The sequence below is a fragment of the Dactylosporangium sp. NPDC049140 genome, from assembly GCF_040648435.1.
The window spans coordinates 1-56,619 of record NZ_JBEZDS010000034.1 but is presented as its reverse complement, the minus strand read 5'-3'; the positions used below and the strand labels follow the sequence as shown (position 1 = coordinate 56,619).

Genomic DNA, 56,619 nt, shown 5'->3' with positions numbered 1-56,619 from the left:
ACCAGCGGCTGCGCCAGGAGGAGCCCGACCCGATCAGCCGGCTGGACCTCGACGACTACGGCCGCACCACCGAGTCGGGCGAGTTCTTCGACTCCGGCGAGGTCGGCGACCGCCGCGCCGGCCGGCTCGTCGCGCCCGACGAGGGCCTGGGTGAGGACGAGGAGAAGGACGAGGTCGGCTCGGACGTGGGCATCGACGGCGGCGCGGCCTCGGCCGAGGAGGCCGCCATGCACATCGTGGACGACCGCGACCTGTGACGGCGCGCGGCGGCGGCCTGGTAAGCCAGTGCCGCCGCCGCGACCAGCGCGGTCCACAGCACGTAGCGGCCGGTCAGGGCGAGCAGCCCGACGACCGAGACCAGCGCGACGGCGGCCGTGCGCCGCGCGGCCGACCCGCGCGGGAGCAGCTTCACGGCGGCGGCCGTGCCCAGCAGGTACACCACGACGAACGATCCCGTCGTGAGCAGCATGAGGGGCCGGGCGCCGACCCCGGTCGCGGCGGCCACCGCGAGCGTCACGGCGGCGAGGGCGGCGACCACGGCGAGGCTGCGGCGGGGCACCTGACCGGCGTCGGCGCCGCGGGCGAACCAGGCCGGCAGCGCCCCGTCGCGGCCGAGCGCGGCCCCGAGGCGCGCGGCGCCGGCGAAGTACGCGTTCATCGCCCCCGCGGTCAGCAGCAGCGCGACGACGGCGGTCAGCGCCCGCGCGCCGTGACCGAAGCCGAGCGCGAGCAGATCGCCCAGCGGGGCCTCCGACGGCTCCGGCAGCACCAGCTGGCTGGTGGCGGCGACCGCGAGGTACAACAGGCCGACGACGGCGACCGCGATCCAGGTGGCGCGGGGCACGTCGCGGCGCGGGTTGCGGTAGTCGGCGGCCAGCGAGGTCAGCGCCTCCCAGCCGGCGAAGCCCCAGACGAGCACCGCGATCGCCGGCCCGACCGCGGACCAGCCGTGCGGGGCGAACGGCCGCAGGTTGGCCAGGTCCGCGTGCGGCAGCGCGGTGACGATCGCGGCCAGCAGCAGCGCCACCAGCGCCGCGGCCAGGCCGAGCTGGACCCGCCCGCTCGTCCGCACACCCCCGAGGTTCGTCGCGGTCACCAGCGCCACCAGGGCGGCGGCGGTGAGCAGCGTCGTGCGGGCGCCGCCGCCGAGCACGGCGGTGACGTAGGCCCCGCCGAACGTGGCCGCGGGCAGCGACCCGACCGGCACGGCGGAGTAGAAGGTCCAGCCGACCACGGCCGCGGCGCGGGGGCCGAAGGCGCGCCCGACGTACGAGGCCACCCCGCCGGTGTCCGGGAACCGTGCCCCGAGCGCGGCGAAGGTGAGCGCGAGCGGCGCCGACAGGGCGATGAGCGCGACCCAGGCGACGAGCGCGGCCGGGCCGGCGACCTGTGCCGCGAGCCCGGGCAGCGCGATCACGCCCGTGCCGAGCACCGCGCCGACGGACAGCGCGGCGCCCTGCTTGACGGTGAGCATGCCCATGACGTTAGGGTCGGCGTTGGCCCCGCTGAAGGGCCAATCCAGCGCAAGATCGATTGGGCCAACCGTGGACGTGCACATCAGCCTCGAGGGCCGCGGCGACCGCACCGACCGGATCTACCGCCAGCTGCGCGACGCGATCCTGGACGGCCGGCTGCGCCCCGGCGAGCGGGTGCCGCCGAGCCGGGAGCTGGCCCGCGACCTGTCGGTGGCCCGCAACACGGTCGCCGCCGCCTACGACCGGCTCGTCGGCGACGGGTTCCTGGCCGGGCGCGCGGGGGCGGGGACCTTCGTGGCGTACCGCGGGGAGCCCGCCCCGTCCCGCCGCGCCCCCGTGGGGCCGCTGCGCCCCTCGCGGCGGTTCTCGGGAGTCCTGGGGGACGTGGCCTCTGTTCCGGGGGCCCGGTTCGACCTGCGCATCGGGCACCCCGACGCGTCGCTGTTCCCGCTGGGCACCTGGCGGCGGCTGCTCGCGCGGTCGGTGCGGGCGTCGGCGGACTACGACGCCCCGTCCGGTTTCATGCCGTTGCGTGCCGCCATTTCCCGGCATATCGGGCTGTCCCGGTCGGTGCGGGCCGCGCCCGGGGACGTGCTCGTGACCGCGGGCGCGCAGCAGGCGATCGACCTCGTCGCGCGGGTGCTCCTCGAGCCGGGCGCGGTCGTCGCCGTCGAGGAGCCCGGGTACCGGCCGGTCCGGCAGCTGTTCCAGAGCCACGGCGCGCGGGTGGCCGGGGTGCCGGTCGACGCCGACGGGATCGTCGTGGGCGCCATTCCCGCGTCGGCGCGGCTGGTGTACGTCACCCCGTCGCACCAGCACCCACTGGGCACCGCGATGTCCCTCGCCCGCCGCAGCGCGCTGCTGGCCTGGGCCCAGGAGCACCGCGCGGCGATCGTCGAGGACGACTACGACAGCGAGTTCCGCTACTCCGACCGGCCGCTGGAGCCGTTGCAGAGCCTCGACCGGGCGGGCCGGGTCATCTACGTCGGCTCGTTCTCCAAGACACTGCTGCCCTCGCTGCGGCTCGGGTTCCTGGTCGCGCCCGAGGCGCTGCGGCCGGCCCTGCGCACGGCCCGCAAGCTCACCGACTGGCACGGCGAGCACGCGGCCCAGGCGGCCCTGGCCGCGTTCATCGACGAGGGGCGGCTGCGGCGGCACCTGCGGACGGTCAGCCGGGTGTACGCGGCGCGCCACGAGCTCGTCCTGCGGGCCGCCGCCGGGCCGCTCGCGCCGTGGTTCGCGACGGTACCGTCGAGCGCCGGACTGCACCTGGCGCTGCGCTGCCACGGGCCCCTGGACGTCGACGCGCTGGTGCGGGACCTGCGCGCGCGGGACGTGGCGGTCGAGCCGCTGTCGAACTTCTACGCCGAGCCACGGTGCACACCCGATCCGGGCCTCGCCATCGGCTTCGGGGCCATCGCCTCGGCCGACCTGCCCGAGGCCCTGACCCGCCTGACCGACGCGGCGGCGGCCGCGACCCGCTAGGTTTGGCTCATGTTCGCCCGTCGCGCCGTCGCCCTTGCCGCGCTCGCGATCACCCTCCTCGCGGGGTGCTCTTCCAAGCACAACCAGGCCGGTCCGGGCTCCACGCCGGCCGCCCCGGACCCGGCGACGCTCGTGGCCGGCCCCTCCTCACCGGCCCCGGTGACGGCCCCGCCGAGCGCGGCCCCGCCCGCCGCGGGCCTGACCACGATCACCTACACCCAGGCCGCGACCGGGTTCCCGGCCGACCCCGACCAGGCCTCGACCACGCCGCTCACCGAGGCGCTGCAGGTGCGGGAGAAGCTGCCGGTGTACGACGCGGTCGGCGGCACGGCCCGGGCGTACCTGACCCCGCAGATCAGCGGCGTGGACCTCATCATGCCGGTGGCCGCGAAGCAGAACGGCTGGGTCGCGGTACTGCTGCCGTCGATGAACCGCAGCATCGGCTGGCTGCCGCCGGGCAACTGGGCCACCACGCCGCTGCGCGACCAGATCATCGTGCACCGCGGCGCCTACACGCTCACCTGGGTGCGCGACGGCCAGCCGCAGCAGACGTGGACCGTCACCGTCGGCGCGCCCGCGACCGAGACGCCGCTCGGGCGCACCTTCGTGCTGGGGCGCTCGTCGCTGCCGAGCAAGGTGTACGCAGGGCTGGACGTGCTCGCGCTGGGCGCCGTGCCCGACGACAAGAAGGCCGTGGCGAGCGGGCTGGCCGATGCGCACACGGGCATCCACGCCTGGTACCGCGACGAGTTCGGCGTCCGCAAGTCCAACGGCTGCGTGCGCATGCCGCCGGCGGCGCAGAAGGTGCTGCTGACGAACATCGGCTCGGGCACTTCGGTGGTCGTGCTGCCCTAGTCCTTCTTCGATATGTCGGGCGCTTCCTTCGATATGTCGGGCGCTTCGCGCCGCGACATATCGGATTTATCGTATATGACAGGTTTACAGCGGCTTTCCGGTCTCCAGCAGCGACTTGAGGCTCGCGACAAGCTCCGGCCAGCCCTGGGACACGCCCTCCAGGACCGTGTCGCCGCCCTCGTGCGTGACGGTGAGCTTGACCTGGTCGCCCTTCGGCTCGATCTCGAACGTCACCTTCGAACGGGGCTCGGCCGCGGCCGCCGCCCGGTACTCGTCGTCGATGTCGTAGGCCTTCGCCCACTCGGCGGTGAAGGTGTGCCAGGAGTACGACAGGCGCGTGAACGGCTCGGCCTCGAGCACCACCTGCTCGGGGTCGGCGATCTCCGTGTCGCCGCGGTCCAGCCGCCAGGTCATCGCGGAGCCGGGACGCCAGTCGGTCTCGAACGCCAGCCCCCAGTACTGCCGGGTGAACGCCGGATCCGTCAGCCCCTGCCACAACTGCTCGGGCGTGGTCCGGATGTAGGTGGTGTACACGAACGCGGGCCTGCTCATCGGGGTTGCCTCCAAGGCCTTCTTGAGATCGGCGAGCGCGTCGACCCGCCGCCGGTCGTAGCGGCTGATCCACCGCTCGGCGATGTCGCTGATCGGGGCGGCGTTGAGGTAGTGCAGCTTCTCCCGGCCTCGGCGCACCGTGGTGACCAGGCCGGCCTCCTCGAGTACCGCCAGGTGCTTGCTTACCGACTGCCGCGTCATGTCCAGCCCGGCGCAGAGCTCGCGCAGCGTCTGCCCGCTCGCCTGGTTGAGCCGGTCGAGCAGCGCGCGCCGGCTCTCGTCGGCGAGCGCCCGGAACACGTCGCCCACGACACCCCCCGAATAGGCAGCCTTTCGGTTGCCCATGTTAGGCAGCCATTTGGTTGCCTGTCAACGCGAACGAGTGAATGAGCGAACCTTCGCGGCGGCGCGCCCGGTTTGACGGCGTGAGCGGGGGCTTGCTTTGTTCGCGACCGGTGATGACCCGGCGGCCCGCATGCGCCACGAGCTGCACACGCCGCTGACCTCGATCAAGGCGTACGCCCGCCTGCCGCGCGACGACCTGCCGCCGGACGGCCCGGGCGAGGGCGCGGCCTGCCTGGACGCGATCGACCGCAACACGATGCGCCTGGAGCGGTACGTCGACAGCGTCGCACTCCCCCTGGCCTCGACCACCGCCGCGCCGCCCGCACGCGAGGGCGCGACGGACCTCGTAGCCGTGGCACGCGACGCGGTGGACCTGGCGCGGCGGGTGGCCGTCGCGGGAGCGGTGAGCGTACACGCGGACGGGCCGGACACCGCGCGCGTCGCCGTCGACGAGATGATCTGCCGCCACCTGGTGGGCCAGCTCGTACTGTGGCTGACCATCGCGGCCCCGCCCCGCGCGCACGTGGAGATCGCCCTGAGCCGCGACCCGGCCGTGTCGCTCGACGCGCGCGTCGTGCCGGCGGGCGAGCTGACCGCGGCCCCCCAGCGGCGCCCGAGCGACGAGCCGCCGAAGCCGGCCCCGGACCTGCAGGTGGCCCGAGCGGTGGCGAACCCGTGCGGCGGCGACCTGCGCCTGGACGATTCCTCGTTCCGCCTTTCTCTGCCGTCCTCGGTCCTCGCCCCTTCGCCGCGCTGAGACCATTCTTTTCGGGCAGCGGCACGGTTTCACACAATCCATCGGCCGACGGACTTGTTCCGCGGCTCGACGGTTCGATGCGGTCGTGGTCAGCGCCGAAATGTTCCGCGGTTTGCTTATTCGGCGGAGCGACAGCGAGTCCGGCTTGGTCAATCGGCGGGTCCGGCGGTATGGGACATTGGGCCCGGCCGGAAAGCGGTCCGGTGCATTCGGCCCGGTCAGACAGCGGAACTGGCCCGCCTGAAGCAAGGGCAGCGGCCGCCCGCCGCTCGCAGGCCACCTTCGCCTCCGCCGCCCGCCGCGCGAAGCTCGCATACCCCGCCTCGACGCTGCCATATTCCCGCCGAAGCTTCTCCGCATACCGCCGCCGCAGCCCCCAGTAGCGACGCTCCGCATGCTCCCGCCGAAACGCATCCCGAGAAGGCGACCAATTCCGCGCCCGAGTCCGATCCCGCATAGCAGCCACTTGCGCCCGACTGAACAACGATATCCGCCCCACCACAAAACAATTATCCCAACCACTCCAGAAACCCGCCGCCCCACTTCATATAGCGCACAAATCCGGGACCACCGAATGACGACCCGCACGAACCCGCCGGTGAAACGCGGCCTAGAGGAATAACCGCACGCAACAACGAACCGGGACCACGCTTACACGTTGCGGGAGCGCAAGCTCCCGCCACCATCGGCCGAGCGTCGTTGGACAGCCCCAAAGTCCAGGTAAGCCGACACATACCCCGTCAGGCGAAAAATCCGACATGTCGCGGCGCGAAGCGCCCGACATGTCGTGACACCACCCGATAGTCAGCGGCAATGCGAGCGAAACGCCACCGGATCGAAGCGCCCGTGCAAGCGTGCGTCCAGCCAGTGCAAGGCCTCGCGCCGGAAGACCTCCGGCGTCATCGCGCCCGCCCCGTCCGGGATCGCGCCCGCCAGGTCCGCCTCGAGGTCGTGGAGGTTCGTGCGGTGTACCAGCTCCGGCTCGGCCGGCCAGGCGCCGAAAATCACGATGGCCGGGACGTCGCGGCGCGACAGGGCCTCCAGCGTCAGCGCGGTGTGGTTCAACGTCCCGAGGCCCGCCCGCGCCACCACCACCGCCGTCGCGTTCAGGGCCGCGGCCAGGTCCAGGATCGTCCAGCCGCCCTCGCCCAGCGGTACCAGCAGGCCGCCCGCGCCCTCGATCAGGGTCAGGTCGTGCTCCTCGGCGATGGAGCGGATCGCCAGCTGGGCCATCACCGCCGTCAACGGGTCCTCGCCCGCCACGCGCGCGGCGGCGAGCGGGGCCAGCGGCTCCGGGAAGTCCGACAGGGTGCGGGTCGTCAGCGGCTCGGCGAGGCGGGCCACGGTGCGGGCGTCCCACTCGTCGCCGTCCGCGGTACCGGTCTGGGCCGGCTTCACCACGGCGACGCGCAGGCCCGCGGCGGTGGCCGCGGCGGCGATGGCGGCGGTCGTGATGGTCTTGCCCACGCCGGTGTCGGTACCGGTGATCACGAGCGGGCCGGTGAGCGGGCCCGGGATCTCCTCGCTGAACAGGGCGTCAAGGGGGGCGTTCAAGGGCGTTCCTTCAGGATGATGTCGAGCGCCTCGTCGAAGGCCTCGGGCGCGATGCCGACATTGACCGTCAGGCGCAGGCGGGAGCGTCCGTCCGGTGTGGACGGTGGGCGGAAGCAGCCCACCGCCACGCCCTGTTCGCGGCAGGCCAGCGACCAGGCCAGGGCCTGCTCGGGGCCGGGGGCGACGACCGAGACGACACCGCCGGCCGGAACCGGGACCTCGAGGCGCTCGGCCGCGCACGACGCCCGGGCGCGCAGCTCGGCGCGCAGGTCGTCGCCGTCGGCGAGCAGGGCCAGCGCGGCCAGCGCGCCCGCGGCCACGGCCGGCGGGAGGGCGGTGTCGAAGATGAACGTGCGGCCGGTGTCGACGAGCTGGCGGCGCAGCTGGGCCGGGCCCGCGATCACGCCGCCGGCCGCGCCCAGGGACTTCGACAGGGTCGCGGTCACCGCCAGGCCGGGGGCGCCGGCCAGCCCGGCCGCGGCCACCCCGCCGGCGCCGCGCGGGCCGAGCACGCCGAGGGCGTGGGCGTCGTCGACGAGCAGGAGGGCGCCGTGGGCGCGGGCGACGTCGTACAGCTCCGGCAGCGGGGCCAGGTCGCCGTCGACGGAGAAGACGCTCTCGGTCACGACCAGCGCCGGGCGGCCCGGGTGGGCGGCGAGGATCGCCCGGACCGCGGCCGGGTCGGCGTGCGGGGCGACGACGGTCTCGACGCCGTCGCGGCCGGCCCGGGCGAGGCGGCAGCCGTCGACGATGGAGGCGTGGTTGTGGGCGTCGGAGACGATCAGGGCGCCCGGGCGGGCCAGGGCGCGGATGGCGCCGAGGTTGGCGAGGTAGCCGGAGGAGTACACCAGCGCACTCTCGGCGCCGAGCAGCTCCGCGAGGCCGTCCTCCAGGGCCTGGTGGGCCTCGGTGGAGCCGCGCACCAGGCGGGAGCCGGTCGCGCCGAGGCCGAAGTCGTGCAGCGCCTCGACCGCGGCCGCGAGGACCGCGGGGTGGCGGGACAGGCCGAGGTAGTCGTTGCCCGCGAGGTCGATCACCGGATCGGCCTCGGCGGCGCCGCGCGGGCGCAGCTCCCGGCGCAGGCCCGCGGCCTCACGAGCCGCCGCCGCATCCTCGAGGCCAGACAACCACTCCAACGAAACCCTCCACCGACGTTGTAGGACCCCGACAATACCGATTAGACAGTGTGCACAAAGTCATCGGGTGCGGACACGGGGCCCGAACGATTTGTAAGGTACGAGCATGCTTGATGCTGCCAAGGCCGTGCTGGACACCGGCGAGGGCCTCGACCGCGACGGAGTGCTCGCGGTGCTGACCTGTACCGACGAGGAGTTGCCGGAGTACCTCGCGATCGCCCACGACGTGCGCATGCGCTGGTGCGGCCCGGAGGTCGAGGTCGAGGGCATCGTGTCGCTCAAGACCGGCGGCTGCCCCGAGGACTGCCACTTCTGCTCGCAGTCGGGCCTGTTCGCCTCGCCGGTGCGGGCGGTCTGGCTCGACATCCCGTCGCTGGTCGAGGCGGCGCGGCAGACCGCGGCGACCGGGGCGACCGAGTTCTGCATCGTGGCCGCGGTGCGCGGGCCCGACGAGCGGCTCATGGCGCAGCTCGCCGACGGGGTCGCGGCGATCCGGGCGGCCGTGGACATCAACATCGCCGCCTCGCTCGGCATGCTCAGCCAGGCGCAGGTGGACCGGCTGGCCGAGCTGGGCATCCACCGGTACAACCACAATCTGGAAACCGCGAAGTCCCACTTCCCCAACGTCGTCAGCACCCACACCTGGGACGAGCGGTGGGACACCCTGCGCATGGTCCGCGCCGCCGGCATGGAGGTGTGCTGCGGGGGCATCCTCGGCCTCGGCGAGAGCGTCGAGCAGCGCGCCGAGTTCGCGATCCAGCTGCAGGAGCTCGACCCGCACGAGGTACCGCTGAACTTCCTCAACCCGCGCCCGGGCACGCCGCTGGCCGAGCAGCCGGTGCTCGACCCGAAGGACGCGCTGCGGGCCGTCGCCGCGTTCCGCCTGGCGCTGCCGCGCACGCTGCTGCGCTACGCCGGCGGCCGCGAGATCACGCTGGGCGACCTCGGCACCCGCGACGGGCTGCTGGGCGGCGTGAACGCGGTGATCGTCGGCAACTACCTGACCACGCTGGGCCGCTCCCCGGAGCAGGACCTGGCGCTGCTCGACGAGCTGAGCATGCCGGTCAAGGCCCTGTCGGCGACGCTGTGACGTACTGCGACCGGTGCGGGGAGCCGCGCGGGACCGGCGAACACGCCGCCTGCGCGGCCGCGCGGGAGCTCGAGCCGCCGCGGTACTGCACCCACTGCCGCCGCCGGATGAAGGTCCAGGTGCTGCCGGGCGGCTGGTCCGCCGCCTGCGTCGAGCACGGCGTGCTCACCCCGTAGGGCCGCCCCACTCGGTCGCCGCGGCCGCGGCGCGCTCCAGCGAGCGGGGGTTCACCCGGGCGATGGAGGCCGCGATCCGGCCGCGGCTCTGCAGTACCGCCGCCGCCTTCTTCGACTGCTGGAGCACCCGGAGAATCCGGGGACGACGCAGCCGGTTGTACTCGTGCAGCGCCGCCGGCACCGCCCCGCCCGCCAGCACCGTCTGCAGGGTGGCCACGTCCTCGAGCGCGAGCGAGGCGCCCTGGGCCAGGTGGTGCGGCATGGCGTGGGCCGCGTCGCCGATGAGCGCGTAGCCGCCCGCCCCGGCGGCGATGCCCAGCGTGTCCGGCAGCGGGCTGATCTCGCCGACCGGCTCCTGCACCAGGTCGTCGGCCTCGGTGGCCTCCAGCAGCTGGGCGACCGGCCCGTGCCAGCCGGCGAACCAGCGCCGCAGCAGGGCCAGCTGGCCGGCGGGCGGCTCGGGGCGCAGCGCGCCGGGCACGGTCGCGACCCAGGAGATGCCGCCGCGGCTGGAGCCGCCGGCCGAGCCGCGCTCCCCCAGCGACGCGTACGCGAACCGCTGCCCGCCCCCGAGCACGTCCCCATGGCCGGGCACGCCGGCGGGCAGCTCGGGCGCGCGGTACCACGGAATGACGGCCCGCCACGCCGCGAACCCGGCGCTGGCGAAGGTGCTCGCGGCGGCGAGCCGGCGCCGGATCGCGCTGTCGGGGCCGTCCGCGGCGACGACCAGGTCGCCCTCGAACATGACGCGGCCGTCGCCGACCGCGGGCCGGTCGCGGCGCACGCGGGCGCTCTGCACCGCGATGCCGCCGCGGATGTCGACCTGCTCGCCGATGCCGGCGATGAACGCGTCGTGCAGGTCCTCGCGGTGCACGACGACCGGCGGCGACTCGAGCTCGGCCGCGCCCGGCGGCACCAGCCACGAGCCGTCGGGCCGGTGGATGCCCGCGGGCGGCACCGGCGTGGAGATGCCCTCGAGCCCGCCGGCCAGGCCCAGCGCCCGCAGCGCGCGGACCCCGTTGGGCCACAGCACCACCGCGGCGCGGCCGGCCCGGATCCGGTCGTCGCGCTCGAGCAGGGTGACCCTCCAGCCCGAGCGGGCCAGCGCGCCGGCGGCGGCGAGCCCGCCAATACCGGCGCCGACCACGACCGCGGACCGCATCAGCCCTGTGTTTCCTTCGCTTCCTGGTCTTCCCTGGCCTCGGCGGGCCGGTCGTCGGGCTCCTCCGGCGCGGGCTCCTCGGCGGGCTCGTCGGCGGGCTCGTCGGCAGGCTCCGCGGCGGCGTCGAGGGCCTTCGGCTCCTCGTCGGCGGCCGGTGCGCCGGGGCTGACGAGCGTGATGTTGCCGTCGTCGTCGAAGGTCACGTGCTCCTGCGGGCCGCGTACGCGCAGGAAGTACACCAGCGCGGCGGCGAAGACGATGATCGACGTCCAGTTGTTCAGGCGCATGCCGAGCACGTGTTGGGCGTCGTCGATGCGCAGCAGCTCGACCCAGAAACGGCCGACCGTGTAGAGCATGACGTAGAGCGCGAAGGCGCGGCCGCGGCCGAAGCGGTACCGGCGGTCGAGCAGCCAGACGGCGACCGCGACCCCGATGCACCACAGCGACTCGTAGAGGAAGGTCGGGTGGAACACGCCGAGCACGATCGGCTGGCCGCCGGCCTCCAGGGCGCGGCCGTGCTCGGTGTCCCAGTTGTAGACCTTGAGCCCCCACGGCAGGGTGGTCTCCTTGCCGTACAGCTCGTTGTTGAACCAGTTGCCCCAGCGCCCGATCGCCTGGGCGACGGGCAGCGCGACCGCGAGGGCGTCGGCCGTCATCGCGAACGGCAGCTTCATCCGCCGGCACGCGATGTAGGCGCCGAGCGCGCCCGCCGCGATGCCGCCCCAGATGCCGAGGCCGCCCTCCCAGATCTTGAACGCCTTGAGGACCGAGCCGTTCTCCCCGAAGTACGCCTCCGGCGAGGTGATCACGTGATACAGCCGGGCGCCGACGATGCCGAACGGCACCGCCCAGATCGCCACGTCGAGGATCACCCAGGGTGGAGCGCCCCGCGCCCGCAGGCGGCGGTCGGCGATGTAGCAGGCGGCCACGATGCCCAGCACGATGCAGAGCGCGTAGGCACGCAGCGGGAGCGGTCCGAGGTCCCAGACGCCACGCGTCGGGCTCGGGATCTCGGCCAGCGGGAAGAGGGCAGCATCCACGGGTGCACACGCTACCGCCGATCCCGCCGGAAGCGATGCCCGGGCGGGCCCCGGCTCTTTGGAGATCACCATCAGCGAAGGTCTCGCGACGCTGCGCGGCTCGGCTTAAAGTCGGAACATGAGCTACTCAACGTTGAGTAACGGCAGCAAGGTGACCTCTGCGGTCGCCGCGGTCATCGAGGACGCGGCCGGCCGCGTTCTTCTATGCCGGCAGGCCGGCGGCCACCGGCTGTGGGGTCTGCCGGGCGGGAAGATCCGCACGGAGGAGAGCCCCGTGCACGCCGTCATCCGGGACATCCGCGAGGAGACCGGCCTGGAAACCGAGATCATCGAGCTGATCGGCATGTACCAGCTGACCGGCGACGCCTGCGGCAGCACCACCCCCGACCTGTTCGTCCACGTCTTCCGCGGCCGGCTCGAAGGCGGCGGCCCGGCCCTCAACGCGCCCGGCCGGATCAGCGGGCTGGCGTGGCACTCCCCCGACGCGCTGCCCGAGCCATTGACCGCCACCACCCGCACCGCGATCGCCGATTCGGCCGCCGGGCGCACCGGCGTGATCCGCGAGGTCGAGCGCGACAAGGAACCGGCGATCGCCGACGCCTGAAATTTTCCGCCGCACAAGCTTGCGTACCTGCACCTCCGGCGACACCATCTGGCACTGACGCGGGCCGATCCGCGATGATCCATTCCATGGCCCCGCAGTACTACGCGCTCGGCGACTCGATGTCGATCGACGACTACGCGGGCGGCCCCGGTCTCGGCGCCGCCTCCCTGCTCGCCGACGACCTCGGCATCGAGATGCTGCTGCTCGCGCGCGACGGCGCGACGAGCGACGACGTCCTGCGCCGCCAGCTCGGCCAGGTGGCCGGCCGCCCGGCCCTGGTGACCGTCACGATGGGCGGCAACGACCTGCTGACCGCGATCGTCGAGTCCCCCGACAAGGTGCCGGCCGCGGTGGAGGCGACCGCCGCGAACTACGACGCGGTCCTCGCCACCCTCGCCGCGACCGGCGCGAAGATCGTGGTCAGCACCGTGTACGACCCGACCGACGGCACCGGCGACCTCTCCTGGGCCGGCCTCCCCGACGTCGACGAGGGCCTGGCCCTGCTGCACTCGATGAACGCGGCGATCCGCGGGGCGGCCCGGCGTCACGGCGCGGTCGTGGCGGACCTGCACGTGGCGTTCCTGGGCCACGGCGCGCAGGCCGGCGACATCACCCGGTCCGACTCCCACCCGGCCAACCGCGAGCTGTGGCTGTGCGGGCACATCGAGCCCAACGCCTGGGGCGCGCAGGCGATCCGCGACACCTGGCGGGCGGCCCTACGCGGCTGAGAACGCGTGCAGCCGCTGGACGGCGGCGAAGTACACGTGGTCGCCGGCCACCAGCAGCGGCTCGTCGCCGTGCACCGCGTCCACATCAAGGTCGAGGCGCCGCACGAGGCGCCCGGTGCCGACGCCCGCGTGCACCGGCGACTCCAGCGCCCCGGCGTCGCACCAGCGCTGGGCGCCGTCGGCGGCGGCGTAGGCGCAGACGCCGCGCTCGCCGACCGAGTACACGGCGTCGCCCGGCCGCCACGAGCTCGGCGCCGCTGGCGTCGCGCCGCCAGGCCGGGGCCCCGGTACGGGCGTCGAACGCCTCGATGGTCCCCGGCTCCACGGCCTGCAGCACCAGCCCGCCGAGGCGGACCGGGACGTGGAAGCCGGGCTCGCCGCCGAGCGGGGCGGATCGTCACCGGTCACGGCGTCGTACCGGCGGATCCGCCCCGACGGGCCGCCCGAGGACCGCAACACCGTGCCGTCGACCACGACCGCGCCGCCGACCTGCTCGTCCGGGCGCCCGGCGGGTGCGGCCCACGCCGGGTGCAGGTGCTTCGCCGCCGTTGCGTTCAGGCCGCCGGTCAGCGTCTGGTGGCAGGAGCGTCCGGGGTCTCCGCCGTCCTGGCGCCAGTCGGCGTCGGCGGTCGAGCCGTGGCCGATAGTCGAGGCCTGGGCCGTGCCGGCTTGCGGGACGAGCACGGGGGCCATGGCCGGCAGGAGGAGGGCTTGCGCTACAAAACGGGAATAATGCCGCACGGGCGCTCAACGAGCCCGGCTTCCGTTGGTGGCGGAGCCTGGGTTTCCTTGGCGGCTTCCCTACCGGCTGCGCACGCCCTCGGCCCGCGGTGCCGACCTTGCCTGTGGCCGCTTTAGCGGCGGCGCACGCCCTCGGCGCGCTGTCGTGCCTGAGGTCGCTTCAGCGGCGGCGCACGCCCTCGGCCTGGCCCGGCGCCCAGGCTGCCCGTGGCCGCTTTGCGGCGGCGCGCTATCGGCGCTGACGTGCCTGAGGTCGCTTCAGCGGCGGCGCACGCCCTCGGCCTGGCCCGGCGCCCAGGCTGCCCGTGGCCGCTTTGCGGCGGCGCGCCATCGGCGCTGACGTGCCTGAGGTCGCTTCAGCGGCGGCGCACGCCCTCGGCCAGTTCGGCGCTCAGCTTGCCCACGGCGGCCACGCCCGCCGCCGGGCTGTCGGCCTCCAGCAGGCAGCGGACCAGGGCGCTGCCCACGATCACGCCGTCGGCGAAGGCGCCCACCTCGGCCGCCTGGGCGCCGTTGGAGACGCCGAGCCCGACCGCAACCGGCACCGTGGAGCCGACCGCGCACACCCGGTCGACGATGACCGGCGCCGCGCTGCTGGTCCGGTCGCGGGCGCCGGTGACGCCCATGACGCTGGTGGCGTAGACGAAGCCGCGGCAGGCCGCGACGGTGCTCGCGATGCGCGCGTCGGTCGAGGACGGCGAGACCAGGAAGACCCGGTCGAGGCCGTGCTGGTCGGAGGCGGCGAGCCACGGGCCGGCCTCGTCCGGGATCAGGTCGGGCGTGATCAGGCCCGCCCCGCCGGCCGCGGCCAGGTCGGCCGCGAAGCGCTCGACGCCGTAGCGCTCGACGAGGTTCCAGTACGTCATGGTCAGGATCGGCGCCCCGCTCGCCGCCGCGGCCTCGACGGTGGCGAGGCCGTCGCGGACCCGGAAGCCGCGGGCCAGGGCCGCCTCGGTGGCGCGCTGGATGACCGGGCCGTCCATGACCGGGTCGGAGTACGGCAGGCCGATCTCGACGATGTCGACCCCGTTGTCGATCATGGCCCGGATGGCGTCCGTGGCCGTGGCGACGTCGGGGAAGCCGGCCGGGAGGTACCCGATGAGCGCGCTGCGCCCCTCGGCCCGGGCCTTGTCGAACGCGGTCTGGGCGCTCATACCTCGAACCACTCCCGGGCGGTGTCCATGTCCTTGTCGCCGCGGCCGGACAGGCACACGATGACGGTCGGCTCGCGGCCCAGCTCGGCGGCCAGGCTCGGGATGACCCGCAGGGCCCCGGCGACGGCGTGCGCGCTCTCGATCGCCGGGATGATGCCCTCGCTGCGGCAGAGCAGCTTGAAGGCGTCCATCGCCTCGGCGTCGGTGACCGGCTCGTACCGGGCGCGGCCGGTGTCGTGCAGGTAGGCGTGCTCGGGCCCGACCGCCGGGTAGTCCAGGCCGGCCGAGATCGAGTGGGACTCGACGGTCTGGCCGTCCTCGTCCTGCAGCAGGTAGGTCCGGGCGCCGTGCAGCACGCCCGTGGCGCCGCCGGTGATGCTCGCCGCGTGCCGGCCGGTGTCCACGCCGTCGCCGCCGGCCTCGAAGCCGTACAGCCGCACGGTTTCATCGGGAACGAACGCGTGGAACGCGCCGATCGCGTTGGAGCCGCCGCCGACGCAGGCCGCGACCGCGTCGGGCAGCCGGCCGGTCTGTTCGACGATCTGGCGGCGGGCCTCGACGCTGATGCCGCCGACGAAGTCGCGGACCATCGCCGGGAACGGGTGCGGGCCGGCCGCGGTGCCGAGCAGGTAGTGGGTGTCGTCGACGTTCGTCACCCAGTCGCGCAGGGCCTCGTTGATCGCGTCCTTGAGCGTCTTGGAGCCGGTCGAGACGGGCACGACGGTGGCGCCGAGCATGCGCATGCGGGCCACGTTGAGCGCCTGGCGGCGGGTGTCCTCCTCGCCCATGTACACGACGCACTCGAGGTCGAGCAGCGCGCAGGCGGTGGCGCTGGCGACGCCGTGCTGGCCCGCGCCGGTCTCGGCGATGACCCGCGACTTGCCCATCCGCTTGGTCAGCAGGGCCTGGCCCAGGACGTTCCTGACCTTGTGGGCGCCGGTGTGGTTGAGGTCCTCGCGCTTGAGGAAGATCGTTGCACCGGTACCGCGGGAGAGCCGCTCGGCCCGGTACAACGGGCTGGGCGTGTTGGCGTAGTCGCGCAGCAGGCGGCCGAACTCGGCCTGGAACGCCTCGTCGGCCTGGGCGTGGCGGTAGGCCGCGTCGAGCTCGTCGAGCGCGGCGATGAGCGCCTCGGGGACGAACCGGCCGCCGTAGGTGCCGAAGTGCCCGGCCGGGTCGGGCAGCAGGCCCGCGGCCGACAGGAAGGCGCTCGCCGGGCCGCCGGCGTTCACCGGGCCGCCCGCGGGGTGGCCGGATGGCTCCCGGCGGTCACGAGCTCGGCGACGGCGTCACGCGGGCTCTTCTGCGTGACCAGGCCCTCGCCGACCAGCACCGCGTCGGCGCCGGCGGACGCGTAGCGGATCAGGTCGTGCGGCCCGCGGACCCCCGACTCGGCGATCTTGACGACCTCGGCGGGCAGCCCGGGCGCGATGCGCTCGAACACCGTCCGGTCGACCTCCAGCGTGCGCAGGTTGCGCGCGTTGATGCCGATGACGCGGGCGCCGGCCTCCAGGGCACGGTCGGTCTCCTCCTCGTCGTGCACCTCGACCAGCGCGGTCATGCCGAGGCTCTCGATGCGGTCGAGCAGCCCGGAGAGCGTGTTCTGGTCGAGCGCGGCGACGATCAGCAGCACCAGGTCGGCGCCGTAGGCCCGGGCCTCGTGCACCTGGTACGAGGACACCACGAAGTCCTTGCGCAGCATCGGGATGTCGATCGCGGCACGGACGGCGGCGAAGTCGTCGAGGCTGCCGCCGAACCACCGGCCCTCGGTGAGCACGCTGACGCAGCGGGCGCCGCCGGCCGCGTACTCCTTCGCGAGCGCCGCCGGGTCCGGGATCTCGGCCAGCGCGCCCTTGGACGGCGACGCACGCTTGACCTCGGCGATGACGCCGACGCCCGGGGCGCGCAGCTTGGCGTAGGCGTCCCTCGGCGGCGGGGCCTCGGCGGCGCGCTGTTTGATGTCTGCCAGGGGCACCTGGGCCTCGCGGACCGCCAGGTCCTCGCGCACTCCGGCGAGGATCTCGTCGAGCACCCGGCCGCTTTCCGCGTTGATCAAGGAGCTCCCCTCTCCGGTGGTCATGCGACCGATGCTAGGTCGCCCCCGGTCAGTGGACGGTCGCGGGGGTATGGCCGACATCACCTGATGGACTAGGGCATAATGCCTCGCCGCCCAGTTTTGTCGTACCCCCGCCCTAGGGTGTCCGCATGAGCATCCAGCGCGCCAACACATTGACGGCCACCTGGGCCGCGGTGTCGGCCGCGGCGGTGTTCTCGGCGGCCGCGGTCTATCCGCTCCTGGCTCTGCTGGCCTCCGTCGCCGCCGGACGCCCCCGCGCCGAGCTGCTCGCGGTCGCCCCCACACCCCTCGACCTGCCGATCCGCGGCGCGCTCGGCCTCTGGACCCGCGAGGGCGTGCCGCTCACCCTCGACTGGGCCGCCCGCGCCGGCCCGCGCCTGACCGGCGACCCGCTGATCGACCACCCGCTGCTGGATGCGTGGGCAGCCGCGCAGACCGGCGCCCCCGTGCCCCCGTTCGGGTTCGCCCCCGCCGACGAGGACGCGCTGGTCCTGGCCGCGGCCCTCGCCGTCACCGCCGACTGGGAGGCCCCGTTCACCGACGGCGTGCTGCGCCCCGCGGCCGGCCCCTGGGCGGGCCGGCGGCTGGCCTCGCTGCACCGGCGCGGCCCGGGCCTGACCGCCCTGCGCAGCGCCGCGACGCCCGCCGGCCCGGTGACGCTGCTGACGGTGCGCGGGACGGGCGACGTCGACGTGGTGCTGTGCACGGCCGGCGGGACCGCCCCGGCCCCGGCCGTGCTGGCCTCCGCCGTGGAAAGTTTCGCAGCGGCCGCCCCCGCGAGGAAGGGTCCCGGCATCACCAAGGCACTCGTCGACGCCGACGACACGGAGCCCGAGCTGGTGGTGAAGGTCCCCCGCTTCGCGGCCGCGGCCGCCCACGACCTGCTCACCGCCGCGGACGTCTTCGGCCTGCGTGCGGCGGCCGCGCCGGCACTCTTCCCGGGCATCAGCTCCGAGCCGCTGCGCGTGGCGTCCGCGGGGCTGAGCGTGGCGGCGGCCTTCACCGGCCCGGGGTTCCGCGCCGCGCCGGTGACGCGGACCCCGGTCGTGCCGATGACCCCGCCCGCGGGCACGGCGCGCCGGCTACGGGTGACGGTGCGCTTCGACGAGCCGTTCGGATACCTCGCCGTCCACCGCCCCACGGGCCTGGTCCTCATGGCCGGCTGGGTCGACACCCCGGAGGCCGCACCGTGAGGCTCGCGGCCGCCCGATCCGGTGGCCTTTCGCGTTCCGCGCCGCGCCGGCGACCCGGACCCGGTCGTGCCGATGACCCCGCCCACCGGGCTACGGGTGACACCGCGCTTCGACGAGCCGGTCGAATACCTCGCCGCCCACCGCTCCACGAGCCGGGTCCTCATGGCCGGCTGGGTCGACACCCCGGAGCCGCACCGTGACGCGGGCGGTTGTGTCGGCGGCGTCGCCCCACGCAGCGGCGACCCCCGCCCCGGCCTGCCGCTTCCCGTCGTCCCCGGCCTTCGCCGATCGCTGCCGCTTCCGTTCGCGTTCCGCATCGCCCGGATCGACACACCGCGGGCCGCGCCGTGACGTGGGCGACGGCGTCGCCCCACGCAGCGCCGACCCCCGCCCGACCTGCCGCTTCCCGCCCGGCCGGGCCTTCACGGCCGGCTACCGCTTCCATCGTCCCCGGCCCTCGCCGGTCGTTGCCGCTTCCCTTCGCGTTCCGCATTGCCTGGATCGACACGCCGTGACGAGGGCGGCGGCGTCGCCCCACGCCCGGCCTGCCGCGCTTCCGTTCACGGCCGGCCTTGCCCGGATCGACACCTCGGAGGCTGCACCGTGACGCGGGCGGCGGCCTCGCCCCACGCGGCGCCGACCCCCATCCTGCCTGCCGCGTCCCGCCCGGTCGGGCATTCGCGGGCCGCTGCCCGTTCCTGTTGTCCTTCACATTCGGGGGTTGTGCGATGAGTGTTGCTGCGGCGAATCGGCTCACCCGGGCGTGGGCGGCGACGCTGCCCGGGGCGGCGGGGACGGTCCTGTCGGGCGCGGGCGTCTATCCGCTGCTGTCGCTGCTGGCCGGGGCCGCCGCCGGGCCGGCCGCCGCCGAGTTGAGTGCGGTGGCGCCTACGCCGCTCGTACTGCCGCCGGACGTGAAGGCCGCCGTCGGGTTGTGGGCGCGCGCGGACGTACGGCTGCGGCCGCGCTTCCGGGACCTCGTGGCCGGCGTCCTCACCGACGACCCGGCCCCGATCGACGCCTGGTCGAACGAGCACACCGGCGGCCTGATCCCGTCCATCCCCGTCAAGATCGACGAAGAGACACGCCTCGTCCTGGCCGGCGCGCTGGCTATCGAGACCGAGTGGGCCGAGCCGTTCGAGGACGGCGAGGCCCACTTCGACACGGGACCGTGGACGGGTTCGTGGCTGTGGCTGTACCGGAGCGCGCCCACACTCGACGGGCTCGCCGTCCTGGCGACAGCGGCCGGCCCGATCACCGCCGCGACCGTGCGCGGCCGCGACAACGTCGACGTGGTCCTGCTTTTGGGCGAGGAGAACCGCGGCCCGGCCGAGCTGCTCCCGGCCGCGATCGCCGCCGTGACCGTGCCGGAGCCGGCCTCGGCGGACGCTCTCCGGCCCTTGGTGGATGGTGCCTTCACGCCGGAGGGGCCGGGCGTCTCGGTCGAGCGGAGCGAGCTTCCCGGGTGCACGCTGTCGCTGCCCCGCTTCACCGTGCGGGCCGAGCACGACCTGCTCGCGGCGGCCGAGGTGTTCGGGCTGGGCGCCGCGACCGGCGCGACCGACGCCGCGGGGCATTTCCCGGGCCTCGCCGAGGAGCCGCTCGCGGTCTCGGGGGCCGCCCAGAGCGCCACCGCGTCGTTCACCGCCCTGGGCTTCAAGGCGGCCGCGTCCACCTACGCCGCGGCGGGCGCCGGCATCCCGGACCTGCACCACGACATGGTGTACGTCAGTTTCGACCGGCCCTTCGGCTTCCTCGCCGTCGACCGCCCCACCGGGCTGGTGCTCTTCGCGGGATGGGTCGGCGAGCCGGATCCGTACATCGAAGACTACTGATAAGGCTCAGGACTCCCCGGGTTCGGGGGCCGGCTCGGGGCGGCGCCAGCGGGCCGGGATCTCGCCGCGCGCGGCCATCTCCTTCCACTTGGCGAAGGGGTCGAAGTCGTGCTCCAGGGGCTCCTGCTCCGGACGCTCCCCGTCGGGGACGTGGATGAGGTTGACGCGGATGCGGTACCAGACGGAATTTATCCCCCGCATCGAGTCGACCAGGACGTCGGCGGGCTCGAGCAGCGGCCAGACCTTGGGGTGGCGCTCCTTCCAGCGATCGAGGTCCGCCAGCGCCTCCTCGCGCGTCGCGGTGCGCGTGATCTCGATCAGCGGCATGGTCGGCTCGCGGCGGCCGGCGCCCTTCTTCGCGGGTGCTCGCTTCTTGAACGTGGACGCGAGGTCCAGCAGCGGCTCGAGCGACCCGCGGGCGTCCTCGATGCCGGCCCACGGGTCGGGGCGGCCCGGCATGGTGTCCACGGTGTACGCGGCGGGGTCGCAGCCGGGCACCTCATCCCAGCTGAGCGGGGCCGAGACCTTGGCCTCCTCGGCGGGTCGGACGGAGTACCCGGAGGCGGTGGTGTGGTCCTTCGCGTTCTGGTTGTAGTCGAGGAACACGCCCTGCCGCTCCTCCTTCCACCACGAGCCGGTCGCGAGGTCGGGGGCGCGGCGCGCGACCTCGCGGGCGAAGCCCTCGGCGGCGCGGCGTACCTCGGCGAAGGTCCACCGCGGCTCGATGCGCGCGTAGATGTGGAAGCCCCGGGAGCCCGACGTCTTCGGCCAGCCCGCCAGGCCGTACTCCTCGAGGACCTCCCGGGCGATGAGCGCCACGTCGACGACCTGGCCCCACGGCACGCCCGGCACCGGGTCGAGGTCGATGCGCAGCTCGTCCGGGTGGTCGACGTCCTCGGCGAGCACCGAGTGGGTGTGCAGCTCCAGGCACCCGAGGTTGACGACCCAGGCGAGCTGGGCCGCGTCGCGCAGGACGATCTCCTCCGCGGTTCGTCCCGACGGGTACCGCAGCTCCGCCGTCTCGATCCAGTCGGGCCGCTTGGCGGGCGCGCGCTTCTGGAAGAAGGCCTCGCCCTCGATGCCGTTGACGTACCGCTTGAGGGCCATAGGCCGCCCGCCCGCGCCCCGCAGGGCCCCGTCGGCCACGGCCAGGTAGTAGCGCACCACGTCCATCTTGGTGCGGCCGGACTTCGGGAAGTACACCTTGTCCGGACTGGTGATCGTCACCTCGCGCCCGGCGACCTCGATCACTTCCTCAGCGCTGCTCGCCATGGGCCGAACCCTACTCGGGCCGATCTCCCGTCGTCGGATCTTCGCCCCGGTCGAGGGCGTCCCACAGATCGGTCTGGCCGGGCCGGCGGCGCGCCGGTGCCTCGTACCGCGCCCCCATGCCCGGCCACGAGCGCCCGACACGCACGGTCACCACGCCGGCGGCGAGCACGACCAGCCCGCCGAGCACACATAGCAGCGGCCAGGCCACCCGGACGTCGTCGTCGAGGGTCACCAGCGACGCGACGGTCACGCCGGCGCCGGCGACGACGAGCAGGATGCCGACCGCCAGCCGGGCCGCGGCCCGGGTGGCGAGCAGCGCGCCGGCGCCGGCGAGCGCGACGACGCCCAGGGCCGGCAGCCAGGGCGCGATCTCGGTGCCCGTGCGCTCCACCTTGAGCGGCGGGAGCGGGGCCGGCTGGATGGTTTCGAGGGACTGCCAGGATCGGGTGGCCGCCAGCAGTACCAACGCAGCACCGACGGCACAGGCGACCGCCGTGGTCGCCAGGCCCCGACGCCCCGACAGGTTCATCGGGCCGGCCGCAGCGTCTCGGCGGTCGCGATGGCGGCCAGCACCGCGGCGGCCTTGTTGCGTGTCTCCGTCTCCTCCGCGGCCGGATCGGAGTCGGCCACGATGCCGGCGCCGGCCTGCACATAGGCGGTACGGTCGCGCAGCAGCGCGGTGCGGATCGCGATCGCGGTGTCCATGTCGCCACCGAAGCCGAAGTACCCGACGACGCCCCCGTACAGGCCGCGGCGCGTGGGCTCGAGCTCCTCGATGATCTCCATCGCGCGGACCTTCGGCGCCCCGGACAGGGTGCCGGCCGGGAACGTGGCCGCGAGCGTGTCGAAGGCGGTGCGGTCGTCGCCGAGCTCGCCGACGACGGTCGAGACGATGTGCATGACGTGCGAGTACCGCTCGACCGTCATGAACTCCGGCACCTCCACCGTGCCGGGCTTGCACACCCGCCCGAGGTCGTTGCGGGCCAGGTCGACGAGCATGACGTGCTCGGAGCGCTCCTTCGGGTCGGCGAGCAGGTCGGCCGCGAGCGCCGCGTCCTCCTCGGGCGTCGCCCCGCGCCACCGGGTGCCCGCGATCGGATGCAGCAGCGCCCGCCGCCCATCCACCTTCACGTGTACCTCGGGCGAGGACCCGACCACGTCGAAGCCGTCGAAGCGCAGGAGGTACATGTACGGGCTCGGGTTGGTCGTGCGCAGCACCCGGTAGACATCGAGGGGGTCGGCGTCGGTCGTGCGCTCGAAGCGCTGGGCGACCACGATCTGGAAGCACTCCCCCGCCCGGATGGCCTCCTTGGCGGCCTCGACGGCTTTCGGGTACTCCCCGGCCGGCGTGCGGCTGATGAACTCACCCGGGCGCACTTTGTCCACAGTGGACACCAGCGGCGGCGTCGGGCGGGACAGCGCCGTGGTCATCGCGTCCAGCCGGCCGATCGCCTGGTGGTACGCGGCGACGACCACGGCCTCGTCCGCCCCGGCCGCGGGCAGCACCGCGTTGGCGATGAGCAGCGCCGCGCCCTCGAAGTGGTCGAGCGCGACGAGGTCGGTGGCGAGCATCATCCCGAGCTCGGGGTGGCCGAGGTCGTCGAGGGCGATCTCGGGGAGGCGCTCGAACCGGCGTACCGCGTCGTAGGACAGGAAGCCCACCAGCCCGCCCGACAGCGGTGGCAGGTTGAGCTCGCGCAGGTCGGCGTCGTCGGCGGTCAGCGCGTCGATCGTCGCGCGCAGCACCTCCGTCGGCGCCCCGTCGGCCGGGATGTTCGCGGGCGGCGTGCCGAGCCAGTGCGCGCGCCCGTCCCGCTCCACCAGGGTGGCCATGCTGCGGACGCCGATGAAGCTGTACCGCGACCAGACGGCGCCGGCCGCGCCCGCCCCCTGCTCCGCCGACTCCAGGAGGAACGTGCCGGGGCCGCCGGCGAGCTTGCGGTACACGCCGACGGGGGTCTCGCCGTCGGCCAGCAGCCGTCGCGTCACCGGCACGACACGGCGGGTGCGCGCGAGCTCGCGGAAGGTGGCCTCGTCCGGGGCCACGGCGCCGGTCGTCATGGCGTCACCTCGAGTTCCGTGTAGAAGCACGTGTGGTTGCCGGTGTGGCACGCGGCGCCGGTCTGCTCGACGGTCACCAGCAGGGTGTCGCCGTCGCAGTCGATCGCGACCGCCTTGACGTGCTGGTGGTGGCCGGAGGTCTCACCCTTGACCCAGTACTCGTTCCGGCTGCGCGACCAGTACGTCGCGCGACCGGTCGTGAGCGTCCGGTGCAGGGCCTCGTCGTCCATCCACGCGAGCATCAGCACCTTGCCGGAGCCGTACTCCTGCACGATCGCGGGCACGAGCCCGGCCTCGTTGCGCAACAGACGGTCGGCGACTTCTGGAACAAGGTTCGACGGCACGCCAGCAATTCTCCCGCACCGTGCAGACTCGGCAGTTTGGGGTCTATGGCTGCTGGTGTTGAAGGGGTACCTTGCAGGTGCGCCGCACGGAAGATCTGCGCGGTCGCCCACCCTTCCCCGCAGCCGGCGGCACCCCCTACCCGTCATCAAGGGGGCACCCTTCGCCGGCCATGCGGTCGTCGGTTCCGGGCGCCGCACGGCCTCCCGGCGTCCGCGACCCCAGCGCTGAGCCAACCAGCAGTCCGACCGGGTGGCTGCCCCCGTTCGGACCAGGCGGACGGAGGACCCCCTCATGCACCCCAACATCACCCCACCGAACGAGCAACCGCCGTCGTCGGACGGCTCGGCCGAGGCGGTCGTACCGTCGCCGCGCGAGCCCCTGGACGACGCCCAGGCCCCTGACGACTCCGCTGAGGTTGCGTCCGCCCCTTCGGCCGGCCCTGACGAAGCGGATGCGCTCGCGGACGACCCGGCGATTTCGGTCGCGGTGCCGGACGACATCTCGGCCCTGGTCGGACCGGCCGGCGATGACTCTGGGGTCGCGGATGCCGAGGCCGTCGCGGACACCTCTTCGACCACCGCCGACGTGGTCGCGGACGACGACACTCCTGCGGTCGCAGACACGGCCGCAACCATTGACGACTCAGTCGCCACCGACGACGCCGCCGCCGACGTTGCCGAGGTTGACGACACGGCCGAGGTCGACGACGCGGCCGAGGTCGACGACGCGGCCGACGTTGCCGAGGTTGACGACACGGCCGACGTCGAAGACGCGGTCGCCGAGGTTGACGACGCGGCCGCCGACGTCGAGGACTCGGCCGCGACCGTTGACGACTCGGCTGTCGATGTTGCCGAGGTTGACGACTCGACCCCCGACGTTGACGACTCGGCTGTCGAGGTTGACGACTCGAACGCCGACGTTGACGACTCGAACGCCGACGTTGACGACTCGGCCGCCGACGTTGACGACTCGGCCGCCACCGTTGCGGACGAGACCGCCGAGTCGGAGGACGGCGACGAGCCGGTCGCGGAGAGCGACACGGCCGCCGCGGAAAGCGAGACGGTCGACGATGGCGATGCGGTCGAGGAGACCGAGACGGCGCAGAGCGACGAGCCGGTTGCGGAGGCGGCGGACGTCGCACTTGAGGACGAACCGGCAGCGGTGACGCCGGAGGACGTGGAGGCCACCGACGCTTCGGCTCCGGACGATGCCGCCGCCGAGCCCCTTGAGGCCGAGGCGTCCGACGACGAGGAAGCCACCGCGTCGGACGAGGCCGAGGAGGAGCCGTCCGCCGAGGCCGAGCCGGCCGAGGAGGCAAGCGCGGCCACCCCCGAGACGATCGCGATCACCGAGGAGCAGACCAACGCCGATCTGGCCCACGAGGCCGAGCTAGAGCAGGCCGCCACCGAGGACGCAGCGACCGAGGACGAGAACGCCGCCGAGGAGCCCGCCGCCGAGACCGATGCGGACGACGAGGACACCACGGAGGAGCCCGAGGCCGACGCAGAGTCCGAGGAGCCCGAGGCCGAGGCCGCCGTCGAGGACGAGGCCGCCGCCGAAGAACCGGCCGCGGAAACCGACGCGGAGGACGAGGACGCCACGGAGGAGCCCGCAGCCGAGACCGACGCCACCGCCGAGGACGAGGCCGCCGCCGAAGAACCGGCCGCCGAGACCGACGCGGAGGACGAGGACGCCACGGAGGAGCCCGCAGCCGAGGCCGACGCCACCGCCGAGGACGAGGCCGCCGCCGAAGAACCGGCCGCCGAGACCGACGCGGAGGACGAGGACACGGCCGAGGAGCCCGAGGCCGAGGCAGAGCCGGAGTCGGAGGAGCCGGCCGCCGAGGCCGAGGCGGAAGAGGCGACCGAGGAGCCGGCCGCCGAAGCCGACGACGCCACGGACGAGCCCGAGGCCGAGGCCGAGGCCGAGGCCGAGGCCGAGGCCGACGCCGACGCCGACGCCGAAGACGAGGACGCCGCCGAAGAACCGGCCGCCGAGACCGACGCGGAGGACGAGGACGCAGCCGACGAGCCCGCGGCCGAGTCCGACGAGGAGCCGGCCGCCGAGGCCGAGGACGTCGTGCTGGTCGTGGCCGAGGACGAGGCCGACGAGCCCGCCGAAGCCGTCGTACTCGTGATCGCCGAGGACGAGGACGCCGCCGAAGAGCCCGACGCCGACGCCGAAGACGAGCCCGCGGCCGAGGACGAGGCCGACGAACCCGCCGCCGAAGCCGACGCCGAGGACGAGGACGCAGCCGAGGAGCCCGTGGCCGAGGACGTCGTGCTCGTGGTGGTCGAGGACGAGGCCGACGAACCCGCTGCCGAAGCCGACAGCGACGAAGAAGCGACCGACGACGTCGTACTCCTCGTCGTCGAAGACACGGACGAAGCCGAAGAGCCCGCCGCCGAAGCCGGCGAGGACGAAGGCGAAAGCGACGACGTCGAGGAAGTCGCGGCCGAAGCCGACGAAGACGAGGACGAGGACGAAAGCGACGACCTCGTAGCCGAGGCCGACGACGACGAAGAAGACGAGGACGAGGACGTCGTGCTCATCGTGGCCACCGCGGACGAGGACGACGACGTGCTGATCGTCGTGGCCGAGGAAGAAGAAGAGGACGAGGAGGAGGACGACGACGAGCTCGAGTACGCCGCCGTCGCCGCCGCGCCGCTTCGGCCCGGGGACATCGTCGAAGAGCGGATCGTGCTCTGGAAGCGCAAGCGGGCCGACAAGTTCCGTACGCGGCTCGTGAAGGCGGAGTCGAAGTTCGTCGACGACCCGGTCAAGGCCGTGGCCCGCGCCAGCGCCGTGGTCAGCGACGCGATCGAGACGCTCGCCGAGAAGCTGCAGGAGCAGCAGCACGCGCTCAACCCGAACAAGACCTCGAAGCACCCCGACACCGAGGCGTTGCGCGTGGCGCTGCGGCAGTACAAGGACTTCCTCGAGCGGGTCCTCTCGCTGTAGCTCAGGTTCCACCGCAGGGGGCGTGCCGGGCAACCGGTACGCCCCCTGTCGCATTTACGGGTTTGCCCGCGGCCAAGATTTCATCTACCGTTGAGTTCATCACGCGTTGAGTTCCTGAATCCCCTGATGGACCGCCAGAAAGGAACACCACGATGACGAACGCGATCGAGGTCGAACACCTCGTCATCGCGCGCGGCAAACGGCGGGTGCTGCACGACTTCACCTGCTCCGTCCCCGCCGGCAGCGTCACCGGCCTGCTCGGGCCGAGTGGCAGTGGGAAGACCACGTTCATGCGCGCCGTGGTCGGCGTACAGAAGATCGTGAGCGGCACCGTCACCGTCCTCGGCCACCCGGCCGGGTCGCGGCCGTTGCGCGACAAGCTCGGCTACCTCACCCAGGCCCCCAGCGTGTACGCCGACCTGACCGTCCGCGAGAACGCCCGCTACTTCGCCTCGCTCTACGGCCTCGGGGCCAAGGAGGCCGACGAGGCGGTCCGCGACGTGGGCCTGGCCACCGCCAAGGACCAGCTCGTCGGGCGCCTCTCCGGCGGCCAGCGCGCCCGCGCCTCGCTGGCCTGCGCGATGGTGGGCAAGCCGCAGCTGCTGGTGCTCGACGAGCCGACCGTCGGCCAGGACCCCGTCCTGCGCAACGAGCTCTGGCAGCGCTTCCACGCCCTCGCGCAAGCCGGCTCGACGCTGCTGGTGTCCAGCCACGTGATGGACGAGGCCGCCCGCTGCGACCGGCTGCTCCTGATCCGCGAAGGCCGCCTGATCGCCGATCAAACCCCGGCAGCGGTACGTCAATCCGCCGGCACCGACGACCTGGACGAGGCGTTCCTCAGGCTCGTGCAGGCCCAAGACACCGAGAAGGTGGGCTGAGCCGTGTCCCCGCGACTGACCTTCGGCACCGCCGGGCGCATCCTGCGCCAGCTGCGCCACGACCGCCGGACGATCGCGCTGATCATCGTGGTCCCGACGGTACTGCTCACCCTCCTGCGGTACCTCTACGACGACAACCCGTTCCTGTTCGACCGCGTGGGCCTGATCATGCTCGGGGTCTTCCCGCTCGTGATCATGTTCCTGCTCACGAGCGTGGCGATGCTCCGGGAGCGCACGAGCGGCACCCTCGAGCGCCTCCTCACCACCCCGATCGGGAAGGTCGACATCCTGCTCGGGTACGGGCTGGCCTTCGCCGTCGCCGCCGCGGTACAGGCGGCGATCGTGTCGACCCTCGCGTACTGGCTGCTGGGCCTCGACACGCTCGGCCCGGCCTGGCTCGTGGGCGTCATCGCGGTCGGCAACTCGGTGCTCGGCATGGCCCTCGGCCTGCTGGTGAGCGCCTTCGCCGACAGCGAGTTCCAGGCCGTCCAGTTCATGCCGGCCGTCGTACTGCCCCAGGTGCTGCTGTGCGGCCTGCTGCAGCCCCGCGACCGCATGCCCGGCTGGATGGAGGGGATCAGCGACGTGCTCCCGATGTCGTACGCCGTGCAGGCCCTCACCGAACTGGGCAGCCACACGGACCCGACCGGCATCATGTGGCGCGACCTGGCCATCATCATCGGCTGCGTGATCGTCGCCCTCCTCCTGGGCGCGGCCACGCTGCGCCGCCGCACCGCCTGACCGCCCCGGCCCCGGTGCGCGCCGACCGTGAACGACGGCCAGCGCGCACCGGGCCATCAGGGCACCCGAATAGGCTGGGCGGTGAGAGAAGGCAGCGCACAGGTACAACTTCAGGAAGAGGCCCATGGCTCGCACCGGACGACGCCCCGGCAACCAGGACACCCGCGAGGCGATCCTGGCCGCCGCCCGCACGGCCTTCGCAGAGCGCGGCTTCGACGGGGCTTCCATCCGGCAGATCGCGAGCACCGCCGGCGTCGACCCGGCGCTGGTGCACCACTACTTCGGCGCCAAGGACCAGCTGTTCCTCGCCACCATGAACGCCCCGATCGACCCCGGCGAACTCCTGCCACCGGTCTTCGAACCCGGCATCGACGGCGTCGGCGAGCGCCTGGTCCGCGCGTTCCTGGGCATCTGGGACTCCCCGGCCGGCACGCCGGTCGTGGCCCTGGTCCGCAGCGCCATGCAGCACGACTGGTCCGCCCGCATGCTGCGCGAGTTCCTGGTGAGCCAGATCCTGCGCCGCGCCGCGCGCGCCCTGGACCTGGACCCCGCCGAGGCCCCGAAGCGAGCCGCTCTGGTCGCGTCACAGATGATCGGGATCGGCATCCTGCGGTACATCCTGAAGCTGGAACCCCTGGCCTCGATGCCCCCCGAGGAGGTCGTGAGCAACGTGGCCCCGACCATCCAGCGCTACCTGGCCGACCCGCTGCCCGGCTAGCCCGGTCAGTCGTCGGCGAGATCGGCACAGAACGTCCGCGCCTGCGGCGTCACCAGCAGCCCGACCATCGCGATCGCACACACGACCGGCACGAGCCGCAACGACACCGGCGCGCCGAGCACCCAGGCGAGCAGCGGCGCCGTGGTCCCGGCAAGGCCCCAGAACACCAGGCTGGACAGCCAGGCCCAGTGCTCCCCCCGCCGCACCCGCGTCCCGAGAAACACCAGGACCCCGGCGAGCGGCGACAGGAAGAGCGCCGCATTGAAGAACAGGACAAAATCCAGATATCCGGTACCCCCCTGAGCCACCGGATCCACCTGCATCCCCGAGAGCAGCACCCCGAGCGCCACGAGCGCGAGCGTGAGCATCACCGCGCCCACCGCGTTGAATCCCGTCACCGCGATGCGCACCTGCACCGGCACGAATCGGCGCCCCGCGGCAGCCATGCAGCCAATGTAGGCCATCCCCGGCCTGCGGGAACCCCCGACACATAGAGCCGAACGTGAATGCATGTCCCGTCGGGACACGAGCGTGCGCTTCGGGGGTGGTCAGCGGGTTTGTTCCAGCCACGAGGCGTACAGGCGCGCGTAGATGGAGGTCGGGTCGGTCAGCAGGGACGCGTGGGGGCCGCGCTGGACGATGCGGCCCTTGTCCACCACGATCACCTCGTCGGCGGACTGGGCCGTAGACAGACGGTGGGCGATCGCGATGGTCGTGCGGCCGCGGGTGACGGCGTCCAGGGTGCGCTGCAGGCGGACCTCCGTTGCCGGGTCGACGGCGCTCGTCGCCTCGTCGAGCACCAGCAGGTCGGGGTCGGCCACGTAGGCGCGGGCCAGGGCGACCAGCTGGCGCTCGCCCACCGACAGGGACTCGCCGCGCTCGCCGACCTGGGTCTGCAGGCCGTCCGGCAGGGACTCCAGCCAGTCGATCAGGCCCAGCTCGGTGAAGGCCGCCGCCAGGTCGGTGTCGGTCAGGGCGGGGCGGGCGAAGCGGACATTGTCGGCGATCGTCGCGTCGAAGAGGAAGCCGTCCTGGGGCACCATCACGACCCGGCTGCGCAGCGAGTCGAAGCGGACGGTGTCCAGCGGCACCCCAGAGAGCAGCACGCGGCCGGTCGTCGGGTCCATGAGCCGGGTCAGCAGCTTCGCGAACGTCGTCTTGCCGCTGCCCGTCTCGCCGACCACGGCGACGCGCGTGCGGGCGGTGACGGTCAGGTCGACGTCGCTGAGCACCTCGGGGCCGTCGGGGTACGCGAAGTGCACGTGGTCGAAGCGCACGTCGATCGGGCCGTCGGGCAGGGCGTGGCCGGCCTTGCCGGGGTCGGCGACGTCGGGCTCGGTCTCGATGATGTCCAGCACGCGCCGCCAGCCGGCGATCGCGTTCTGGGCCTCGTTGAGCACCTCGGTGGCGACCTGCACCGGCTGCACGAACAGCGTGGCCAGGAACAGGAACGCGGTGAGCCGGCCGACCGTGAGGCCGCCGCCCACGCCCAGCAGGGTGCCCACGACGATGACGCCGCCGAGCGCGAGCCCCGCGGCCAGCTCGCCGAAGCTCATGCTGATCACGTTGTTGGTCTGGGCGCGGAACTGGTTGCGCCGCGCCCGCTCGATCGCGCCGTCGAGACGCTCCCCGGTGCGGCCCTGGATGCCGTACGCCCGCACGACCGGCGCGCCGACGACGCTCTCCGCGATCACACCCAGCATCGCGCCGACGCTCTCGCGCACCTCGAGGTACAGCACGCTGAGCCGCCGCTGGAAGAAGCGCACGACGAACACGAGCGGCGCGAACGCGGCGAAGACGACGAGGGTCAGCTGCCAGGAGTACACGAGCATGACGATCGTGGTGACCGTGAGCTGACCCAGGTTGATCACGAACAGCAGGCCGCCGAACTGCAGGAACTGGCTGATCTGGTCGACGTCGCCGGTGACCCGCGAGACGAGCGCGCCGCGCCGCTCGGACTGCTGGTGCAGCATCGACAGATCGTGGATGTGGCGGAACGTGCGCGCCCGGATGCCGGCCAGGGCCGTCTCGCTGACGGTGAAGAGGCGCACGTTCATGAGGTATGAGCAGACCATCGTGATGAGCAGCACGCCCGCGGTGACCGCCACGATGCGGGCCACGACGCCGAGGTCGGGCCCGCCGCGAGCGTTGATGCCCTTGTCGATGCCCTGCTGGATGGCGACGGGCACGGCCACGCGCCCGGCGGTGGCCAGCAGGGCCAGGCCCAGCGTGCCGGCCAGCCCGGTGAACAGCTCCGGGGACAGGGCCAGGCCCCGGCGCAGCACGGAGGCGCGCGGGGCGGGCGCGGCGGCGGTGGCGCTCTCGACGGTGGTCATGCGGGCAGCGTCTCCTTGTCCAGCCGGCCGTCGCGGCCGTCGTCCAGGCGGTCACCGTCGAAGGCGTGCTCGCGTTCGCGCTCCTCCTCGGCCTTCTCGTACGCGGTCACCAGGTCGGCGTAGCCCGGCGCGCTCTCCAGCAGCTCGGCGTGGGTGCCGCGGGCCACGACCCGGCCGCGCTCGAGGTAGACCACCTCGTCGGCCAGGGCGATGGTGGCGCGGCGGTAGGCGACGACGAGGATCGACGCGGCCTGCGCCGCCCGGTCGGGCCCCGGGACGGGCGCGCCCTCGTCGCGGCGCAGGGCGGCCAGGATCGCCGCCTCGACGCGGGGGTCGACGGCGCTCGTCGCGTCGTCGAGCACCAGCAGGCGCGGCGAGCCGGCGAGGGCGCGGGCGATCGTCAGGCGCTGCCGCTGGCCGCCCGACAGCGACGTGCCGCGCTCGCCGACCTTGGTGTCGAGCCCGTCGGCGAGGTGGTCGACGAAGCCGTCGGCCTGGGCCAGGCGCAGCGCGCGCCAGGCCTCCCCGTCGTCGACGCCGGCGCGGTCGAGGGTGATGTTGCCGCGGATGGTGTCGTCGAAGACGAACGGGATCTGCGCGACGAGCGCGGTGCCGGCGGTCAGCGCGTCCTGGCTCAGGTCGCGCACGTCGACGCCGTCGAGGCACACCGTGCCGGCCGCGGGGTCGACGAGCCGGGCCGCGAGCGCGGCGACGGTCGACTTGCCCGAGCCGGTGGGGCCGACCAGCGCGACCGTGCGCCCGGCCGGGACGTCGAACGTCACGCCGGTGAGCACGTTGGGCCCGGTGCCGGTCTCGTCGGTGTAGGCGAAGTCGACGTTGTCGAAGCGCAGGGCGGCCGGGCCGGTGCCGGGCAGGCCGGCGGTGCCGTAGACGGTGTCGCCCTCGGCGTCGAGCACGCGCCGGATGCGTTCCCAGCCCACCACGCTGCGGGGCAGCTCGGCGAGGACCCAGCCGATGGCCCGGACCGGGAACGCGAGCACGGTAAAGAGGAACGCGACGCTGACGACCTGCTCGACCCCGACCGCGCCGGCGCGGAAGCGGTAGGTGCCGACCACGAGCACGGCCAGGGTGCCGATGCTGGGCAGCGCGTCGAGGACCGGGTCGAACATGGCCCGGACCCGGCCGACCCGGATGGTGGCGTCGCGCAGCTCGACGGCCTTGGCCGCGAAGCGCTCGGTCTCCGACGCCTCCCGGCCCATGGTCTTGACGACGAGGGCGCCGTCGAAGCTCTCGTGCGCGACCGCGCTCACCTCGGCCCGCAGCTGCTGGGCCCGGGCCACCCGCGGCGACATGCGGCGCGAATACGCCACGTTGACCAGCAGCAGCGCCGGGAAGACGGCCACCCCGACCAGCGCCATGGCCCAGTCGGTGAGGAAGAGGGAGACGACCGCGGCCAGGAGCATCACGACGGTGCCGACCGCGAACGGGAACGGGGCGATCGGATACCACGCCGACTCCACATCGGCGTTGGCGTTGGACAGCAGCGTTCCGGTCGCGTGGCGCTGGTGCCAGGCCAGCGGCAGGCGCAGGTAGCGGCGGGTGACGGCGCGGCGGTACTTCGCCTGCAGGTTGAACTGCATCGCGCCCGCGCCGAGCCGGCGGCCGAAGATGCCCACGATCTTGCCGAGGCTCACCGCGAGCACGGCGAGGCCGCCCAGCAGGAGCGTGCCGGTGGCGACGCCGCCCCGGTCGAACGCCGGCACGACGATCTGGCCGACCACGCGGCCGGAGACGAACGCCGTCGTGATGGTCAGGAGGCTGAACAGCACGCTGCCGCCGACCGACCACGCGAACATGTGAGGCTCGTCACGGACCGCGTGGCCGAGCACCCGGAAGCCCTTCGCGAGCACCTTGCCACTAGTCACAACACGCCCCCCAGTAAGCGACCCGACCGCACGCTAAACCTTACCGACGAGGTACGACACTTTCGGGACTAGCGTTATGCCCATGACTGCCTTCGCCCGGTCGGAGCGCGCCGCCCTCGCCGACGCACTGCTGGCCGCCGGCCCCGCCGCGCCCACCCTCTGCGAGGGCTGGGCCACCCGCGACCTCGCCGCGCACCTGGTGCTGCGCGAGCACCGCCCCGACGCCGCCGCCGGCATCATGCTCGGCGCGGTGGCCGGGCACACGAAGAAGGTCCAGGACCGGCTGGCCGCGGGCGACTACCCGGCGCTGGTCGGCCGGGTGCGGCGCGGGCCGCTGCTGCTGCGCCCGTTCGACGAGGCGATGAACGTGGTCGAGTTCTTCGTGCACCTCGAGGACGTCCGGCGGGCCGCGCCGGGCTGGACCCCGCGCGAGATTCCGCCGCCGTACGCCGAGGCGCTCGCCGGCCGCGTGAAGACCTCGGCCCGGATGTCGGCCCGCCGCTTCCCCGCGCGCATCGAGGTCTCCGGCCCGGGCGTGGCGCCCTTCACAGTCAACGAGAAGCAGGAGCACACCGTCCGGGTCGAGGGTGCCCCCGGCGAACTGGTGCTGTTCTTCACCGGGCGCCAGTCCGCGGCCGAGGTGTCCGTCACCGGCCCGGACGATCTGGCCGAAAAGCTACGCGGTGCCCGGCTGGGAATTTGAACTGTTGCGCCGCTTGCTCACGTTTCGGTTTCGGGTCTAGCCCGTAACGGGATCGACGGTTTACCGTCTGGTAACCGACGGACGTGACGGTGCTCACGGCTGGAGGCGTATTCTCCCGGACCCCCGGAAGGCAGCCCCGACCATGACCCAGACCCAGCGGCTGGAACTGCCGTACCGCTCGATCCCGGACATGTTCCTGCACCGGGTGGCCGAGACTCCCGACGCCAAGGCCTTCGCCCGCCCCGCCCCCGACGACGCCGACGACCCGATCTGGATGACCTGGCGGGAGGTCGACGGGCGCGCCCGGGCCATCGCGGCCGGCCTGACCACGCTGGGGGTCCGCCCCGAGGACCGCGTAGCGGTGCTGTCGAGCACGCGGCTGGACTGGATCCTCGCCGACCTCGGCGTCATGCTCGCCGGCGCGGCGACGACGACCGTCTACCCCACGACCGAGCCCGAGGAGGCCGTGTACATCGTCACGGACTCCGGCTCCAAGGTGCTCTTCGCCGAGAACCCCGAGCAGGCGGCGAAGCTCAAGGACGCGGAGCTGCCGAGCCTGACGCACATCGTGCTGATCGACGGGGCTCCCACCGGTACCGAAGCCAAACCGACGATGACCCTCGCGGACCTCGAGGCGGCCGGCCGCGCCGCGACCGAGGCGGACCCCGGGCTGATCGACGGCATCGTCGCCGGCATCGACGGCGACCGGCTCGCCACGCTGATCTACACGTCGGGCACGACGGGCCGGCCCAAGGGCGTGGAGCTGCTGCACGCGGGCTGGATCTGGCAGGGCAGGACGCAGCAGGACACGGGCGTGCTCAGCGCCGACGACCTGCAGTACCTCTGGCTGCCGCTGTCGCACTCGTTCGGCAAGACGCTGCTGTGCGGGATCATCTACGTCGGGCTGCCCACGTACGTCGACGGGCGCGTGGACAAGCTCATCGACAATCTCGGCAGGATCCAGCCGACGCTCATGTGCGCCGCGCCGCGCGTCTTCGAGAAGGTGTACAACCGCGTCGTCACCGGCGCCCAGGCCGACGGCGGGGCCAAGCTCAAGATCTTCACCTGGGCGGTCGGGGTCGGCAAGCGCGCCTCCGCGGAGCGCCTGGCCGGGCGCACGCCGGGCGGCCTGCTCAAGTTCCAGGCCGGGATCGCCGACAAGCTGGTCTTCAGCAAGCTGCGCGCCCGCCTCGGCGGCCGGATGCGCGCGATGGTCTCGGGCTCGGCGCCGCTGGCCCCGGAGATCGCCGAGTTCTTCTTCGCCGCCGGGCTGCCGATCCTGGAGGGCTACGGGCTCACCGAGACGTCCGCGGGCTCCTTCGTCAACCGGGAGAGCGAGCCGCGCATCGGCACCGTCGGGCAGGTGCTCGGCGACCTCGAGGTGCGCCTCGACTCCGACGGCGAGGTGCTGCTCAAGGGCACGCCGGTGATGCGGGGGTACCACAACCTGCCCGACGAGACCGCGGCCGCGTTCACCGAGGACGGCTGGTTCCGCACCGGCGACATCGGCGAGCTCGACGACGACGGCTACCTGCGCATCACCGACCGCAAGAAGGACCTCATCAAGACCTCGGGCGGCAAGTACGTCGCCCCGAGCCACCTCGAGGGCCTGTTCAAGTCGGTCTGCCCGTACACGTCCCAGGCCATCGTGGTGGGCCAGGCCCGCAACTACGTGACGATGCTGGTGACGCTCGACCCGGACGCGATCAAGGGCTGGGCCGAGACCACGGCGCTGGCCGGCAAGTCGTATGCCGAGATCGCCGCGTCCCGCGAGGCCTTCGATCTCGTCGACGGCTACGTGCGGGAGCTCAACGCGAAGCTCAACCGCTGGGAGCAGATCAAGAAGTTCAGCATCCTCGGCCGGGACCTGTCCATCGAGGACGGCGAGCTCACCCCCTCGCTGAAGGTCAAGCGCCGGGTCGTGGAGAAGTCCTTCGCGGCCGACATCGACCAGATGTACGCCGGGACGCTCGCGGAGATCTAAAAGCCTCTATTCACACCCCACAGTGTCGTGGCCCCCGGGAACCGCCATCCCCGGGGGCCACGACGCGTCTGCGGCCGGATCAGGGATCAGGCCAGGACAGTCTGCGATCAGGCCAGGACGGTCTGCGCCGACCAGGAGTGCCGGCGCGGGCGGTCCAGGTCGGTGCGTGCCTCCGCGAGCCGCCGCACCGCCTCCACCAGGTCGGACTCCGGCAGCGTGAACGGCAGCCGCATGAAGCGCTCCATCGTCCCGTCCGCGCCGAAGCGCGGGCCCGGCGCGACACGCACGCCCAGCTCCTCGGCCGAGCGGGCCAGGGCGCTCGACACCGGCGCGTCGAGCTCGGCCCAGATCACCATGCCGCCGCGGGGCAGCACGAAGCGCCACTCCGGCAGCTCGGCGCGCAGGGCCGCGGCCAGGGTGTCGCGCTGGACGAGCAGCTGCTTGCGGCGCGCGGCGACGATCGTGTCGCGGCGCTGCAGCAGGCGCGTCGCCACCAGCTGGTCGAGGACCGGCGAGGCCATGTCCACGCCGACGCGGGCCGCGGCCAGGCGGGCGATCAGCGGCGCGGGGCCGCGGACCCAGCCGATGCGCAGGCCGCCCCAGAAGGCCTTGCTCATGCCGCCGATCGTGAGCACCCGCGCGGTGCGGTCGAACGCGGCGACCGCGGGCGGCATCGACTCGGCCAGCTCCGGCTCCAGGGCCAGGTCGACGAAGGACTCGTCGATGATCAGGTCGGTGCCGGCGGCGTGGGCGGCGGGCGGCAGCTTCTCGCGCAGGGCGGCCGGCAGCAGATGGCCGGTCGGGTTGTGGAACTCGGGGATGAGGTACGCCACCCGCGCCTGCGCCGCGCGGACCGTCGACAGCAGCAGGTCGGGGTCCCAGCCGTCCGGGCCGATCGCGTACGAGCTGATCCGGGCCCGCTGGGCCACGAAGGCGCTCAGCGCGTTCGGGTAGGTCGGGGTCTCCACCAGGGCGCGCTGGCCCGGCGCGACCAGCAGGCGCAGGAGCAGGTCGAGGGCCTGCTGCACGCCGCCGGTGATCATCACCTGGTCGGGGTCGGTGCGCAGGCCGCGCTCGGTGTACCGGCGGGCGATCGCCTCCCGCAGCACCAGCAGGCCCATGGGCTGGTAGCCGGGGCCGCACTGGTACGGCTCCAGGTCGGTGACCGCCTCGGCCGCGGCCGCCGACAGCTCCGGCGGGGCCGGCATCGCCGCGCAGCCCAGGTCGATCAGCCCGGCGTCGTCGCTGGGGGTCCACAGCCCGGAGGTGCCCACCCGGTGCCCGGCCGGCAGCTCGGTCCAGCTGCCCGCGCCCCGGCGGCTGGAGACGTGCCCGCTCTCGCGCAGTTCGCGATAGGCGGCGGTCACGGTGGTACGGCTGATGCCCAGCGCCGCCGCCAGTTCCCGTTCCGCGGGCAGCCGGACGCCCAGGGCCAGCCGGCCGTCGATGAGCAGGCCGCGGACGGCGTTGGCGAGCACCACGTACTCGGGCCGCTTCCCGGCGGGCCCGCGCACCCCGACGGCGACCTGCCAGGCGTTGAGCATGCGGGCCAGTTGCGCGCCCCGGACGATCGCAGACACCGATTGGCCTCCTACACTCGCTCGATTGGCCTCACCCTTGCAGCAGTGGCTTCTCCAGGCAAGTCCAATTCCACCGGTTGGCGGCCGACCGCGCCCAGGAACACCCCGCCGACGATCGCCGCGCCCCCGACCAGGTCGTACCAGTGGATCGTCTCGTGCAGGAACAGCGCCGAGGACAGGATCGCGAAGACGGGCGCGAGGGCCGCGAACGGCGCGACGGTCCCGGCCCCGTAGCGGGCGATCAGCCGCCCCCAGACCCCGAATCCGAGCAGCGTGCTCAGGTACGCGATGTAGGCGATCGCCCCGACGGCGACGAGGTCCAGGCCCCGCAGGGCGCCCCAGACGTACCGGGGCCCGTCGACGGTCAGCGTCAGCAGGACCAGCGGCGGGGTCGCGACCGCGCTGACCCAGACCATGAAGTTGAGCATGTTCCCGGCCGAGGCCTTGCGCATCGCGATGTTGGCCAGCCCCCAGGCCGCGCCGGCCGACACGACCAGCAGGAACGCGCCCAGCGGCCGGTCCAGGCCGAGCTGGGTGGCGATGAGCACGATCCCGGCGCCCGCGAGGACCACGCCGCCGACGCGCCGCGGGCCCGGGCGGTCGCGCAGCAGTACCGTCGCGAACACCATCGTGAAGACGACCTGGCTCTGCAGGACCAGCGCCGACAGCCCGGACGGCAGCCCGGCCGCCATCCCGGCGAAGAGCAGCGAGAACTTCACCACGCCGAGCGCGATGCCGGTCGCGATGACCCAGCGCCAGGGCGCCTGCGGCCGGCCGACCAGGAACACCGCGGGCAGGGCGGCGACGCCGAAGCGCAGCGCGCAGAACAGTAGCGGCGACATGCTGTCCAGGCCCACGTGGATGACCACGAAGTTGACGCCCCAGATGACGCTGACCACGATCGCCAGGGCGAGGTCGCGAGGTTTCATGGCTCGATGATTGGCCCTCGAACCGTGAAGCACCATCGAAAAGTACTGCATCCAGGTTTTAGTATTGCTTCATGCTTGACCTCACGCGCCTCCAGGCGCTCCGCGCGGTCCAGACGTTCGGCACGGTCACGGCCGCCGCGGGCGCGCTGCACATCACGCCGTCGGCGGTCTCCCAGCACATCGCGAAGCTGGAGCGGGAGACGCGGGCCGCGCTCGTGGAGAAGGACGGCCGGCGGCTGCGGCTGACCGAGGCCGGGCGGGTGCTCGCCGAGCACGCGGGCCGGGTGCTGGCCGCGGTCGACGAGGCCGAGGCGGCGCTCGCCGCGCACCAGGAGACGGTGTCGGGGCGGCTGAGCGTGTCGTCGTTCCCGACGGCGTGCCGGGGTTTGCTCCCGCACGCGCTGCGCCGGCTCGCGGCGGACCATCCGGCGCTGGAGCCGACGCTGCTGGAGACCGACCGGGAGGCGAGCTTCGCCGGCATCCTGCGCGGGATCGTCGACGTCGCGCTGATCGACGAGTGGCTGGAGATCCCGGTGACGTACCCGCCCGGCGTCGCCTCGCTCGAGCTGGGACTGGACGTCGGGGACCTGATCCTGCCGGTCGGGCACCCGCTGGCGCACGAGCCCGGCCCGGTCACCCTCGACGAGGTCCGCGAGGAGCGCTGGATCGGCTCGACGCCGGGCACCGTCTGCCACGAGTGGCTGCTGCGGATGCTGCCCGGGCTGCGCCCGGCGATCCTCGTCAACGAGTTCGAGACGCAGCTGACGTTCGTCGCCGAGGGGCTCGGGGTGGCGTTCATCCCGCGGCTGGCCCGCACCGCCCTGCCGCCCGGGGTGGTCGCGCGCCCGGTGGCCCCGGAGGCGGCCCGGCGGGTCAGCGTCGCGTGGCGGGCGGCGGCCGCGACCCGGCCCGCGATCGGGGCGACGGTGGCCGCCCTGCAGGAGGCATGGGCGCTACGCCCGGAACCGGACAATCGACCCGAATGGGCGCCCGGCCGGGAGGCGATTCAGGTCGTCTGAGCCGCGTTCGCCCTGTTCAGGACGCTCGGCCGGGCACGGTACCGCGAGGCGTTCATTCATCGTATTCACTTCTGCGCGTTTCGGGGCCGCCCCTCACAATCATTGGTATGGCCCTCTTCCGTTCGCGGACCGCGACCGGCGCCGGAATCCTGGCGGCGGTCCTGCTGGTGCTGATCTTCGGCAACCAGATCTTCACTGAGTGGGTCGACCGTCACAGTGACGGCTCGACCGTTTGGGGCTTCTTCCTGCGCATGCTGGCGTGGCCGCGCTGGTGGATCAGCCCGCGTGACGGCTCCGGCAACGCCGCGCGGGAGCTGCTCGCCAACGATCTGCGCGCGCTGCTGGTGATCCTGTTCGTCGCGCTGGTGCTCTCCGTCTCGGCCCGCACGGTGGCCGGCGGCGGTGGGGCCTTCGTCGTCGGATGGGCGGCGCTGATCTTCGGCGCCGCACTCGCCGCGTTCACGACCGCGTTCATCATCGCCGAACCGACGATGCTGGGCGCACTCAACTCGGCTGCGCAGGCCTCCGGATACGGCCTCTTCGTCGGATGGATCGTCGGCATCGCCGTCGCCGCCGGCAAGCGAGCCGATTAGGGAATCAGCGGATGGGGTGCCCCGCCGACCGCAGGGCACCCTTGACGTCGCCGATGCTGAGCTCGCCGAAGTGGAAGACGCTCGCGGCGAGCACCGCGTCGGCGCCACACTCCACCGCGGGCGCGAAGTCCTCGACCTTGCCGGCGCCGCCGCTGGCGATCACCGGGATGTCGACGACGGCGCGCACGGCCCGGATCAGCTCCAGGTCGAAGCCGTCCTTGGTGCCGTCGGCGTCCATCGAGTTGAGCAGGATCTCCCCCGCCCCGAGCTCGGCGACCCGCGCCGCCCACTCGACCGCGTCGAGCCCGGCGCCGCGCCGGCCGCCGTGCGTGGTCACCTCGAAGCCGCTGGGCTGCCCCCCGCCTCGGCGCACGTCCAGCGACAGCGTGAGGACCTGGTTGCCGAAGCGCTGCGCGATCTCGGCGATGAGCTCCGGGCGCGCGATCGCGGCCGTGTTCACGCCGACCTTGTCCGCGCCGGCGCGCAGGAGCGTGTCGACGTCGCCGACGCTGCGCACGCCGCCGCCGACGGTCAGCGGGATGAAGACCGTTTCCGCGGTACGGCGGACAACCTCCAGCATCGTGGAGCGCCCGTCCGACGAGGCGGTCACGTCGAGGAAGACGAGCTCGTCGGCGCCCGCGGCGTCGTAGGCGGCGCCCAGCTCCACGGGGTCGCCCGCGTCACGGAGGTTGAGGAAGTTGACGCCCTTGACCACCCGCCCGGCGTCGACGTCCAGGCAGGGGATCACGCGTACGGCAACCGTCATGCCGACTCCCGCAGCGCGGCGAGGGCCTCGGTGACGGTGAAGGCGCCGGCGTAGAGCGCCTTGCCCACGATCACGCCCTCCACGCCGGCGGGCGCGAGCGCGGCCAGCTGACGCAGGTCGTCGAGCTTCGACACGCCGCCGCTGGCGATCACCGGCTTCTTGGTGCGGCCGGTCACCTCCAGCAGCAGGGTCAGGTTCGGGCCGGTGAGGGTGCCGTCGCGCATCACGTCGGTGACCACGTACCGCGCGCAGCCGGCCTTCTCGAGCCGGTCGAGCACCTCGAAGAGGTCGCCGCCCTCCTTGGTCCAGCCCCGGGCCGCGAGCTGGTGCCCGCGCACGTCGAGGCCGACCGCGACCTGGTCGCCGTAGGTGGCGCACACGTGGTCGCACCAGTCGGGGTTCTCCAGCGCCGCGGTGCCCAGGTTGACGCGGGTCGCGCCGGTGGACAGCGCCGCCTTCAGCGAGGCCTCGTCGCGGATGCCGCCGGAGAGCTCGACCTGCACGTCGAGGCGGCGCACCACGTCGGCGAGCAGCTCGGCGTTGGAGCCGCGCCCGAAGGCCGCGTCGAGGTCGACGAGGTGGATCCACTCGGCGCCCTGCCGCTGCCAGGCCAGGGCGGCCTCGAGCGGGTCGCCGTAGGTGGTTTCGCTGCCGGCGGCGCCCTGGACGAGACGGACCGCCTGGCCGTCGGCGACGTCGACGGCGGGCAGGAGCTGCAGAGCCATGGTTCAGATCCTTCGGTCCAGGACGAGCACGGTGAGCGCCGGGGTGGCGACGATGACGATCGTGCCGATGCCGATCCGGGCGGGCCAGGAGTCGATGAACGTCCAGACCAGCGCCAGGACCGCCAGCACGAGGATGGCGATGATTGCGCGCTGCTTGCGGGAGCGGCGAGCGAAGAGCTTACCGGTGCGCCCGGCGCGGACCTTTGGCACCAGCCGGCGCACGGCGGCCCGGCGGGCCCGCTTGCGCTCGTGGCGGCGCATCCGCTCGGCGCGCTCGGCCTCGAGGACAGCCCGCCGCTTGGCCCGCTCCTTGCTCAATTAGAGCGTCCCGAGCCAGTTGGCCAGCAGCGTGGCGCCGGCGTCGCCGGACTTCTCGGGGTGGAACTGGGTCGCGCGCAGGACGTCGGTCTCGAAGGCGGCCACGAACGGCTCGCCGTGCACGGTGGTGGCGACGCGGACCCCGGCCTCGGCCTGGGCGTCGACGACCGTCGAGGCGTAGGAGTGCACGAAGTAGTAGCGGGTGTCGTCCGGAATGCCGGCGCCGAGGACCGAGCCCTCGGGCCAGGCGACGGTGTTCCAGCCCATGTGCGGCACGACCGGCGCCTGCAGCCGCGTCACCGAGCCGGGCGCGAGGCCGAGGCCCTTGGTGACGACTCCGTGCTCCTCGCCCGACTCGAACAGGACCTGCATGCCGACGCAGATGCCGAGCACGGGCGCGCCGGTGCGGACCCGCTCCGCGATCGTGGGGCCGGCGCCGAGCGCCTCGATGCCGGCCATGCAGGCCGCGTAGGCCCCGACGCCGGGCACCACGAGGCCGTCGGCCCGGGCCGCCTTGCCCAGGTCGTCGGTGACCTCGACGTCGGCGCCGACCCGTGCGACGGCCCGCTCGGCCGAGCGCAGGTTGCCCGAGCCGTAGTCGAGAATCACCACCCGCTTCGCCACGCGTCGCCTCCTAGTTGTTGAGCCAGAGCACGCCGGCGGTCGCGGAGATCGCGGCCAGCACGAGCGTGATGACGAACGGTACCTTCGACTTGCTCTGCTGCCGCATCGACAGCGCCCCGCCGACCAGCAGCCCGGCCAGCCCCAGCAGCACGACGCTCACGCCGTCACCTCCGCAAGCTCCGGACCGCTCACAGCGCCCCCTTGGTGCTCGGGACGACGCCGGCGTTGCGCGGGTCGATCGCGCAGGCCTGGCGCAGGGCCCGGGCGACGGCCTTGAACTGCGCCTCGACGATGTGGTGGGCGTCGGGCTGGGCGCCGTGGCGACCGGCCCGCAGGATGCTGACGTGCAGCGTGACCCGGGCCGAGTGCCCGAAGGACTCCCAGATGTGGCGGGTCAGGCTCGTCGGGTAGTTGCCGCCGATGTGCGGGGCGATGTTCGCCGGCTCGTCGTGCACGACGTACGGCCGGCCGGACAGGTCGACGACCGCGGAGGCGAGCACCTCGTCGAGCGGGACCTGGGCGTGGCCGTAGCGGGTGACGCCGGCCTTGTCGCCGAGCGCCTCGGCGAACGCGGCGCCGACGGCGAGCGCGGTGTCCTCGACGGTGTGGTGGGCGTCGATCTCCAGGTCGCCGACGGTGTTGACCCGCAGGTCGAAGCCGCCGTGCTTGGCGATCTGGTTGAGCATGTGGTCGTAGAAGCCGACGCCGGTGGAGATCTCGCCGACGCCGGTGCCGTCGAGGTCGAGCTCGACGAGGACCTTCGTCTCCTTGGTGACGCGCTCGATCTTCGCGGTACGACTCACGTCGCCACCTCCGCTTCGCTCGGTGACGCCGCGGCGTCAAGCTGAGTTTTCTGGTGAACGGCCTCTCCGCTTCGCTCCGAGCCGCTCACAACAGCTCCTCAAGGGCGTTCAGAAAAGCGGAGGTCTCGTCCGGCGTGCCGGCGGTCACGCGCAGCCAGCCCGGCAGGCCGACGTCGCGGATGAGCACGCCCCGGTCGAGCAGGGCCTGCCACGCCCCCTTGCTGTCGCCGCCGGGGGCGCCGAACAGCACGAAGTTGGCGTCGCTGTCGGCGACCGGCAGGCCCCAGCCGCGCAGCGTCTCCACGATCCGGTCGCGCTGCTCCTTGACCGCGTCCACGGTGGACAGGAGGGCGTCGGTGTGCGCCAGGGCGGCCCGGGCCACGACCTGGGTCATGGCGCTGAGGTGGTACGGCAGCCGCACGAGCTGCACCGCGTCGACCACGGCCGGGTCGGCGGCCAGGTAGCCGAGCCGCCCGCCCGCCAGCGCGAACGCCTTGCTCATCGTGCGGGTGACGACCAGCCGCGGGTACCGCTGGATGAGGCTCAGCGCGAAGACCGTGCCCGCGCGGGCGAACTCGGCGTAGGCCTCGTCGACGACGACCATGCCGGGGGCCGTCTCGGCGACCGCCTCCACGACCTCCAGCGGCAGCGCGGTGCCCGTCGGGTTGTTGGGCGAGCAGAGGAAGACCAGGTCGGGCCCGGTCTCGCGGACCTTCGCCACGGCGTGCTCGGCGGTGAGCGCGAAGTCGTCACCGCGGCGGCCGTCGACCCAGGTGGTGCCGGTGCCCGCGGCGAGCAGCGGGTGCATCGAGTAGCTGGGCGTGAAGCCCAGCGCGACGCGGCCCGGCCCGGCGAAGGTCTGCAGCAGCTCCTGCTGGATCTCGTTCGAGCCGTTGGCGGCCCAGACGTTCTTCCAGGTAAGGCCGTGGCCGAGGTACGCGGCGAGGTCGGTGCGCAGGGCGACGGCGTCCCGGTCCGGATACCGGTTCAGGTCCCGCAGCACGGAGCCGAGCGCCTTCTCCATCTCCGCGACGGCCGCCTCGGGTACCGGATAGGAATTTTCGTTCGTATTGAGGCGCACGGCCACGTCGAGCTGGGGCGCGCCGTAGGGGGTCATCCCCCGCAGCTCGTCGCGCAGCGGCAGGTCGTCCAACGAGGTCATGCGCCCTCCGCTCCGCTCCGGACCGGTCATGCTTCGAACCTGACGGAGACGGCGGCGCCGTGGGCGGGCAGGTCCTCGGCGGTGGACAGCGCCACTACGTGCCCGGCGACCTCCTGCAGAGCATCGCGGCTGTACTCGATCAGCTGCACCCCGCGCAGGAAGGTCTGCGTCGACAGCCCCGACTGGTGGCGCGCGCAGCCGCCGGTCGGCAGCACGTGGTTGGAGCCGGCGCAGTAGTCGCCCAGCGAGACCGGCGACCAGGCCCCGACGAAGATCGCGCCGGCGTTGCGCACCCGCTCGGCGACGGTGCGCGGATCGCGGGTCTGGATCTCGAGGTGCTCGGCGCCGTACGCGTCCACGACCATCAGCCCCTGCTCGATGTCGTCGACGAGGACTGTCGCGGACTGCGTCCCGTTCAACGCCTCGGTGACGCGCTCGAGGTGCTTGGTCGCGGCGACCTGCCGGGCGACCTCGGCGTCGACCGCGTCGGCGAGCGCGGTGCTGGTGGTGACGAGCACGCTTGCCGCGAGCGGGTCGTGCTCGGCCTGGCTGATCAGGTCGGCGGCGACGTGGCGCGGGTCGGCGCTGTCGTCGGCGAGGATGGCGATCTCGGTCGGCCCGGCCTCGGCGTCGATGCCGACGGTGCCGCGCAGCATCCGCTTGGCGGCGGTCACCCAGATGTTGCCCGGGCCGGTGATCATGTCGACCGGGGCGCAGCCCGGCTCCTCGTCGTCGAAGCCGTACCCGAGCATCGCGATCGCCTGGGCGCCGCCGACCGCGTACACCTCGTCGACCCCGAGCAGCGCGCACGCCGCGAGGATGTTCGCGTTGGGCAGGCCGGTGCCCTTCTGCGGCGGGCTCGTCACGGCGATCGAGGGCACCCCGGCGGCCTGGGCGGGCACGACGTTCATGACGACGCTGGACGGGTACACGGCCAGGCCGCCCGGCACGTAGAGCCCGACCCGGCCGACCGGCAGCCAGCGCTGGGTGACGGTGCCGCCCTCGGCGAGGACCGTGGTGGTCTCGGCGCGGCGCTGGTCGGCGTGGACCTTGCGCGCCCGGGCGATCGACTCGAGCAGCGCGGCGCGCACGTCCGGGTCGAGCCCGGCCTCGGCCCGCTCGATCTCCTCGGCCGGCACGCGCAGCCGCTTGACGTCGACGCCGTCGAAGCGCTGGGCCGCCTCCCGGATCGCCGAAGCGCCATGCTCACGGACCCCTTCGACGGTCGGACGCACCTGCTCGGTGGCGACGGAGACGTCGATGGCGGCTCGGGGCAGCAGACGGCGCGGGTCCTCGGCGGAGCCGCGCAGGTCGATCCGATTCAACACCCTTGCGAGTCTATTCGGCGCCGCCAGCGGTTATGCGTCGCCGTCCCGCCCTGCGGGCTGTCGGGATCCGGCCCAGCGCCAGTTCAGCTCCTGGGGCGCCGGGGCCGGTCCGGGCAGGTCCTCCCCCGGCCCGGCGCGCATGCCGCCGAGGTTGATGGCCAGGTACCGCCGCCGCAGCTGGGCCGTCCGCTCCCGGTCCGGCAGGCGGATCGCCGCACAGCCCTCCAGCACGAGTGTGATGTCGCTCGCCCCGATGTCGGGCCGCAGCCGCCCGCTCGCGTGCGCGTCGCGCACCAGCCCCTCCACGAGCGTGCCCGCCCGCACCGCCTCGGCGATCATCTCCGGCGTCGAGACGAACGTGCCGGCCAGGTGGACGGTGAGCGAGTGCACATCCGCGTCGACGACCGCCCGGAGGAAGGCGGTAAGCGCCTCCCACCCGTCCGCGCGCTCGCCGGCCGCCTCGGCCTCGGCCACGAACTGGCGCAGACCGTCGTGACAGAGGGTTCGCAGGAGCTCTTCCTTGTTCTTGTACCGTCGGTAGAGCGCACTGATCCCCACGCCCGCCCGCTCGGCGACGGCGGCGATCGGCGCCTTCGGGTCCTCGATGAACACGTCCCGAGCGGCGGCGAGAATGACCCCGTCGTTGCGTTCGGCTTCGCGCTTGCGTCCCATGCCCTCGACTATAGCGGAACGGATGATTCCGGTCCGCTGTTGCGCCCGCGCGTCCTGATCACCGAGGCCGCCCGGGCTCGGCTACGCTTCGGCTCGTGGAGCTGCTGCCGCTCTTTCCGCTGGGCACCGTGCTGTTTCCGGGGCTTGTCCTGCCCCTGCACGTGTTCGAGCCGCGGTACCGGACGCTCGTGCAGCATCTCACCGAGCTGCCGGCCAGCCTGCCGCGCGAGTTCGGCGTGATCGCGATCCGGCGCGGCTGGGAGGTCGGCCGCCAGACGGAGACCGCGGACGCGTCGATCACGGCCGGGGAGTCGCTGTCGCTGTACGAGATCGGCTGCGCGGCCGAGATCCGCCAGATCACCGAGCTCCCGGACGGCCGCTTCGACCTCATGACCCTGGGCCGGCGCCGGTTCCGCCTGCTGGGCCTGGCACGCAACGACGACCCGTACCTCACCGGCGAGGTCGAGTGGCTGCCCGAGCCCAAGGGCGAGCCGGACCGCGAGGGCGAGCTGGCCGCGGGCGTCCTGGCGGCCTACCAGGACTACCTGCGCGCGGTCCGCGCCGACGAGGACGGCGAGCAGCTCCCGGACGACCCGACGGTCCTGTCCCACCTCGTGGCGGCGACGGCGTCGCTGACCCTGGAGGACCGCCAGGCCCTGCTATCGGAGCCGGACACGGCGAGCCGCCTGAAGGCCGAACGGGCCCTGCTGCGCCGCGAGACCGCCCTGCTGGGCCAGGTCCGCGCCGTGCCGGTGGCCCTGTCCGACCTGGCCGTACCGTCCAGCCCGAACTAGCGCGCGGCCAGTTCCTCAACCCCGACGGTGCGCGGCTACGGCAACAAGTCGCGCTTGCAGCCTCCTCGGACCCCCTCAAATCATTGCTTTTCCTCCCTGGGATTTGCGGCTTTTCGCTCTTGGCTCTTCCGGTGTGCATCCGTTTGAGCGTCCGACTGCCGCGACCCGGGCGGCCACGTCTCCGCCCGGACTCCACGGGATACCGACCAAGCGGGCGACGGCGCGCGCCGCGAAGTGCGGCACCATGCCGTGCCACCCTGTCAGCGGCGATGGCGACACAGCCAACCGCCCGCGCTCAGGGGCGCGGCGGCTCGGCGTTCGGCGACTGCGGCCAAACCGGGGAGTCCGTAGCCGGAGCCGGCGGCGGGGGCGCAGCGCCGGGGTCGTGCCAGCCCGCCGGCTGGTCCTGGGTCGCCGTCGCAGGCGGGAACGGCGCCGCCTGAGCCGGACCGGGCGGGAACTGCGCCGCCTGACCCAGGCCCGGCGCGAACGGTCCCTCCTGCACCGCCCCCGGCGGGAAGGGCGACGGCGAAGCCGGGAACTGCGGCTGTTCCGGGTGCGGCGGGTAGGGCGACGCCGCCGGCGGGTACGGGCCCGGATAGCCCACCGGCGGAGGCGGCGGCGACAGGTACTCCGGCGGGATGTTGTCGTAGCGCAGCGTCGGCGAGACGTGGAAGCCCGCCATCCCGGTGTAGACCGCCGCGGCGGCCAGGCCCTGGATCAGCATCGTGCCGCGGACCCAGGGGATGAAGCCCAAGGCCAGGCTCGAGGTGCCGGTCCGCAGCTTCACCGGGCGGAAGATGTGCGTGCCCTCCGGGGCGTGCCCGGCCAGGTCGATGTAGTGCGCGTAGCCGATCTTGTTGCCGAGCCAGGCGCCCAGGACCGACGCGCCGGCCGAGCCGAGGACCAGGGCGACCAGCATGACCGGGCCCCGGTAGCGGCGCAGCAGGAACCAGGCGGCCAGGGCGACGAGAATGCCCATGCCGATCGCCATGAGGACGAACCAGCCCTCGTCGCCCCAGTAGCCCTCCGGCTCGGGCTGGATCGGATACGGGCCGTACTGGGTCTGGACCAGTTCCACGTGCGGGGCAAGCTTCGACCACAGCAGGCCGAAGGGTGCGCCCAGGCCCGCCACCACCACCGCGGTCAGCAGGGCGACGAGCACCTCCCGCAGGATCGGTACGCGCGCCGGCCGGGTGGCCTCGGCCGGTTCGACGGGCGAAATCGGGGCGATGCTCACGATCCCATCCTGCCAGGCGCGGGGCGCGTTCCGGCAAGCGCGTCGACATCGCCCTGCGAAGCTCGCGAACCGGATGAATCGCCCGTCGGGGGTGCGGTGGAGGAGCCCGGCCAGGGCGGCAGCGGCGTCGACGGCGGCGGGGTGGTCAGGTCGGGCAGGGCGAGGTCCATGGCCATCAGGCGGGGCACCTCCTCGCGCCGGTCCACGCGGCCCTTGACCGACACCACCGCGTCCTCGACCACCCACTGGTCGACCAGCTCGTAGGTGTCGGGGAAGAACATCACCTCGACACTGCCGTCCAGGTCTTCCAGCCAGGCCTGCGCCCACGGGCGGCCCTGGCGGGTCACGCGGCGCTGCACCCCGGACAGGATGCCGGCCAGCCGGACCACGGCGCCGTCGGCGAGCGTGCCCTCCTCGGCCAGGGCGGCGACCGGGCGGTCGGCGGCCGCGCGCAGCACGTGCTCCAGGCCGCGCAGCGGATGGTCGGAGACGTAGAGGCCGAGCATCTCGCGCTCGAAGGCGAGACGCTCGGGCTTGTCCCACTCCATCGCGGGCACCGGCGGGGCGGTCATCAGCGGGGCGCCGAAGAGGTCGAACTGGCCCATGGCCTCATTGCGCTTGACGCTGGAGACGGCGTCGAGGGCGTCGGCGTGCACGCTGAGCAGGCCGCGGCGGGAGTGGCCCAGGGAGTCGAAGGCGCCGGCCTTGATGAGCGACTCGATCGTCTTGCGATTGCACACGACCTGGTCGACCTTGGACAGGAAGTCGTAGAAGTCCGTGAACGCGCCCCGGTCGCGGCGGGCCCGCAGGATGGCCTCGACGGCGGCGGCGCCGACGTTGCGCACGGCGCCGAGGCCGAAGCGGATGTCGGTGCCGTCGGCGGCGAAGCGGCCCTGGGAGGCGTTGACGTCGGGCGGCAGGACCCGGATGCCCATGTGCCGGCACTCGGCGAGGTAGACGGCGGAGCGGTCCTTGTCACCGCCGATCGAGGTGAGCAGGGCCGCCATGTACTCGGCCGGGAAGTTCGCCTTCAGGTACGCCGTCCAGTAGGCGACGAGCCCGTAGGCCACGCTGTGCGCCTTGTTGAACGCGTAGTCGGAGAACGGCACCAGGATGTCCCACAGGGTGCGGATCGCGCCCTCGGAGTGCCCGCGCTCGCGCATCGCCGGGGCGAACAGCGTGAACTCCTCGTCGAGGATCTCCTTCTTCTTCTTGCCCATGGCCCGCCGGAGCCGGTCGGCGGCGCCGAGGGTGTAGCCGGCGACCCGCTGGGCGATCGCCATCACCTGCTCCTGGTAGACGATCAGCCCGTAGGTGTCGCCGAGGATGTCGGCGAGCGGCTCGGCCAGCTCCGGGTGGATCGGCGTGACCGGGCGGCGGCCGTTCTTGCGGTCGGCGTACTCGTTGTGTGCGTTGGCCGCGATCGGACCGGGCCGGTAGAGCGCCCCGACCGCGGCGACGTCGGCGAAGCAGTCCGGGGCCATCGAGCGCAGCAGCTGCCGGACCGGCGTCGCCTCGAACTGGAACACGCCGAGGGTGTCGCCGCGCGACAGCAGCGCGTAGGTCGGCGCGTCGTCCAGCGCCGCGTCCTCGATCAGCAGGTCGACGCCCCGGTTGTGCCGGATCGCGTCGAGCGCGTCGTCGATGATGGTGAGGTTGCGCAGGCCGAGGAAGTCCATCTTGAGCAGGCCCATGTCCTCGCACGCGCCCATGTCCCACTGGGTGATGATCGCGCCGTCCTGCTCGCGCTTCTGGATCGGCAGCACGTCGATGAGCGGCTCCCGGGACAGGATCACGCCCGCCGCGTGCACGCCCCACTGCCGCTTGAGCCCCTCCAGCCCGCGGGCGGTGTCGACGACGGTGCGCACCTCCGTCTCCGACTCGTAGAGCCGGCGCAGCTCGCCGCCCTCCTTGAAGCGCGAGTGGGCCGGGTCGAAGACGCCGGACAACGGCATGTCGCGGCCGAGGACCGGCGGCGGCACCGCCTTGCTGATCCGCTCGCCGAGGGAGAACGGGAAGCCCAGCACCCGGGCGGCGTCCTTGATCGCGGCCTTCGCCTTGATCGTGCCGAAGGTGATGATCTGCGACACCCGGTCCTCGCCGTACTGCGCCGTCGCGTAGCGGATCATCTCGCCGCGCCGGCGCTCGTCGAAGTCCATGTCGATGTCGGGCATGCTGGGCCGCTCGGGGTTGAGGAAGCGCTCGAAGAGCAGCCCGTGCTCGAGCGGGTCGATCTCGGTGATGCCCAGCGCGTAGGCGACGAGGGAGCCGGCCGCGGAGCCGCGGCCCGGCCCGACGCGGATGCCCTCCCGGTGGGCGTGGGCGACGAGGTCGGCCACGACCAGGAAGTAGCCGGCCAGGTCGGCCCCGGCGATCACCGACAGCTCGTAGCCGGCCTGGTTGGCGTGCGGCGTCGGCACGCCGTCGGGGAAGCGGCGGGCCAGGCCCCGGTCGACCGCGGCCCGCAGATAGCCCCCCTCGGTCTGGCCGGGCGGCACCGGGAAGGCCGGCATCAGGCTGCGGTGGGCGAAGACCTCCGCGTAGTCGCCGATGCGCTCGGCAACGGCCAGGGTCGCGTCGCAGGCGCCCGGGACCTCGGCGTCCCAGATGCGGCGCATCTCCTCGGCCGGCTTGAGGTAGAAGTCGCGGGCGTCGAACTTGAAGCGTTTCGGGTCGGCGAGCGTGGTGGCGGACTGCACGGCCAGCAGCGCCTCGTGGGCGTCGGCGTCGCCGGCGAACGTGTAGTGCAGGTCGTTGGTGGCCACCGGGGTCAGGCCGAGCCGGCGGCCGAGGCGCAGCAGGTCGGCGCGGACCCGCGACTCGATCTTCAGGCCGTGGTCCATCAGCTCCAGGTAGAGGTTGCCGGCGCCGAAGATGTCGCGCAGCTCGGCGGCGGCCGAGCAGGCCCGCTCGAAGTCGCCGATGCGCAGCCGGGTCTGGATCTCCCCCGACGGGCACCCGGTGGTGGCGATCACGCCCGGTGCGTATTCGGCCAGCAGCTCGCGGTCGGCGCGGGGCTTGTAGAAATACCCCTCCGTGCTGGACCGCGACGAGAGCCGGAACAGGTTGCGCAGCCCGGTCGCGGACTCCGCCAGCAGCGTGAGGTGGGTGTAGGCGCCGCCGCCGGAGACGTCGTTCTCGCCGCCGTCGGCCCACCGGACGCGGGTGCGGTCGCCACGGCTGGTGCCGGGGGTCACATAGGCCTCGACGCCGATGATCGGCTTGATGCCGGCCCGGGCCGCGGAGTGGTAGAAGTCGTGGGCGCCGAACATGTTGCCGTGGTCGGTCATGGCCAGCGCGGGCTGGCCGAGCCGGGCCGCCTCGGCGAACAGCGGCCCGAGGCGCGCGGCCCCGTCGAGCATCGAGTACTCGGTGTGTACGTGCAGATGTACGAAACCCACGGCCCCGAACCTATCGCGGGGGTACGACATTTTCGGCGACACTGCAGGCATGATCGACCGTGACCGGCTCGGCGCGCTGCTGCGCCGCGAGCGAGCCGCCTTCGCCGGGCGCAACCCCCGCTCGGCGGCCGAGTACGCGCGGGCCGGGGACCTCTTCGGCCGGGTCCCGATGACGTGGATGAACAAGACGGCGGCGGGATTTCCGCTGTACCTCGCGCAGGCCCGCGGCGCCGGCGTCACCGACGTGGACGGGCACGAGTACGCCGACTTCTGCCTCGGCGACACGGCCGCGATGGCCGGGCACTCCCCCGAGCCGGTCGTCGCCGCGGTGCGGGAGCGCTTCGAGACCCTCGGCGGCGCCTGCGCGATGCTGCCGACGGCGGACGCGGCGTGGGTCGGGGCCGAGCTGACCCGCCGGTTCGGGGTGCCGCGGTGGAGCTTCGCGCTCACCGCCACCGACGCGAACCGGTGGGCGATCCGGCTGCTGCGGGCGGTCACCGGCCGGCCGAAGATCCTGTTCAACAGCTACTGCTACCACGGCTCGGTCGACGAGTCGCTGATCGTGGCCACGCCGGACGGGCCGCGGGCCCGCGCCGGGAACGTGGGCGCACCGGTCGACGTGACCGTGACCAGCCGCGTCGCCGAGTTCAACGACCTGGACGGGCTCGAGCGGGAGCTGGCGCACGGGGACGTGGCCGCGGTGGTGATGGAGCCGGCGCTGACCAACATCGGCATCGTGCTGCCCCGGCCCGGGTACCTCGCGGGGGTGCGGGCACTCACGAAGCGGTACGGCACCTACCTGGTCAACGACGAGACGCACACGTTCTCGGCCGGCCCGGGCGGGGCGACCGGCCTGTGGGGCCTCGAGCCCGACGTGGTGACCATCGGCAAGGCGATCGGCGGCGGCATCCCGGCCGCGGCCTACGGCCTGTCCGACGAGATCACGCAGAAGCTGGCCGGCATGGGCGATCTCGACCTGGTCGACATGGGCGGCGTCGGCGGGACCCTGGCCGGCAACGCGCTGTCGATCGCCGCGACCCGGGCAACCCTGGAGCACGTTCTGACAAATGCCGCACATGCCGAAATGTCCGAGAAATCGCGGCAGTTCGCGGCCGACGTGCAGGCCGTGATCACCGAGTTCCAGCTTCCGTGGTCGGTGACCGGACTCGGCGCGCGGGTCGAGTACCGTTTCGCCAGCCCGGCCCCCGCAACCGGCACGGAGTCAGCGGAAGCCGCCGACGGGGAGCTCGACGACTATTTCCACGTGTACCTCGCGAACCGGGGCATCCTGCTCACCCCGTTCCACAACATGGCCCTGATGAGCCCGGCCACGACCTACGAGCAGGTCGCCCGGCACGCCGAGGTGTTCCGCGGCGCCGTCGAGGAGCTCACCGGGCCGTCGGGTCCATCATGACCGCCGCCGCCCGCAGCCACGCGCGCTTGGTGGCCGCCGCCAGCATCGGGTACTCGATGTTGGAGCCGCTCTCCAGCGCCGGGTCGTAGGGCACCACGACGACGGCCCGGGTCCGGGTGCGGAAGTGCCCGGCCAGGTCGTCGATGAGCGGGGTCGGGTTGGGCGTCGGGCAGGACAGCAGCGTGACCGCGTTGGCGACCAGCTCCTCCATCCCGGCCTCGTCGAGCAGGTCGAGCATCCAGTCGGCGGTGAACGCGGCGTCCTCGCGCGGCACGCTCGTGACCACGAGCTGGTCGGCGGTCTGCAGCACCGTCTGCCAGTTGGGGCTCTCGACGTTGTTGCCGGTGTCGACGCAGATCACGTCGTGGGTGCGCCGCAGCAGCTCCAGCACCCGGCGCACGGTGTGCGGGTCGAGGCGCTGGGCGAAGCGCGGGTTCTCCTCGCCGGCGAGCACGTCGTAGGAGCCGTCGGAGGCGTGGCGGAGATAGTCGTCGAGCATGTCGTACAGGTCGTAGCCGGTCGCGTGCTCGACGCGCACGAGATCGGCGATGAGGTGGCGGATCGTGCGCGCGTGGCGGGCGCTGCCGGCGCGCAGGCCGAGCGTGCCCCGCAGCTCGTTGTCGTCCCACGCGATGACGCCCTTGCCGCGGACACTGCCGATCGTGGCGGCGGTCAGCACGGTCGCGGTCGTCTTGTGCACGCCGCCCTTGGGGTTGGCGAACGCGAGGACCTTCGGGGTCGGGATGTCGCGGCGCAGGACCTGCACCATCTGCTCGGTCGGGTCGGCGGCCGGCCGGGGCGCCTGGTACTCGACCAGGGGCTCACGCCGCGCGACCGGTTCGGTGCGGAGCGGCGCGTCGTCGTACGGGCGGGTGCCGTTGGTGGGAGGCATTGGTTCGTCATCGTATTGGGGCCCGGGCGGATATGGGGCCGAGGGGCGCCCGAACCGGCCGTCGTAATCCAGATCACCCGGGGTCGGCCGGCCCAGCAGCGCCCGGTCGAGCAGCGAGCGCCAGCGGGGAGCCGGCTCGGCCGATCTGTCCTCCCACCCGGCATCCCGATCGGCCACGCCCGGCCCCTCCCTCGCACGCGTCAAACCCGCCCCCCAAGGCTACGGACCGAACAGTATTCGGACCACTCCTACGAGCCCATCCCCTGCATCAACTGCACGACAGGCCGAAGGGGATATCGCCTCAGGACGGACGGGGGGACGCGACCACCGTGCCGGCCCCCTCGCTGACCGGCTCCGCGACCGTAGTCTGCTCCGGCAACGGGGGCAGGAACACTGTGCGATCGAGCCGTTGCATCTCGGTGATCGGATCGACGACGCGGATCTCGGGCCGGGCGGCGACGGCGCGCAGGGCGGCGGGCGTGCCGTAGACGACGGCGGCGTACACGCACGAGCAGTGCTCGCGGTAGGCGGTCGCCTCCTGGTCGGCGACGATCGCGCCGGAGAGGTACAGCTGCCGGTTCTCCTCGGGGATGCCGTCGTTGCGGCCGAGCAGGTCGCGGTAGTGGGCGGCCTCCTCGGTCTTGCGCTGGGCGGTCTCGTCCATCGCCGACACCACGTCGTCGGGGAGCTTGTACGCGCCCAGGCGGACGAGCTCGGTCTGGGTCTGCGGCAGCGGTACCCGGGCGAAGACGCTGGACACCGAGACGTCCGCGACCACCGGGGTGAGGCGGTCGGGCCCCAGGTAGGCGGTGAACGACACCAGCGCGTAGACCGGCCCGTCGCCCGGCAGCGCGGCCAGCTCGTCCCGGCCCGCCTGCAGGTAGGCCGGGATGGACGCGCCCTCGGCGACCCCGACGCGCACGACGTCGCCGAGGGACGGGTCGCTGCGCGGCCGGTCGGTGCGGTGCACGGCGAGCAGCGTCGCCGTCACCGCGACCACGCCGACGACGACCGTGAACGCGCGCAGCCGCTGGGCGCCCCGGAAAACCCGGGCGAGGACGTTGCCGACCGGCGGCAGGAGCCGCTGGTCGAGTTGCTGGAGCCGCTTCATCGCCCCAAGAGCGTCCCACAGCGCCGCCTTAAGGGTGACTCATGGGGTCTTGACATCGAGGCAGCGAAGGATTTCTATCAGTCAAGTTTACTAATAGAAAGAAGGGGTCATGCGAAGGTCACTCATCGCGGCCGCCGCGGTGGCGCTCGCCGCCACCGGGGTCGTCCTCGCGGTCACGCCGTCCGCCCAGGCGGCGACCGCCATCCCCGCCCACGTGTTCGCCCCCTACTTCGAGGCCTACAACGGCGACAGCCTCAACGGGCTGTCCCAGCAGTCCGGCGACAAGTACCTGACCATGGCCTTCATCCAGACGGCGAGCCACGGCTCGTGCACGGTCTACTGGAACGGCGACACCGGCATGCCGATCGCCGGCTCGACGTTCGGCAGCGACATCGCCGCCATCCGCGCCCGCGGCGGCGACGTGATCCCCTCGTTCGGCGGCTACGCGGCCGACAACGGCGCCACCGAGATCGCCGACAGCTGCACCGACGTCAACCAGATCGCGGCGCAGTTCGAGAAGGTCATCACCACCTACGACGTCACCCGCATCGACCTCGACGTCGAGGACAACTCGCTGACCAACACCGCCGGCATCGACCGCCGCAACAAGGCGATCAAGATCGTCGAGGACTGGGCCGCCGCCAACGGGCGGAGCATCCAGTTCGTCTACACGCTGCCGACGACCACGAGCGGCCTGGCCGACAGCGGGCTCGCGGTGCTGCGCAACGCGGTGGCCAACAACGCACGGATCGACATCGTCAACCAGATGACCTTCGACTACTACGACAACCAGCCGCACCAGATGGCCAACGACACCAAGACGGCGTCCAACGGCCTGCACACGCAACTGCAGCAGCTGTACCCCGGGAAGACCAGCCAGCAGCTGTGGTCCATGATCGGCGTGACCGAGATGATCGGCGTCGACGACTTCGGCCCCGCCGAGACGTTCACCGTCGCCGACGCGAACGCGGTCTACTCCTGGGCGACCCAGCAGGGCATCGCCGAGCTGTCGTTCTGGGCGCTGCAGCGCGACAACGGCGGCTGCCCCGGCGGCGCGGCGTCGGACACCTGCTCCGGCATCTCGCAGGGCACGTGGCAGTTCTCGCACATCTTCGCCCCGTTCACCAGCGGCGGCGGCACGCCGGGCTCGCCCAGCCCGACGAAGAGCAGCGCGTCGCCCACGCCTTCCAAGAGCCCGAGCAGCAGCCCCAGCGGCAGCCCGAGCAGCACTCCCCCGGCCGGCGGCCTGACCAACGGCAACTTCGAGACGGGCTCGCTCGCGCCGTGGACCGGCAGCCTCTGCAGCGTCGTGAGCACGCCGGTGCACGGCGGGACCAAGGCGCTCAAGGCGGCCGCGTCCGCGTCCGACAACGCCCAGTGCAGCCAGACCGTGGCCGTGCAGCC

Annotated in this window: 50 protein-coding genes, 4 pseudogenes and 1 CRISPR repeat array (1 of these 55 only partly in view); of the genes and pseudogenes, 22 read left to right on the top strand and 32 right to left on the bottom strand. The window is 73.2% G+C overall.

What is annotated here, in order from left to right:
* Positions 1–257, top strand: partial view of a DUF5709 domain-containing protein gene (locus AB0B76_RS39140; protein WP_360385183.1) — the 3' portion only. It extends 187 nt beyond the left edge of the window; the window shows 257 of its 444 coding nt (coding positions 188–444); its start codon lies beyond the left edge, outside the window; it ends in the stop codon at positions 255–257.
* Between the two features lie 20 nt (positions 258–277).
* On the opposite strand, the pseudogene AB0B76_RS39135 reads toward AB0B76_RS39140, so the two are convergent.
* Positions 278–1,480 (bottom strand): annotated as a pseudogene (locus AB0B76_RS39135) (amino acid permease); the annotation flags it as partial.
* A gap of 64 nt (positions 1,481–1,544) precedes the next feature.
* On the opposite strand from AB0B76_RS39135, the gene AB0B76_RS39130 reads away from it, so the two are divergent.
* Both AB0B76_RS39130 and AB0B76_RS39125 read left to right on the top strand, forming a co-directional pair.
* Positions 1,545–2,960: a PLP-dependent aminotransferase family protein gene (locus AB0B76_RS39130; protein ID WP_360385181.1), complete on the top strand. Its 1,416-nt coding sequence runs from the start codon at positions 1,545–1,547 to the stop codon at positions 2,958–2,960.
* Positions 2,961–2,969: 9 nt separating this feature from the next.
* Positions 2,970–3,815: a L,D-transpeptidase gene (locus AB0B76_RS39125; protein WP_360385179.1), complete on the top strand. Its 846-nt coding sequence runs from the start codon at positions 2,970–2,972 to the stop codon at positions 3,813–3,815.
* Between the two features lie 84 nt (positions 3,816–3,899).
* On the opposite strand, the gene AB0B76_RS39120 is transcribed toward AB0B76_RS39125, so the two are convergent.
* Positions 3,900–4,676: a metalloregulator ArsR/SmtB family transcription factor gene (locus AB0B76_RS39120; protein WP_360385177.1), complete on the bottom strand. Its 777-nt coding sequence runs from the start codon at positions 4,674–4,676 to the stop codon at positions 3,900–3,902.
* Between the two features lie 166 nt (positions 4,677–4,842).
* Between AB0B76_RS39120 and AB0B76_RS39115 the strand changes: the two genes are divergently transcribed.
* Complete coding sequence (locus tag AB0B76_RS39115) at positions 4,843–5,469, top strand: histidine kinase dimerization/phospho-acceptor domain-containing protein (protein WP_360385175.1); 627 nt, start codon at positions 4,843–4,845, stop codon at positions 5,467–5,469.
* An 804-nt stretch (positions 5,470–6,273) separates the two neighbouring features.
* On the opposite strand, the gene bioD is transcribed toward AB0B76_RS39115, so the two are convergent.
* Entirely contained in the window at positions 6,274–7,023 is a 750-nt protein-coding gene (gene bioD, locus AB0B76_RS39110) for a dethiobiotin synthase (protein WP_360385173.1), read from the bottom strand.
* Positions 7,020–8,159, bottom strand: coding sequence for an 8-amino-7-oxononanoate synthase (locus AB0B76_RS39105; RefSeq protein WP_360385171.1), 1,140 nt, complete (start codon positions 8,157–8,159; stop codon positions 7,020–7,022). The genes bioD and AB0B76_RS39105 overlap by 4 nt, the downstream gene beginning before the upstream one ends.
* Positions 8,160–8,265: 106 nt before the next feature.
* Here AB0B76_RS39105 and bioB point away from each other — a divergent pair, with 106 nt between their 5' ends.
* Together bioB and AB0B76_RS39095 are read left to right on the top strand one after the other, a co-directional pair.
* Positions 8,266–9,249 (top strand): biotin synthase BioB, encoded by a 984-nt coding sequence (gene bioB, locus AB0B76_RS39100; protein WP_360385169.1) that lies wholly within the window; start codon positions 8,266–8,268, stop codon positions 9,247–9,249.
* Complete coding sequence (locus AB0B76_RS39095) at positions 9,246–9,425, top strand: hypothetical protein (protein ID WP_360385167.1); 180 nt, start codon at positions 9,246–9,248, stop codon at positions 9,423–9,425. Before bioB ends, AB0B76_RS39095 begins: the two co-directional genes overlap by 4 nt.
* On the opposite strand, the gene AB0B76_RS39090 is transcribed toward AB0B76_RS39095, so the two are convergent.
* The gene (locus tag AB0B76_RS39090; protein ID WP_360385165.1) at positions 9,415–10,587 is read right to left on the bottom strand and encodes an NAD(P)/FAD-dependent oxidoreductase; all 1,173 of its coding nucleotides are present in this window, start codon (positions 10,585–10,587) and stop codon (positions 9,415–9,417) included. The genes AB0B76_RS39095 and AB0B76_RS39090 overlap by 11 nt on opposite strands.
* The gene (gene lgt / locus AB0B76_RS39085; RefSeq protein ID WP_360385163.1) at positions 10,587–11,627 is read right to left on the bottom strand and encodes a prolipoprotein diacylglyceryl transferase; all 1,041 of its coding nucleotides are present in this window, start codon (positions 11,625–11,627) and stop codon (positions 10,587–10,589) included. The genes AB0B76_RS39090 and lgt overlap by 1 nt, the downstream gene beginning before the upstream one ends.
* Before the next feature lie 118 nt (positions 11,628–11,745).
* Here lgt and AB0B76_RS39080 point away from each other — a divergent pair, with 118 nt between their 5' ends.
* The gene (locus tag AB0B76_RS39080; protein WP_360385161.1) at positions 11,746–12,231 is read left to right on the top strand and encodes an NUDIX hydrolase; all 486 of its coding nucleotides are present in this window, start codon (positions 11,746–11,748) and stop codon (positions 12,229–12,231) included.
* Positions 12,232–12,317: 86 nt separating this feature from the next.
* Complete coding sequence (locus AB0B76_RS39075; protein ID WP_360385159.1) at positions 12,318–12,959, top strand: SGNH/GDSL hydrolase family protein; 642 nt, start codon at positions 12,318–12,320, stop codon at positions 12,957–12,959.
* Here the strand turns inward: AB0B76_RS39075 and AB0B76_RS39070 are convergent.
* From AB0B76_RS39070 to trpC, 4 genes and pseudogenes are all read right to left on the bottom strand, one after another.
* A complete protein-coding gene (locus AB0B76_RS39070) occupies positions 12,948–13,643 on the bottom strand; it encodes a hypothetical protein (protein WP_360385157.1) in 696 nt (231 codons plus the stop codon). The two genes, AB0B76_RS39075 and AB0B76_RS39070, sit on opposite strands and share 12 nt — an antisense overlap.
* A gap of 120 nt (positions 13,644–13,763) precedes the next feature.
* A CRISPR array of direct repeats spans positions 13,764–14,081; the repeat unit is 21 nt; unit sequence GCGGCGGCGCACGCCCTCGGC.
* A 56-nt stretch (positions 14,082–14,137) separates the two neighbouring features.
* A pseudogene (gene trpA, locus AB0B76_RS39065) lies at positions 14,138–14,854 on the bottom strand (tryptophan synthase subunit alpha); the annotation flags it as partial.
* A complete protein-coding gene (gene trpB, locus AB0B76_RS39060) occupies positions 14,851–16,056 on the bottom strand; it encodes a tryptophan synthase subunit beta (protein ID WP_360385328.1) in 1,206 nt (401 codons plus the stop codon). The gene trpB and the pseudogene trpA, both read right to left, overlap by 4 nt.
* A gap of 26 nt (positions 16,057–16,082) precedes the next feature.
* On the bottom strand, positions 16,083–16,886 hold the full coding sequence (gene trpC, locus AB0B76_RS39055; protein ID WP_360385326.1) for an indole-3-glycerol phosphate synthase TrpC: 804 nt from the start codon (positions 16,884–16,886) through the stop codon (positions 16,083–16,085).
* Between the two features lie 173 nt (positions 16,887–17,059).
* Here trpC and AB0B76_RS39050 point away from each other — a divergent pair, with 173 nt between their 5' ends.
* From AB0B76_RS39050 to AB0B76_RS39040, 3 genes are all read left to right on the top strand, one after another.
* The gene (locus AB0B76_RS39050; RefSeq protein ID WP_360385155.1) at positions 17,060–18,124 is read left to right on the top strand and encodes a hypothetical protein; all 1,065 of its coding nucleotides are present in this window, start codon (positions 17,060–17,062) and stop codon (positions 18,122–18,124) included.
* Between the two features lie 21 nt (positions 18,125–18,145).
* Positions 18,146–18,475 (top strand): hypothetical protein, encoded by a 330-nt coding sequence (locus AB0B76_RS39045; protein ID WP_360385153.1) that lies wholly within the window; start codon positions 18,146–18,148, stop codon positions 18,473–18,475.
* 377 nt (positions 18,476–18,852) lie between these two features.
* Positions 18,853–19,959, top strand: coding sequence for a serpin family protein (locus tag AB0B76_RS39040; protein WP_360385151.1), 1,107 nt, complete (start codon positions 18,853–18,855; stop codon positions 19,957–19,959).
* Between the two features lie 6 nt (positions 19,960–19,965).
* Here AB0B76_RS39040 and ligD read toward each other — a convergent pair whose 3' ends face one another.
* The 4 genes from ligD to hisI are packed head-to-tail and all read right to left on the bottom strand — an operon-like array spanning position 19,966 to position 23,636.
* Positions 19,966–21,231 carry a non-homologous end-joining DNA ligase gene (gene ligD, locus AB0B76_RS39035; RefSeq protein ID WP_360385149.1) on the bottom strand — a complete coding sequence of 422 codons (1,266 nt, stop codon included), beginning with the start codon at positions 21,229–21,231 and terminating at the stop codon, positions 19,966–19,968.
* Between the two features lie 10 nt (positions 21,232–21,241).
* Positions 21,242–21,760 carry a Trp biosynthesis-associated membrane protein gene (locus AB0B76_RS39030; RefSeq protein WP_360385147.1) on the bottom strand — a complete coding sequence of 173 codons (519 nt, stop codon included), beginning with the start codon at positions 21,758–21,760 and terminating at the stop codon, positions 21,242–21,244.
* Positions 21,757–23,292 carry an anthranilate synthase component I gene (locus AB0B76_RS39025; RefSeq protein WP_360385145.1) on the bottom strand — a complete coding sequence of 512 codons (1,536 nt, stop codon included), beginning with the start codon at positions 23,290–23,292 and terminating at the stop codon, positions 21,757–21,759. The genes AB0B76_RS39030 and AB0B76_RS39025 overlap by 4 nt, the downstream gene beginning before the upstream one ends.
* The gene (gene hisI / locus AB0B76_RS39020) at positions 23,289–23,636 is read right to left on the bottom strand and encodes a phosphoribosyl-AMP cyclohydrolase (protein ID WP_360385143.1); all 348 of its coding nucleotides are present in this window, start codon (positions 23,634–23,636) and stop codon (positions 23,289–23,291) included. Before hisI ends, AB0B76_RS39025 begins: the two co-directional genes overlap by 4 nt.
* Before the next feature lie 586 nt (positions 23,637–24,222).
* Between hisI and AB0B76_RS39015 the strand changes: the two genes are divergently transcribed.
* The 4 genes from AB0B76_RS39015 (at position 24,223) to AB0B76_RS39000 (ending at position 28,935) form a co-directional block, all read left to right on the top strand.
* On the top strand, positions 24,223–26,598 hold the full coding sequence (locus AB0B76_RS39015; protein WP_360385141.1) for a hypothetical protein: 2,376 nt from the start codon (positions 24,223–24,225) through the stop codon (positions 26,596–26,598).
* A 152-nt stretch (positions 26,599–26,750) separates the two neighbouring features.
* On the top strand, positions 26,751–27,476 hold the full coding sequence (locus AB0B76_RS39010; RefSeq protein WP_360385139.1) for an ABC transporter ATP-binding protein: 726 nt from the start codon (positions 26,751–26,753) through the stop codon (positions 27,474–27,476).
* Between the two features lie 3 nt (positions 27,477–27,479).
* Positions 27,480–28,217, top strand: a complete 738-nt coding sequence (locus AB0B76_RS39005) for an ABC transporter permease (protein WP_360385137.1) — start codon at positions 27,480–27,482, stop codon at positions 28,215–28,217.
* Positions 28,218–28,341: 124 nt separating this feature from the next.
* On the top strand, positions 28,342–28,935 hold the full coding sequence (locus AB0B76_RS39000; protein WP_360385135.1) for a TetR family transcriptional regulator: 594 nt from the start codon (positions 28,342–28,344) through the stop codon (positions 28,933–28,935).
* Between the two features lie 5 nt (positions 28,936–28,940).
* Here the strand turns inward: AB0B76_RS39000 and AB0B76_RS38995 are convergent, their stop codons facing one another.
* The 3 genes from AB0B76_RS38995 to AB0B76_RS38985 all read right to left on the bottom strand — a co-directional run bounded on the left by AB0B76_RS38995 (position 28,941) and on the right by AB0B76_RS38985 (position 33,142).
* The gene (locus tag AB0B76_RS38995) at positions 28,941–29,381 is read right to left on the bottom strand and encodes a hypothetical protein (protein ID WP_360385133.1); all 441 of its coding nucleotides are present in this window, start codon (positions 29,379–29,381) and stop codon (positions 28,941–28,943) included.
* 102 nt (positions 29,382–29,483) lie between these two features.
* Positions 29,484–31,271 carry an ABC transporter ATP-binding protein gene (locus AB0B76_RS38990; RefSeq protein ID WP_360385131.1) on the bottom strand — a complete coding sequence of 596 codons (1,788 nt, stop codon included), beginning with the start codon at positions 31,269–31,271 and terminating at the stop codon, positions 29,484–29,486.
* Positions 31,268–33,142 carry an ABC transporter ATP-binding protein gene (locus AB0B76_RS38985; RefSeq protein ID WP_360385324.1) on the bottom strand — a complete coding sequence of 625 codons (1,875 nt, stop codon included), beginning with the start codon at positions 33,140–33,142 and terminating at the stop codon, positions 31,268–31,270. Before AB0B76_RS38985 ends, AB0B76_RS38990 begins: the two co-directional genes overlap by 4 nt.
* A gap of 97 nt (positions 33,143–33,239) precedes the next feature.
* Here AB0B76_RS38985 and AB0B76_RS38980 point away from each other — a divergent pair, with 97 nt between their 5' ends.
* Entirely contained in the window at positions 33,240–33,860 is a 621-nt protein-coding gene (locus tag AB0B76_RS38980; protein ID WP_360385129.1) for a TIGR03085 family metal-binding protein, read from the top strand.
* 142 nt (positions 33,861–34,002) lie between these two features.
* Complete coding sequence (locus tag AB0B76_RS38975; protein ID WP_360385127.1) at positions 34,003–35,844, top strand: long-chain fatty acid--CoA ligase; 1,842 nt, start codon at positions 34,003–34,005, stop codon at positions 35,842–35,844.
* Positions 35,845–35,951: 107 nt separating this feature from the next.
* On the opposite strand, the gene AB0B76_RS38970 is transcribed toward AB0B76_RS38975, so the two are convergent.
* Together AB0B76_RS38970 and AB0B76_RS38965 are read right to left on the bottom strand one after the other, a co-directional pair.
* Positions 35,952–37,424, bottom strand: a complete 1,473-nt coding sequence (locus AB0B76_RS38970; RefSeq protein WP_360385125.1) for a PLP-dependent aminotransferase family protein — start codon at positions 37,422–37,424, stop codon at positions 35,952–35,954.
* Between the two features lie 11 nt (positions 37,425–37,435).
* Positions 37,436–38,353, bottom strand: coding sequence for an EamA family transporter (locus AB0B76_RS38965; protein WP_360385123.1), 918 nt, complete (start codon positions 38,351–38,353; stop codon positions 37,436–37,438).
* A 71-nt stretch (positions 38,354–38,424) separates the two neighbouring features.
* On the opposite strand from AB0B76_RS38965, the gene AB0B76_RS38960 reads away from it, so the two are divergent.
* Both AB0B76_RS38960 and AB0B76_RS38955 read left to right on the top strand, forming a co-directional pair.
* Positions 38,425–39,372 carry a LysR family transcriptional regulator gene (locus AB0B76_RS38960; RefSeq protein WP_360385121.1) on the top strand — a complete coding sequence of 316 codons (948 nt, stop codon included), beginning with the start codon at positions 38,425–38,427 and terminating at the stop codon, positions 39,370–39,372.
* Between the two features lie 167 nt (positions 39,373–39,539).
* The gene (locus AB0B76_RS38955) at positions 39,540–39,965 is read left to right on the top strand and encodes a hypothetical protein (RefSeq protein ID WP_360385119.1); all 426 of its coding nucleotides are present in this window, start codon (positions 39,540–39,542) and stop codon (positions 39,963–39,965) included.
* A gap of 4 nt (positions 39,966–39,969) precedes the next feature.
* Here AB0B76_RS38955 and hisF read toward each other — a convergent pair whose 3' ends face one another.
* From hisF to AB0B76_RS38910, 9 genes are all read right to left on the bottom strand, one after another.
* A complete protein-coding gene (gene hisF / locus AB0B76_RS38950) occupies positions 39,970–40,731 on the bottom strand; it encodes an imidazole glycerol phosphate synthase subunit HisF (RefSeq protein ID WP_360385117.1) in 762 nt (253 codons plus the stop codon).
* On the bottom strand, positions 40,728–41,456 hold the full coding sequence (gene priA / locus AB0B76_RS38945) for a bifunctional 1-(5-phosphoribosyl)-5-((5-phosphoribosylamino)methylideneamino)imidazole-4-carboxamide isomerase/phosphoribosylanthranilate isomerase PriA (RefSeq protein WP_360385115.1): 729 nt from the start codon (positions 41,454–41,456) through the stop codon (positions 40,728–40,730). Before priA ends, hisF begins: the two co-directional genes overlap by 4 nt.
* 3 nt (positions 41,457–41,459) lie before the next feature.
* A complete protein-coding gene (locus AB0B76_RS38940) occupies positions 41,460–41,774 on the bottom strand; it encodes a hypothetical protein (protein WP_360385113.1) in 315 nt (104 codons plus the stop codon).
* Entirely contained in the window at positions 41,775–42,398 is a 624-nt protein-coding gene (gene hisH, locus AB0B76_RS38935; RefSeq protein ID WP_360385111.1) for an imidazole glycerol phosphate synthase subunit HisH, read from the bottom strand.
* 10 nt (positions 42,399–42,408) lie between these two features.
* Positions 42,409–42,558 (bottom strand): hypothetical protein, encoded by a 150-nt coding sequence (locus AB0B76_RS38930; protein ID WP_360385109.1) that lies wholly within the window; start codon positions 42,556–42,558, stop codon positions 42,409–42,411.
* A 28-nt stretch (positions 42,559–42,586) separates the two neighbouring features.
* A complete protein-coding gene (gene hisB, locus AB0B76_RS38925; RefSeq protein WP_360385107.1) occupies positions 42,587–43,201 on the bottom strand; it encodes an imidazoleglycerol-phosphate dehydratase HisB in 615 nt (204 codons plus the stop codon).
* An 85-nt stretch (positions 43,202–43,286) separates the two neighbouring features.
* Entirely contained in the window at positions 43,287–44,363 is a 1,077-nt protein-coding gene (locus tag AB0B76_RS38920) for a histidinol-phosphate transaminase (protein WP_360385105.1), read from the bottom strand.
* Positions 44,364–44,389: 26 nt separating this feature from the next.
* Positions 44,390–45,691, bottom strand: a complete 1,302-nt coding sequence (gene hisD, locus AB0B76_RS38915; RefSeq protein WP_360385103.1) for a histidinol dehydrogenase — start codon at positions 45,689–45,691, stop codon at positions 44,390–44,392.
* Between the two features lie 30 nt (positions 45,692–45,721).
* On the bottom strand, positions 45,722–46,363 hold the full coding sequence (locus tag AB0B76_RS38910) for a helix-turn-helix domain-containing protein (RefSeq protein ID WP_360385101.1): 642 nt from the start codon (positions 46,361–46,363) through the stop codon (positions 45,722–45,724).
* Between the two features lie 95 nt (positions 46,364–46,458).
* Between AB0B76_RS38910 and AB0B76_RS38905 the strand changes: the two genes are divergently transcribed.
* Positions 46,459–47,157: an LON peptidase substrate-binding domain-containing protein gene (locus tag AB0B76_RS38905; protein ID WP_360385099.1), complete on the top strand. Its 699-nt coding sequence runs from the start codon at positions 46,459–46,461 to the stop codon at positions 47,155–47,157.
* A 295-nt stretch (positions 47,158–47,452) separates the two neighbouring features.
* On the opposite strand, the gene AB0B76_RS38900 is transcribed toward AB0B76_RS38905, so the two are convergent.
* Entirely contained in the window at positions 47,453–48,397 is a 945-nt protein-coding gene (locus AB0B76_RS38900; protein ID WP_360385097.1) for a hypothetical protein, read from the bottom strand.
* Between the two features lie 140 nt (positions 48,398–48,537).
* Positions 48,538–51,798: pseudogene (gene dnaE, locus AB0B76_RS38895) on the bottom strand (DNA polymerase III subunit alpha); the annotation flags it as partial.
* 49 nt (positions 51,799–51,847) lie between these two features.
* On the opposite strand from dnaE, the gene AB0B76_RS38890 reads away from it, so the two are divergent.
* Positions 51,848–53,212 carry a transaminase gene (locus AB0B76_RS38890; protein ID WP_360385095.1) on the top strand — a complete coding sequence of 455 codons (1,365 nt, stop codon included), beginning with the start codon at positions 51,848–51,850 and terminating at the stop codon, positions 53,210–53,212.
* On the opposite strand, the pseudogene AB0B76_RS38885 reads toward AB0B76_RS38890, so the two are convergent.
* Positions 53,187–54,026: pseudogene (locus AB0B76_RS38885) on the bottom strand (AAA family ATPase); the annotation flags it as partial. The gene AB0B76_RS38890 and the pseudogene AB0B76_RS38885 sit on opposite strands and share 26 nt — an antisense overlap.
* A gap of 379 nt (positions 54,027–54,405) precedes the next feature.
* On the bottom strand, positions 54,406–55,215 hold the full coding sequence (locus tag AB0B76_RS38880) for a hypothetical protein (RefSeq protein ID WP_360385093.1): 810 nt from the start codon (positions 55,213–55,215) through the stop codon (positions 54,406–54,408).
* A 109-nt stretch (positions 55,216–55,324) separates the two neighbouring features.
* Here AB0B76_RS38880 and AB0B76_RS38875 point away from each other — a divergent pair.
* On the top strand, positions 55,325–56,619 hold a 1,295-nt coding region (locus AB0B76_RS38875; RefSeq protein WP_360385091.1), incomplete at its 3' end, for a glycosyl hydrolase family 18 protein.

Bases quoted from the DNA above. Each gene is read 5' to 3' on its own strand.
- AB0B76_RS39080 (WP_360385161.1), top strand. From the start codon at position 11,746: ATGAGCTACTCAACGTTGAGTAACGGCAGCAAGGTGACCTCTGCGGTC.
- AB0B76_RS39000 (WP_360385135.1), top strand. From the start codon at position 28,342: ATGGCTCGCACCGGACGACGCCCCGGCAACCAGGACACCCGCGAGGCG.
- AB0B76_RS38890 (WP_360385095.1), top strand. From the start codon at position 51,848: ATGATCGACCGTGACCGGCTCGGCGCGCTGCTGCGCCGCGAGCGAGCC.
- AB0B76_RS39115 (WP_360385175.1), top strand. From the start codon at position 4,843: ATGCGCCACGAGCTGCACACGCCGCTGACCTCGATCAAGGCGTACGCC.
- AB0B76_RS39090 (WP_360385165.1), bottom strand. From the start codon at position 10,587: ATGCGGTCCGCGGTCGTGGTCGGCGCCGGTATTGGCGGGCTCGCCGCC.
- AB0B76_RS38910 (WP_360385101.1), bottom strand. From the start codon at position 46,363: ATGGGACGCAAGCGCGAAGCCGAACGCAACGACGGGGTCATTCTCGCC.
- ligD (WP_360385149.1), bottom strand. From the start codon at position 21,231: ATGGCGAGCAGCGCTGAGGAAGTGATCGAGGTCGCCGGGCGCGAGGTG.
- priA (WP_360385115.1), bottom strand. From the start codon at position 41,456: ATGGCTCTGCAGCTCCTGCCCGCCGTCGACGTCGCCGACGGCCAGGCG.
- AB0B76_RS38995 (WP_360385133.1), bottom strand. From the start codon at position 29,381: ATGGCTGCCGCGGGGCGCCGATTCGTGCCGGTGCAGGTGCGCATCGCG.
- AB0B76_RS38960 (WP_360385121.1), top strand. From the start codon at position 38,425: ATGCTTGACCTCACGCGCCTCCAGGCGCTCCGCGCGGTCCAGACGTTC.
- hisF (WP_360385117.1), bottom strand. From the start codon at position 40,731: ATGACGGTTGCCGTACGCGTGATCCCCTGCCTGGACGTCGACGCCGGG.
- AB0B76_RS39030 (WP_360385147.1), bottom strand. From the start codon at position 21,760: ATGAACCTGTCGGGGCGTCGGGGCCTGGCGACCACGGCGGTCGCCTGT.
- AB0B76_RS38975 (WP_360385127.1), top strand. From the start codon at position 34,003: ATGACCCAGACCCAGCGGCTGGAACTGCCGTACCGCTCGATCCCGGAC.
- AB0B76_RS38990 (WP_360385131.1), bottom strand. From the start codon at position 31,271: ATGACCACCGTCGAGAGCGCCACCGCCGCCGCGCCCGCCCCGCGCGCC.
- AB0B76_RS39125 (WP_360385179.1), top strand. From the start codon at position 2,970: ATGTTCGCCCGTCGCGCCGTCGCCCTTGCCGCGCTCGCGATCACCCTC.
- AB0B76_RS39075 (WP_360385159.1), top strand. From the start codon at position 12,318: ATGGCCCCGCAGTACTACGCGCTCGGCGACTCGATGTCGATCGACGAC.
- AB0B76_RS39050 (WP_360385155.1), top strand. From the start codon at position 17,060: ATGAGCATCCAGCGCGCCAACACATTGACGGCCACCTGGGCCGCGGTG.
- bioB (WP_360385169.1), top strand. From the start codon at position 8,266: ATGCTTGATGCTGCCAAGGCCGTGCTGGACACCGGCGAGGGCCTCGAC.
- AB0B76_RS38880 (WP_360385093.1), bottom strand. From the start codon at position 55,215: ATGAAGCGGCTCCAGCAACTCGACCAGCGGCTCCTGCCGCCGGTCGGC.
- AB0B76_RS38965 (WP_360385123.1), bottom strand. From the start codon at position 38,353: ATGAAACCTCGCGACCTCGCCCTGGCGATCGTGGTCAGCGTCATCTGG.
- AB0B76_RS38920 (WP_360385105.1), bottom strand. From the start codon at position 44,363: ATGACCTCGTTGGACGACCTGCCGCTGCGCGACGAGCTGCGGGGGATG.
- AB0B76_RS39040 (WP_360385151.1), top strand. From the start codon at position 18,853: ATGAGTGTTGCTGCGGCGAATCGGCTCACCCGGGCGTGGGCGGCGACG.
- AB0B76_RS39010 (WP_360385139.1), top strand. From the start codon at position 26,751: ATGACGAACGCGATCGAGGTCGAACACCTCGTCATCGCGCGCGGCAAA.
- AB0B76_RS38980 (WP_360385129.1), top strand. From the start codon at position 33,240: ATGACTGCCTTCGCCCGGTCGGAGCGCGCCGCCCTCGCCGACGCACTG.
- AB0B76_RS39025 (WP_360385145.1), bottom strand. From the start codon at position 23,292: ATGACGACCGGCGCCGTGGCCCCGGACGAGGCCACCTTCCGCGAGCTC.